Here is a 55,473-nt window from a genome sequence, read left to right as displayed (position 1 = left end):
CGCGCCCGACCTGTGCCGGCTCGGGGTGGTCGACGAGGTCGTGCCGGAGCCGTCCACGGCCGCGCACGACGACCCGGCGGAGACCGCCCACCGGTTGCGCGCCGCCCTGCTGAACAATCTGCTGCCGCTGCTGGACGTGCCGCCCGCCATGCTGGTCCGCCTGCGTCGCCAGCGCTTCCGACGGTTCGGGATGGCACGCGCCGGTGCGCGGGCGGGTGCCCGGTGAGCGCCGGGGACGCGACGGTGTCGACGGTCGAGGCCTCCCACGACACCGGGGTGGAGGGCGAGGAGGCACTCGCCGGCCTGCGCCGGCAGGCACACCACCTGATCGCCGAACTGGCCGGGCCGGTGCGCCGGATCCGACTGCGCAGCGGGCCGGCGGTGCTGGAGGTCGAGTGGCACCCGGAGGAGCAGACCCGGACCGACGCGCCTACCGCTTCGGCCGGGGCCGCGCGGCCCACCGGCACGCCCTCGACGCCGGTGCCCGCACGGGCCGCGGTGCGGGCGCCCATCGTCGGCACCTTCTACCGGGCCGCGGAGCCCGGCGCGAAGCCCTTCGTCGCGGTGGGCGACCTGGTCCGTCCGGGCCAACCGGTCGCCATCGTCGAGGCGATGAAGCTGATGAACGAGGTGACCGCCGATCGCGCCGGTCGGGTGGTCGCGATCCTCGTCGAGGACGGCCACCCGGTGGAGTACGACCAGCCGCTCGTCGAGCTGGACCCGGCATGACGGCGCAGGGTGGTTGACCATGTTCGAGACCGTGCTGATCGCCAACCGGGGCGAGATCGCCCTGCGGGTGCTGCGCGCCTGCAAGGAGCTGGGCGTGCGTACCGCTGTTGTCTACTCCGCGGCGGACGCCGACTCGCCGGTGGTCCGCCTCGCCGACCGCGCCGTGCGGATCGGACCCGCGTCCAGTCGGCGCAGCTACCTCAACGCGGCGGCGATCGTGGAGGCGGCCCGGCAGGTGGGCGCGCAGGCCGTACACCCCGGTTACGGCTTCCTCTCCGAGGACGCCGACTTCGCCGAGATCTGCGTGGACAACGGGCTGACCTTCATCGGCCCACCGCCGTCGGTGATGGCCGCGCTCGCCGACAAGTCCTCGGCGCGGGCGCTGCTGAGCCGTGCCGGCCTGCCCCTGTCGCCGGGCAGTGTCGCACCGGTGTCGACCGCCGCCGCGGCGGCGGAGATCGCCGCGGACGTCGGTTACCCGGTGATCGTGAAGGCGGCCGCCGGGGGAGGCGGCCGGGGCATGACCGTCGTACGGACGCCGGGTGAGCTGCGCCGGGCGTACACCCGCACCCGCGCCGCCGCCCAGGCCGCCTTCGGCGACGACCGGGTGTACGTCGAGCGTTACCTCACCGAGGCGCGGCACGTCGAGGTGCAGGTGCTCTGCGACTCCCACGGCAACGGGGTGCACCTGGGCACCCGGGACTGCTCGGTGCAGCGCCGGCACCAGAAGTTGGTCGAGGAGGCGCCCGCCCCGGCGTTGTCCGCCGCCGTCCTCGACACCATCGCCGAGGCCGCCCTGCGGGGCGCGCTGGCCGTCGGTTTCGTCGGCGCCGGCACGCTGGAGTTCCTCGTCGACGCCGAGGAGAAGTTCCACTTCCTGGAGATCAACTGCCGGATCCAGGTCGAGCACCCGGTCACCGAGATGGTCACCGGCATCGACCTGGTGCACGAGCAACTGCACATCGCCGCGGGGGTGCCGCTGCGCTGGCGGCAGGAGGAGATCCGCCTGCACGGCGTCGCGGTGGAGTGCCGGGTCAACACCGAGGACCCCGCCCGGGACTTCGCGCCGACCCCCGGCCGGTTGGAACGGTTCACCCCACCCGGCGGCCCGTTCACGAGGGTGGACACCCACGCCAGCGCCGGCTACCTGGTCGGCCCCTGGTACGACTCGCTCCTGGCCAAGGTGATCGTCTGGGCGCCGGACCGGGAGCTGGCCCTCAACCGGCTGGAGCGGGCCCTGGACGAGTTCGACATCGCCGGGCCGGGCGTCCACACCACCATCCCGTTCGTCCGGCGCGTGCTCGACGACGCCGCGTTCCGCAAGGGCCGGTACACGACCGGCCTGGTCGACCGCCTGCTCGCCGCGCCCGACGCGGCGTCCACGCAGCGGACGACGGCCACCCCCGCACCACGCTCCGCGTCCGCCGCGGAGCCCGACATAACCCTCAGGAGGACCCGATGACCGTCACTCATGGTCGCCCGATGACCGCCGAGATCACCGACATCCTGGTGGCGCACTGTGGGCTGGACCCCGACGCGGCGGCCCGGGCGCCCGCCGCGTCGCTGGAAGAGCTGGGGATGGACTCACTGGCACTGCTGGAACTCTCCGCGGTCGTCGCCGACAGGTGGCAGGTGAGCATCCCCGAGCAGGCCGGGGAGCTGAGCATCCCGGCGGTGGCCGACCTGGTCGCCCGCCGCGTCGACCCACCCGGGCACACCGAGAACACGGTGGTCATCGACGCGCCGCTGGCACTGGTCTGGGAGGTCACCAACGACGTGGCGAACTGGACCGAACTGTTCACCGAGTACGCCGTGGTGGACATCCTGCACCGCGAGGGCCACACCGTGCGGTTCCGGCTCACCATGTACCCCGACGAGAACGGGGTGTCCTGGAGCTGGGTCAGCGAACGCACCTCCGACCCGGTGAGCAGGCAGGTCCGGGCGTACCGGGTGGAGACCGGGCCGTTCGAGTACATGCGGATCCACTGGCGCTACTCCGAGGAGGCCGACGGCACCCGGATGACCTGGACGCAGGACTTCGCGATGAAGCCGACCGCGCCGGTGGACAACGCCGGGATGACCGAGCGGATCAACACCAACAGCGTCATCCAACTCTCGGTCATCAAGGATCGGGTGGAGCGCATCGCCCGGCAGCGCGCCGAGCAGGACACCCCGACGGAGGCCGGCGATGAGTGACCTGAGCACCCGGCCGATCGCCGCCGCGGACGTACCCGCCGACCGGCGACGCGGCGGTGAGCTGCGGGTGTTGCTCGGCCCCCGCACCGTCGGCAGCACCTCGGGCTTCCTCGGGGTCGCCGCCCTCGCGCCGGGGGAGCGGATCGCCGAGCACTACCACCCGTACAGCGAGGAGTTCCTGTACGTGGTGCGCGGCGCGATCACCGTCGACCTGGACGACCAGCCGACGCTGCTGGCCGCGGGTGAGGCGCTGTTCGTGCCGGTGAACGTGCGGCACCGACTCCGCAATACAGGCGTCGAACCGGCCGAGGTGGTCTTCCACCTGGGCCCACTCGCCCCGCGCCCGGAGCTGGGGCACGTCGACACCGAGTTGGCCGAACAGCGCGGTGGGTCGTGAGCGCGAGGAGTGAGCCGGGGTTGCGAGCCCCGCAGTCGCGAACCGAGGTGGCGTCGTGAGCGCGAGGAGTGAGCCGGGGTTGCGAGCCCCGCAGTCGCGAACCGAGGTGGCGTCGTGAGCGGACGCCGCACGGTGGTCACCGGGATCGGGGTGGTCGCCCCCGGCGGCGCCAGCCGGGACCGGTTCTGGAAGACCATCACCGAGGGGCGGACCGCCACCCGGCGGATCAGCTTCTTCGACCCGTCGGCGTTCCGGTCGCAGATCGCCGCGGAGTGCGACTTCGACCCGACCGCCGCGGGGCTCACCGAGGCCGAACAGCGCCGGGCCGACAGGTACGTGCAGTTCGCGCTGGCCTGCTCCGTGGAGGCCGTCGCCGACGCCGGACTGGTGCTCACCGACGCCGAGCGGGACACCGCCGGGGTGGTGCTCGGCACCGCCGTGGGCGGGACGATGGCACTGGAACAGGAGTACGTCACCGTCAGCGAGCACGGCCAGCGCTGGCTTGTCGACGCCACGCGGGGTGGCCCGTACCTCTATCAGGCGCTGGTGCCCAGCAGCCTCGCCGCGGACGTGGCCTGCCGACACGGGCTGCACGGCCCGGCGCAGGTGGTGTCCACCGGCTGCACCTCCGGCATCGACGCCATCGGTTACGCCCACCAGTTGATCGTCGACGGTGAGGCGGACGTGATGCTGGCCGGCGCGGCGGACTCGCCGATCTCGCCGGTCACCGTCGCCTCGTTCGACGCGATCAAGGCGACCAGCCCGGACAACGACGACCCGGCGCACGCCTCCCGCCCGTTCGACGCCGACCGGCACGGGTTCGTGCTGGCCGAGGGCGGGGCGGTGCTGGTGTTGGAGGAGCTCGGGCACGCCCGCCGGCGGGGCGCGCACATCTACTGCGAGGTGGCCGGCTACGCGAGCCGCAGCAACGGCTACCACATGACCGGGCTGCGCCCGGACGGCCTGGAGATGAGCCTCGCCGTGACCGACGCGCTGAAACAGGGGCGGATCCTCCCCGAGCAGGTCTCCTACATCAGCGCCCACGGCTCGGGCACCCGGCAGAACGACAGGCACGAGACGGCCGCGTTCAAACGGGCGTTGGGCCAGGCCGCGTACCGGGTGCCGATCAGCTCGATCAAGTCGATGGTCGGGCACTCGCTCGGCGCGATCGGGTCGATCGAGATGGCGGCGTGCGCCCTCGCGATCGAGTTCGGTGTGGTGCCGCCGACGGCCAACTGGAGCACCAGGGACCCGGAGTGCGACCTGGACTACGTACCGAACGAGGCCCGGGAGGTCCCGGTGGACGTGGCGCTGTCGGTGGGCAGTGGGTTCGGCGGCTTCCAGTCGGCGATGGTGTTCCGCCGGTCGGCCGGCCCGGTGGCGGCGTGAGCGCCGTCCGGCCCGGTGGCGGCGTGCCTGCCGCGCGGGCGGTGGTGACCGGCATCGGCGTGGTCGCGCCGAGTGGGATCGGCGCGGACGCGCACTGGCGGACGGTGCTGGCCGGCACCCGCCGGACCGGACCGATCACCCTCTTCGACCCGGCCGGCTATCCGACCCGACTCGGCGGGGAGGTGCCCGGCTTCACCGCCGACTCCTACGCCGACAGCCGACAGGTGGTGCAGACCGACAGGTGGACGCACCTCGGCTTCGCCGCGACCCGGCTGGCGCTCGCCGACGCCGGCCTGCCCGAGCGGGCCCCCGACCCGTACGGCTACGCGGTGACCCTGGCCAGCTCGTCCGGGGGCAACCTGTTCGGCCAGCGGGAGCTGCAACGGCTGTGGGGCGGCACGTCGCGCACGGTCGGGGCGTACCAGTCGATCGCCTGGTTCTACGCGGCGAGCGTCGGGCAACTGTCCATCCACCACCAGTTCAAGGGCCCGAGCGGGGTAATTGTCGCGGAGGCGGCCGGCGGGTTGGACAGCCTCGCGCACGCCGCCCGCGCGGTACGCCGGGGCACCCCGGTGGTGATCGCCGGTGCCACCGAGTGCCCGCTCAGCCCGTACGCGCTGGCGTGCCAGCTTCGCTCCGGGCTGCTCAGCGACGTCTCCGATCCGCAGTTGGCGTACCGGCCGTTCGATGCCACGGCCAGCGGCTACCTGCCGGCCGAGGGCGGCGCGGTGTTCGTGGTGGAGGAGTTGGGACATGCCCTCGCCCGGGGCGCCCGCGTCTACGGCGAGGTGAGCGGGTGGGGTTCCACCCACGACGCCGCGCACACCACCGCGGACAGTGCCGGCGACCCGACCCAGTACGCGCGGGCGATGCGGCTGGCCCTGGACCGGGCCGGCGTCGCCGCGGCCGGGATCGACGTGGTGCTGCCCGACGCCCTCGGTGTGCCCCGCTACGACCGCAGCGAGGCCGAGGCGCTGCGCGCCGTGTTCGCCGACCGGCCGGTCCCGGTGACCACGCAGAAGCCGCTGACCGGGCGGGCGTACCAGGGCGGCTCGGCGTTGGACGTGGCCACCGCGCTGCTGGCCTTCGCGCACGACACGCTGCCCGCGTCGTCCGGCCCGGAGCAGGTCGCCGAGGGGTGCGAACTGGACTTCCTCCGCGAGCACCGCCAGCCGCGCAGCCGGCTCGCGCTGGTCTGCGCGCGGGGCTTCGACGGGTTCAACAGTGCGCTGGTCCTGCGCGGGGCGGTGCCGATGAGGGGAGAGACGCCATGAGTGGACAGCGGGCGCGGGTGGTGTTCCTGGTGCGGGTGCCGGTGGCACGCACCGAAGATTTCCTCGCCGCGTACGAGGAGGTGCGCCACCTGGTCGCCGACGGGGTGCCGGGACACCTGGTCGACCAGGTGTGCCGCTCGTCGACAGACCCGGAACAGTGGTTGATCACCAGCGAGTGGGCGAGCCTTGCCGACTTCGAGGCCTGGGAACGGACCCCCGAGCACCGGGATCTGGTGCGCCCGATGCGGGAGTGCTTCACCGACGCCCGCTCGCTGCGTTTCCACATCCACGCCCAGACCCCCGCGCTGGTCTGACGCTTCCGCGTACGACTTCGATGATCGCGCTCGATCCATGTTGTAGTGGCCTCGCCCTCGGGCGGAGGCCACTATTTCCTGGTCAACGCCGTTGTGTTATGGCGAGCGGTTGTTCGTCAATGGGCACTGTCCCGCCGATCATGCTTTTGTGCCGGGTGGTCTTGTCCCTCGACCCAGGTTGATCGGCCAGGGGTGCGCGGGGTGCCGGTCGACGGGGCAGGCTCTGCGTGTCCGGGGGGGTGGTCGGGGGTCCTTTGCTCTGCACCCGCGGGTGCGACGGCTACGGTCTGTGACCGGCGCCTATTGGGGTGCAGAGCAAAGGACGGGCGGCTCGTGCACCTTGCCCGAGGGGCGGTTGGTGATCGAGGTCGTGCCTGGCCGGCGCAGCGCCACCGTAACCACGTTGAGATCCAGGACAACACCGTTGCTGTAGGCGGAACCGCTGCTCGTCGACCGCGCTGCCTCGCCGATCACAAAGTTGTGGCCTGCACAGCGCCTATAAGCCCCCAAGCCCGGCACCAGGACTAGGTGATTGCCGGGCCCGGACTGCCCCCGCTCCGCGATCTTGCACTTTCTGTCCCGACACAAGGGGCATATCACCTATATCGACAACCGAAACTGCAAGATCGGTGCGAACTTCTCGCGAGACGCACTCTGATCTAGCTGCACTCTTCAGGAGTCCCGTTATCCAGCACGTGTTGACCTGCCGGCCACAGCCCTAACCGCAGAGCTGCCCGCAGGTGGTCGCGAGCGCGTGGCCAGTCTTCGAGCTTGACGAAGCAGTAGCCAGCCTGAGCGTGACCCTGCGCCTCATTGATCCAGTAGCACCAGTCGTCTGGGGAGGCGTTCACGAGGTGGACTTCAGCCGCGGCGATCGCCGCCGTGGTGCGACCGGCCTGGACGGCATCGACGCCGCACGCGCCTACCTCCAGGCTGGCGACCTCACCGCTGCCGGGCGTGCCCTGGCCGACGCCGACACCACCGCACCCGCCGAGGTTCGCTACCGGCCTGCCGCTCGTACCCTCATCGCCGAGATCGCCCACAGCGGACGCGCGGCCGCCAGCGTGGCCCGACTCGCCACCCTCATCGGGGTCACCCGGTGACCACGACGCCTTCGGTCCTCCGACCGAGGTCGCGGCGGTCGTCGGAGGTGACCGCCGGACCGGGCCGAGCGCGGGGTGACCCATTCATGGGCTGACACACCGCGTTCACCGCGTGGCAATGCGCGACAGCCCGCGCACCGTCGTCCTGGGTGGACGGTCATAATGGGCCGCATGGTTGCCTGGGAGTACGCCCTACTCGTCCGCCGCTATCAGGGACAGGGCCGCAATTTCCACGTCTCGTTCGTCTGGTACGCCCCGGACGGGTCCCGCAAGGACATCACCGCCTTCGGTGACACCGCCATCGCGCACCTCAACCGCGCAGGTCGGGAGGGGTGGGAGCTGGTCTCCGCGGCCGAGGACGTGAACAACGTCCAGGGCAGCACCGAGGTCCACCGCTACCACCTGAAGCGCCCCCTGGACTGATGTCGGCCACCCCGGTGAGCGACATGCCTCCAAGTCATGACTGTGACCCGGAGGCATGTCGCTCAATCTGGACAGGTGCCACGTGCACCCGTCGCGGCCGGTGCCGTCAGGCCAGGTCGATGCCCGGGTAGAGGGGGTGGGGGGCCAGCAGGTCGGTCGCCTGGGTGGCGATCTTGTTGGCCAGGTCGGCGTCGAGGACGTACTTCGCCTTGGACGGGGTGCCGTCGGCGTTGGCGCCGGCCGTGGTCTGGGTCAGCACGGTGTGGATCAGGTCCGCGGTCTGGTCCATCTCGGCGGTGCCCAGCCCACGGGTGGTCAGCGCCGGGGTGCCGATCCGGATGCCGGACGTGTACCAGGCCCCGTTCGGGTCCTGCGGGACCGAGTTGCGGTTGGTGACGATGCCCGAGTCGAGCAGCGCCTGCTCGGCCTGCCGGCCGGTGAGCCCGTAGCCGGACACGTCGATGAGCACCAGGTGGTTGTCGGTGCCACCGGTGACCAGCTTCGCGCCCCGGCGCAGCAGCCCCTCGGCGAGCGCCTGCGCGTTGTCCACGATCCGCTGGGCGTAGTCGGCGAAGTCGGGGCGGCGGGCCTCCGCGAGCGCGACGGCCTTGGCGGCCATCACGTGCGGCAGCGGACCACCGAGCACCATCGGGCAGCCCCGGTCCACCTGGTCGGCCAGCTCCGGCTGGCAGAGCACCATGCCGCCGCGCGGGCCGCGCAGCGACTTGTGGGTGGTGGTGGTGACGATGTGCGCGTGCGGGACCGGGTCGAAGTCGCCGGTGAACACCTTGCCGGCCACCAGGCCGGCGAAGTGCGCCATGTCGACCATGAAGGTCGCGCCCACCGAGTCGGCGATCTCCCGCAGGATCCGGAAGTTCACCTTCCGCGGGTACGCCGAGTAGCCGCCGACCAGGATCAGCGGCTTGAACTCGCGGGCCGCCTCGGCCACCCGGTCGTAGTCGATCAGGCCGGTCGTCGGGTCGGTGCCGTAGCTGCGCTGGTCGAACATCTTGCCGGAGATGTTCGGCCGGAAGCCGTGGGTGAGGTGGCCGCCGGCGTCCAGCGACATGCCGAGCATCCGCTGGTTGCCCAGCTCGCGGCGCAGCGCGAACCAGTCGGCCTCGGTGAGGTCGTTGACCTGGCGGACCTGCGCCTTCTTCAGCGCGGGGGACTCGACCCGGTCGGCCAGCACCGCCCAGAACGCGACCAGGTTGGCGTCGATGCCCGAGTGCGGCTGCACGTACGCGTGCGCCGCGCCGAACAGCTCCCGGGCGTGCTCGGCGGCGAGCGCCTCCACGGTGTCCACGTTCTGGCAGCCGGCGTAGAAGCGGCGACCGACGGTGCCCTCGGCGTACTTGTCGCTGAACCAGTTGCCCATGGCCAGCAGGGTCGCCGGGGATGCGTAGTTCTCGCTGGCGATGAGCTTGAGCGACTCCCGCTGGTCGGTCAGCTCGGCGCCGATGGCGTCGGCCACCCGCGGCTCGACAGCCCGGATCACCTCGAGGGCACTACGGAATGCGGTGGACTCGGCGTTGTGCGACATGCGACCTCCAACAGACGTGCGGGAAGGCCCAGGCGCTCGGCAAACGTCCTCGTGACGGGGCCGCTCCCCGATGGTTGTCCATCCCCACGCGCCAGTAACGGCCCGCGCCGATCCTACCGGGCCGGCCGGGGACGTCCCGGGCGACCTCCGTACGCCACGCGTCGGCAGGGTTGGACGGGCGATGTGGGGGCACACGATAGGGAGCGGCTACCGCTGCCGGTACGACCGCCACCCCAGGAGAGGAGTCACCCATCATGACCACACCGTCCACCGACCGGCCGCTCGCCGTGGTGACCGGGGCATCCAGCGGAATCGGGTACGAGCTGGCCGTGCAGTTCGCCGAGCACGGCTTCGACCTCATCGTGGCCGCCGAGGACGACGGCATCTCGTCGGCGGCCGACAAGCTGCGCCGCGACGGAGGCCCGAACGTTCAGCCCGTCCGTGTCGACCTGGCCCGTGAGCAGGGCGTGGAGGAATTGGCGTCGACGATCGCCGCCACCGGGCGCCCGGTGGACGCCCTGGCGCTCAACGCCGGCCGGGGCGCCGGCGGCGCCTTCGTCGGCGGCACCGACCTGCGTGACGAGCTGGAGATCGTCGACCTCAACGTGCGCTCGACGGTGCACCTGGCCAAGCGGTTGCTGCCGGGCATGGTCGAACGGAACGCGGGCCGGGTGCTGTTCACCTCGTCGATCGCCTCGACCATGCCGGGGCCGTTCCAGGCCGTGTACAACGCCTCGAAGTCGTTCGTGCAGTCCTTCGCCGAGGCGCTGCGCAACGAGTTGAAGGACACCGGTGTCACCGTGACCGCACTGATGCCGGGGCCGACCGACACCCAGTTCTTCGACCGGGCCGACATGGAGGACACCCGGGTCGGGGCGGGGTCCAAGGACGACCCGGCGAAGGTCGCCGCGCAGGGCTTCGAGGCACTGATGAAGGGCGATCAGACGATCACCGCGGGGTCGCTGATGAACAAGGTGCAGACCGCGGCCGGAAAGATCATCCCGGACAAGCTCAAGGCCGAGCAGCACCGACACATGGCCGAGCCCGGTTCGGGCGACTGACCCCGGTGCACGACGAAGGGCCCGGCATCGTGCCGGGCCCTTCGGTGTACGCGTCGACTCAGGCGGTCATCGCGTCCATCGCCTTCTTGATCGCCTTCGGCGCGGTGGGGGTACGCGGGGCGTCCGCCCGCAGCGCGATCATCCGTTCGCCAATCTCCTGGAGTTGCTTACGACCCAGCGCGTCGCGGACCTTGGGGAACCACTCCTCCTCTTCCTCCTCGACGTGGTGGGTGACGTTCTCGATCAGCACCGTCGTCTTGGCGTTGAAGCGTTCGTCGGTGGCGTCCATGCTGGCCAACTCGGCGCAGAGCACGTCGGCCACGTGGTGCTCCTCGTACGACTCGAGGATGTCGTCCTCCAGGTCGGGCAGCAGGCGGCGGACCTCCGGGTACATCACCTCGTTCTCGAGGTACGTGTGCACGGTGAGGGCCTCCAGGATCTGGTTCACCAGCTTCTGCCGCTGGCTTGCCGGCCCCTCCTCGGCATCCTGGAAGGCCTTGAAGAGGCGGCGCATCTCCTTGTGGTCCTCTTTGAGCAGGACGATGGCATCGGTCGACACGGGTATGACCTCCCTGGATCTCGTCTGGTGTGAATCCGGTACCCAGCGGGTCAAATGCGGAAACAGCGGATATCAGCCGGTCAGACCATCGACAGCGTCCCAGGGATCTCGTCGAGCAGCTCCCGGGCGAGGAAACCGATCCGGCCGTAGCGGGGGATCAGTCGCTGGCCGCTCACCGCGTGCGCGAACGAACCCCAGCAGGCGGCCTGCGCCGGGTCGGCGCCCCGGGACAACAGCCCCGCCAGCAGCCCGGCGAGCACGTCCCCACTGCCGGAGGTGCCCAGCCCGGCGTCGCCGCTCTCCTCCCGCCACCTCCGCCCGTCCGGCGCGGCCACGTGCCCGTAGAGCGAGACGACCGCCTCGTACCTGTCGGCCAGCTCGGCCGCCTCGGCGTCCAGGTCGTCGCCCGGATCGCGCCCGAGCAGGTGCCCGGCCTCGGTGACGTTGGGCGTGAGCACCACGGGCCGGCCCGAGCCGACCAGCAGGTCCGGTGTGTGGCTGAGGGCACCGAGGGCGTACGCGTCGAGCACCAGTGACGTCTGCGGTCGGGCCGCCTCCAGGACCAGGCTCAGCAGCCGGTTGGTCTCGTCGATGGCCTTCAGCCCGGGGCCGAGCGCCACCACGTCGGCCTGGGCGACCAGCTCGTCGAGTTGGCCGTCCCGGTCGGCGGCCACCGCGCCGTCGGAGGTCTCCGGCAAGCCCACCACAAGTGCCTCGGGCACCTGGATGCTCAGTGTGGCGGCTGCGGACTCGGCGACGGCGAGCTGGAGCACCCCGGCGCCGGCGCGCAGCGCGGCCACCCCGGCGAGCAGCACCGCGCCGGGAGTGAAGCGGGAACCGCCGACGATCAGCACGGTGCCCCGGCTCTCCTTGCCACCGGCCGGCACCGGTAGCGCCCAGTCGCGCAGCAACCCCGGCGTGATCACCTGCACCTCAGACCGGTTCGGCATGGATCTCGTCCTCCCTGGTCGGCTGGGCGCCCTGCCGGTGCAGGTGGCCGACCTCGTTGAATCCGCCCAGGACCAGCCGGTCCCGCGCGTCGGCGGACCAGTCGGTGACCGAGCAGTTGGCGATCACGTGCTCGCGGGTCAGCGCCATCAGGTCCGCCTCGGTCAGCCCCTCCACCAGATAGCGCAGCAGAAAGACGAGCGCGTCGTGGCCGAAGAGCAGGACCCGCTGGCCCTCGTGGTCCCGGCGCAGGTCGCCGAGCAGCGTCCGCAGCCGTAGCGCCACGTCGGTCCAGGACTCCCCGCCGGGCGGACGGTAGTAGAACTTGCCGAGCCGGGCCCGCCGCTCGGCCTCGTCGGGGTAGCGCCGGCGGACCCCGTGCCCGGTCAGGCCGTCGAGGATCCCCAGCTCCCGGTCGCGCAGCCGTTCGTCGCGGCTCACCGGCACCCCGGTGCCGTCCAGCGCCAACTCGGCGGTGGAGACCGCCCGCAGGTACGGCGAGACCACCGCGACGTCCGGCCGGCGGTCCGCGGGCAGCCCGGCCAGCCAGCGCCCGGTGGCCCGGGCCTGCTCCGCGCCGGTGGGGGACAGTGGCACGTCGGCGTCGCGGTGACTGAGCCCGATCAGCTCCTCGCCGGACGCCTCGGCGCGCGTCGCCGCCACGTTCGCGGTGCTCTCACCGTGCCGGATGATCCAGAGCGTTGCCAGTTCCGCCATGCCGACCCCCTACCCGGGTGCCGGCGGCGGTAATCGCAGCGGGTCAGCCGCGCCGTTGCAGCAGGGCGACGGTCAGCCCGGTCACGTGGGTCAGCCGGGCCACCTGGTAACGCTCGTCGAGCAGGGCGGCCCGCTGCTTCGGCAGCCCGGTCAGCGGTGCGTCGGTGACGGTCGGCAACACCAGCCAGAGCCGCGGCTCGTCGCGCAGACAGCTCGCCGGGTCGCCGCAGTCCGCGCCGAACAGCTCGTTGCGCTGGGCCGCCGTCCGCTTCTGGAACACGTTGCGCGGGGAGATGTCCGCCGGAAGGTAGTAGCGCACCCCCGGCTCGGTCATCCACCACCAGACGCCGCCCACCACGAGGCCGTCGCCGGGCTGGTAGCCGGTCTCGATGACCCGGGCCGCCTGGGAGTAGGACAGGGGCGCGAAGGCGCGTGCCTGCGGATAGGTGTACCAGCCGTGCGAGTACTCCGCGCGCAGCGTGAGCTGACCGGGCACGGACAGCGCGGCGACGACCACGAGTCCCGCCGCCATCAGCGGGGCCCGGCGCAGCGCGGCGATCCCGGCGCCGGCCAGCACCGCCCAGGCCGGCAGCAGGAACAGCAGGTACTTGGCGAAGAAGTAGTTGATCTCGCCGGCCGAGGCCAGCAGGATCACCGGCACCGGCAGCACGGCGACGAGCGTGGCGCCCACCGTCCGGTCCACGGCGTCGCGGCGCAGGTGGGTCAGCAGACCCACGGTGGCCAGCGCGGTCACCGCGACGGCGAGCAGCGTCGAGCCGTACGCCTGCTCCCAGACCGTCCAGGGCGAGCTGTCCGGGATCCAGCTGATCTGCCGGCCCGCCTGTTTCATGCCCCGCAGGATCACCGGCGCGGCGATCGCCACCCCACCGAGGGCGCCGAGCGGGAACCAGACAAGCGACCACCAGCGGCGCTGCCGCCAGCAATGGATCAGAACGACTGTGCCGTGGCCGACCAGCAGGGTCAGCGCCACCACGTTGACCAGGCCGATGCCGCCCACCGCGAGCGCGTACGCCACCCAGCGCAGCCACCCGGGCCGCTCCAGCACGCGGAGCAGGAACAGGGTGGCCGCCGCCGCGGCGAGGACGACGAAGGCGTACGAACGGGTCTCCTGCCCGAACCGGGTGACCGTGGGCACCAGGGCGAAGACGAACCCGGCGGCGACACCCGTCGGGTGGTCGAAGAGCCGTCGCCCCGCCAGCGCCACGCAGGCGGTGGCCAGGGTCATGGCCAGCGCCGACGGCAGACGTACCGCGACGGGGCTGGTGCCGAACAGCGTCGTCCAGGCGTGCATGAACAGGTAGTAGGCCCCGTGCACGGCGTCGACGTTCGCCAGCATGGCCCGGATCTGTCCGGTGGAGCGCGTCGCGACGTCGATCGTGACCAACTCGTCGTGCCACATCTCCGGGCTGCCGATCCGCCACCCGACGGCGAGCGCGGCGAATGCCGTCGGCCAGAGCCAGACGCTGCGCGCCAGCCGGCGGGCGAGGGAGACCGGCGGGCGGTCCGGCCCGGCGGGCAGGGGCGGATTTCCCCCGTCGGTAGGCGCGGGCTGCGCGTCCGTGGCGGCGACGGCGCGGTTTGACATCGGCGTCCGATCGGGGGGCGGGGTTACGGGGCGCGACGATGATAGCGCCCGCGAGGGCTGGCGCCGGACGGGTGATCGATGCGGTCGGGGTGGGCGCGCCGCCCGGTTCGGCGCTGGCCGATCGCGGGGGTGAGCCTGATAATGTGGCCGCGCCCGCCGCGCATTTTCACCACGGACAGTTAGGCCTACCCACCCAATGATTGTCGACATTATGCTGCCGTACTACGGAAGCGTGCCCCTCATGCAGGCGGCGGTACGCAGCGTGATGGCGCAGAGTGACCCCGGTTGGCGCCTCACCGTGGTGGACGACGGCACCGAGCCGGGCGTGCCCGAGTGGTTCGCGGGCATCGACGACGAGCGGGTCCGCTACCAGCGCAACGAGCGCAATCTCGGGATCACCGCCAACTACCGCAAGTGCGTCGGTCTCGCCGAGCACGAGTACCTGGTGATGATGGGCACGGACGACATCATGCACCCCAACTACATCGCGACGGTGCGATCGGTGATCGAGCAGTACCCGGGCGTCGGCATGGTCCAGCCGGGGGTCGAGACCATCGACGCCCACGGCAAAGTGGTCATCACGATGGTGGACGAGGCGAAGCGGCGGATCTACGCCCCCCGGATCCGCTCCCGTGAGCTGATGGGAGGCGAGGACCTGGCGGCCAGCCTGCTGCGCGGCTGCTGGTTCTACTTCCCGTCGATCTGCTGGCGGACGGACGCGCTCAAGGCCGTCGACTTCCGCGAGGAGTTCCAGGTCATCCAGGACCTGGCCCTGGTGATCGACCTGATCCAGCGCGGTGAGCAGATGGCCGTCGACAACACCCTCTGCTTCCAGTACCGGCGGCACGCGGTCAGCAAGTCCGCCGCCGACGCGGCCAACGGCTCCCGGTTCACCGAGGCGCGGGCGTTCTTCCTCGACGTCGCCCGGCGGATGGACGAGCAGGGCTGGCCTCGGGCGGCCCGGGCGGCCCGCACCTACACCTCGTCCCGCCTGCACGCCATCACCCTGCTGCCGACGGCGATCCTCACGGGCAGGATGTCCGGCGTGCGCAGCCTGTCCCGGCACGCGTTCGGGCCGGGCCGATGACCGACACCAGCCAGGGAGACGACGCCATGACCGTCAGACCACGACGTCCGGCGGAGGACACCGCACGGCCCGTCCGGATGGTGGTGCTCGGCGGCACCGGCTTCCTCGGCCGCCCGATCAGCCGCGCGCTGGCCGACCAGGGTCACACGGTGGTCGCCGTGGCGCGTACCCCGAAGGTGATCGGCCCGGGTGTCGAGTTCCGTGCCCTGGACCTGGCCGCCGCCGACATCGACGAGATCACCGAGGTGCTGACTGACCTCGACCCGGACGTGGTGATCAACGCGGCGGGCGGGATGTGGGGCCTCAGCGAGGCGCAGATGCTCGCGGTGAACGTGACACTCGTCGAGCGGCTCCTGGCCGCCGCGGGCCGCCTGCCGCGGCGGGTCCGGGTGCTCCAGATGGGCAGCGTGCACGAGTACGGGCTGGTCCCGGTGGACACGTCGATGCCCGAGCGGCTGACCCCCGCGCCGGTGATGCCGTACGGCGAGTTCAAGCTGCGCTGCACCGAGGCGATCACCGCCGCGGACCGGCAGGGCCTGGTCGAGGGCGTCACGCTGCGGGTGGGCAACGTCATCGGCGCCGGCCAGCCCGGTCACAGCCTGCTCGGGGTGGTCGCGGCCCGGCTGCGCGACGCCCAGCGGGCCGGTGAGCGGGCCCGCCTGGAGCTGGCTCCGCTCGGCTCCCGGCGTGACTTCATCGGTCTCGGCGACGTGGTCGCCGCCGTGCAACTGGCCGCGACCCGCCCCGAGGCGGCCGGTCAAGTGATCAACATCGGTCGGGGAGTGGGGGCCAGCGCGCGTGATATGGTCCGCCTCCTCATCGAGGTCAGTGAGGTCCCGACCGACCTGATCGAGGCCGAGCAGACCGGTCCCGCCGAGACGAAATGGCAGCGGCTGGACGTCGGGTTGGCCGCCGAGGTGCTCGGTTGGTCACCGAGCGACGACCTGCACACCGAGATGAAGCAGTTGTGGGAGCACGCCGGCGCCGAGGTGCCCGCCTGATGCCGAGAGGTGCCTGACCGCATGACTACCCCCGCTCTCATCCGGTCCCGGGGCACGTTGGCCGACCTGCTCTCCGGCCGGAGCAACGGCATCGGGCTGATCCGGCTCTGCCTCGCCGTCGGCGTCGTGCTGTCGCACTCCAAGCCGCTCGGCTTCGGCGCCAACGACCTGGGCTACCACCTGACCGGTCGGCAGACGAACGTCGGCACCATGGCCGTGTACGGCTTCTTCGTGCTGTCCGGCCTGCTGATCACCCGCAGTGCCCGGCGTACCGGCATCATCCGCTACGCCTGGCACCGGGCTCTGCGGATCTTCCCCGGTCTCTGGGTCTGCCTGCTGGTCAGCGCGCTGGTGATCGCCCCGCTCGTCACGTTGCGCGAGCACGGCAGCACCGCCGGCTTCTTCGACAACGCCTGGGACCGGGGCGGCCCGTTGGCCTACCTGCAGGCCAACTGGTGGACCGGTGTCCGCCAGTACGGCATCCGCGACCTGTTCACGGAGACCACCCCGTGGAGTGACAAGGTCAACTACAGCGTCTTCAACGGCGCCCTGTGGTCGCTCAAGTACGAGATGTTCTGCTACGTCGTGGTGGGCGTGCTGGCGGTGACCGCCGTGCTGCGCAACGCCCGCCGGTTCGTGCTGTTCCTGACCGTCGCGCTCTACCTGAGCATCCTGCAGGACTGGGTCAGCTCCGGACGGATCAGCGGCCCGGCGCCGACGGCGAGCTGGACCTTCGTGTCGCCGCTGGTCGGCACGATGACCTTCCACTACATCGTCTACCTGGGCTTCCTCTTCGCCGCCGGCGCGACCCTGGACCTCTACCGGGAGCGGGTGCCGATCAACGACGCGCTGGGCATCGGCTCGGCGGTGGCGCTCGGGTTGTCCCTGCTCTTCGGCGGCTTCTTCGTCATCGGGCTGCCCGCGTTCGCGTACCTGCTGGTCTGGTTGTCGGTGCGGATGCCCCGCCAGTTGCACTGGGTGGGCCGCAAGAACGACTACTCGTACGGCATCTACATCTACGGGTTCGTCTTCCAGCAGGTGATGGCGAGCCTCGGCTGGAGCCGCTGGGGTTACGTGCCGTTCGCGGCGATGTCGGTCGCGGTCGCCTTCGCCGCCGCGTTCCTGTCCTGGAAGTTGGTCGAGCGGCCGGCGCTGCGGTTGAAGGACTGGACGCCGGGCTTCGTGGCCCGCCGGTCGCCCCCCGGGGTGCCGGTCGAGCAGCAGACCGCGGTGGCCGAGGAGCCGCCCGCGACGCCGCCGGTGCAGGTCGGCGGCCCGACCCAGGAGTTGCCGCAGCAACCCGCCACGCTGGTTCCTGGCCGCTAGGGCCTCTGTAAAGCCCCTGGCTCGACCGAGGACTTTGGCACGTGCCTACCCCGCCGGCCCGCCCCCGAGCCGTACGCTCGGGGGCGTGGCCACGGTGGCGGAGGAGATTCAGGTGGGGGAGCGGCTGGTCCGCGTCTCCAGCCCCGACAAGCCGTACTTCCCGGAACGTGGCCTGACCAAGCTGGACGTGGTCAGTTACTTCCTGGCGGTGGGTGACGGCATCCTGCGTGCCCTGCGGGACCGGCCCACGATGCTGGAACGCTGGCCGCGCGGCGTCTTCGAGGGCGCGACGATCGCCACCCGGCAGACCAACCGGGGCGACGCGTTCTACCAGAAGCGGCTGCCGGCGGGCGCTCCCGAGTGGGTGCGCACCGCGCACATCACCTTCCCCAGTGGCCGGACCGCCGACGAGGTCGCGCCGAGCGAGTTGGCGGTGGTGATCTGGGCGGCCAACCTGGGCACCCTGCGGTTTCACCCCTGGCCGGTCACCGCCGCCGACGTGGAGCGACCCGACCAGCTACGCATCGACCTCGACCCGCTGCCCGGCGTCGGGTTCGATCAGGTGGTGCCGGTGGCCCGCGAGGTCAACGCGTTCCTCACCGAGCTGGGGATGACCGGCTATCCGAAGACCACCGGCGGGCGGGGCCTGCACATCTACCTGTCGATCGAGCCGCGGTGGAGCTTCGGCGACTGCCGTCGGGCGGTGCTCGCGCTGGGCCGGGAGATGCAGCGCCGGCTCCCGGAGCTGGTCACCACCACCTGGTGGCGCGACAAGCGGGACCGGCCGGTCTTCGTCGACTACAACCAGATGTCGCGGGACCACACGATGGCCTCGGCGTACTCGATCCGACCGACGCCCCAGGCGCTGGTGTCGGCGCCGTTGACCTGGGCGGAGCTGGACGACGCTCGGCCGGAGGACTTCGACGTGCTGTCGGTCCCGGCCCGCTTCGCCGAGCGCGGCGACCCGCACGCCGGCCTGGACGGCGACCGGCACTCGTTGGAGCCGCTGTTGGAACTGGCCGACCGGGACGGGCTGGAGGCCCCACCAGAACGGTGAGGTCCGGGCCAGCCCGGCGGGTCACAGCTCGGCGAGCACGGGCTTGAGCGCGGCGCCCACCTGGGGCGCGAGGGTCGTCGAGTACGTGGCGCTGAGGTGGTGCGCGTCGCGCCAGACGAGGACTCCTCCGATGACGGGGGCGCACCGGTCGGCGGGACAGATCCAGTCGTTCAGGTCGATCAGGTGGGCGCCGGACAGCCCGTCGGCGGCCTCCTCCTGGGCCGGACCACCCCCGCGGCCCAGGACCTCGTCCCGGCTGTCGGCGCACTTCGTCAGGCGGTTCGGGTTCTTCGACACGCACTCGGCGATGTCCTTGAGGTGCAGCGGCGTGTCCCGCAGCACCACCACCGGCACCTTCTCCGCGATCATGCCGCTCCACGTCTTGCGCAGCTCGCGGACCATCGCGGACCGCCATTTCGCGGCCGGCTCGCCGTTGACCGGGTACTCGGCGTTGGTGACGATCAGCAGGTCGGGACGGCCCTTGCCGACGAGCGTCTCGCGGACCTTCCTGTTCCATTCCGTGCAGGCCGAGTAGGGCCTGTCGTTCAGGGAGATCTCCGCCGTCAGGAACGGGCAACCGCTCTTGGTGTACGTGGCGAGACGCCACCCGTTGGTCTCCGCCGCCAGCCGCATGGCGGGGACCCACTGGTCGGCGTGGGAGTCACCGGCGAGCGCGATGGCGGTCGCGGAGTTCATCTTCCCGTAGACGCAGACCTCCGGCGTCGCGGACTCCAGCGACACGTGGCAGCTCTTCGTCGCCTGCAACAGCGGCGCGTCTCGGGCCGCCCGCGCCGGGTCGGGGGTGATCGACGCGACCTTGTCGACGGGCATCCCGGCCCGGCTGGTGCGGGGGGATCCGCCGAGCGCCGCGGCGCCCGGCGCGGCCGGTGGCGTCGCCTGCGGGGACCCTCCGGGCACCTGACCCATGATGGCCGACGGGGACGTCGTACCCGTCGTCGACGGGATGGTCAGTTGGAAGGTCAGGCCGGCCAGCGCGGCCGCGCCGGTGCAGATGGCGCCGATGCGCAGGGCGGAGGCTGGCCGGTCGGCGAGGACCGGTGACCGGCGGACCGGGTTCTCGATGAAGTGGTACGTGAGCGCGGCGGGGATCGCCGAGGCGGCCACGACGGCGAGCGCGGGGCCGACGCCGAGGTCACCGAACTGTGCCTGCGCGGCGACAAGCACCGGCCAGTGCCACAGGTACAGCGAGTAGGAGATCCCGCCGACGTAGCGCAGCGGCTGCCGGCCCAGCAGGAGGGCGGGCCCGGCACGGCCGGCGGCCGGTCCGAACGCGATCACCGTGGCGGTGCCGAGGGTGGGGCCGAGCGCGGCGTAGCCGGGGAAGCCGGCGTCCGTGGTGATCAGCGCGGCCGAGGCGCCGACGGCGATCAGCCCGGCCCAGGCCAGCGGGACGGCCACCAGCCGTGGTGACCGGCCCCACCAGGTCGCCGTGACGGCGACGGCGCCACCGAGGGCCAACTCCCACATCCGGGTGGTGGTCACGTAGTACGCCGAGGGGTCGGTCGGTGAGACGTACAGCGCCCAGGCGAACGAGGGGACCGCGATCAGCGCCAACCCCGCCAGGTAGAGGCCGCGGCTCGCACGTCCGCGGCGGCGGGCGAACCACCCGAGGGCGATCAGCAGCAGCGGCCACACCAGGTAGAACTGCTCCTCGACGGCGAGGGACCAGAAGTGCTGGGCGATGCTCGCGGCGTCGTTGGCGGCCACGTAGTCGGCGGACTGCCCGGCCAGCCGCCAGTTCATGGCGTAGCAGGCGCTGGCGATGACGTCCCAGGCGGTGGCCGACCAGCGGCCACGAGGCAGGAAGACGTAGGTGAGCACCAGGGTCGCGAGCAGGACGGTCGCGGCGGCCGGCAGCAGACGCTTCGCGCGCCGGGCGTAGAAGTCGGTGAGCGAGAGCCGCCCACGTTTGTCGAGTTCGTCGAGCAGCAGGCCGGTGATGAGGAAGCCGGAGATCACGAAGAACACGTCGACACCGACGAAACCGCCGGGCAGGTACGGCACTCCGGCGTGACCGAGGAGCACCAGCAGCACGGCCACCGCGCGCAGGCCTTCGATGTCCCCGCGGAAGGACCGCGGAGCTGTCGACACCGGCCTGGTCGACGTCGGTTTGGTCGGTGCCGGTGCGGCGACCCGGGCCTGCTCCCACAACTCGTTCGATATAGCCACGTCGCGGATAGTAGCGACGTTCTCCGGTAAATCGCCTATCTCGGCACTCTGTCAAAGAATTCGTGTTATGCCCTACTGCCAGGGACTCTGCGTCCCGCCGAACTCCTCGAAGACGAGCCAGGACCGCGTCGACAACACCCCGGCGATGCGCTGCACCCGGTCCAGCACCACATCCCGCAGGGCGGCGTTGTCCGGAGCCCGGACCAGAGCCAACACGTCGTGCTCACCACTGAGCAACGCGACGTGCTCGACATAGCGGACCTGGGCCAGCTCGGCCGACACCTCCCGCCAGGTGTTCTGCTCGATCGTCAGCGCCATGTACGCCGAGGTGCCCAGCCCGGCGGCCTCGGGCGCCACCTGGGCGCGGAACCCGGTGATCACCCCGTCGCGCACCAACCGCTCCACCCGCGCGTACGCGTTGGTGCGGGAGATGTGGATCCGTTCGGCGAGGGTGCGCACCGACGTGCGCCCGTCGCGGACCAGCTCGTCGAGGATCCGCCGGTCCACCTCGTCCAGAGCGCGAACCGATCGTCCCGATCCCACCATCCGGTCTGCTGCGTCGCCGGTTTCTTGGCTCACCGATACCCCTCCCGCATGCCAACCGTCCCGCCTTCTGCGTGGATCTTGAGTCAATCATCCGACACGCGACAGCATAGGCTCACCACACGTCCCAGGAGGTTCCGCCGTGACGACCACTCCCCAGGCGGTCCGCAGGGCATCCCCGCGTACGCGTCGAGCGGCCACCCCGCCCGACCCGGCGCGCCCGCTACTGCCGGACGCCGAGCCGGTTCGCCTGCTCGACCCGAACGGCACACAGTTGCCCGCCCGCCCCCACTACCCGGAGCCACCCGTCGAGGCGCTGCGCGAGCTGTACCGCCGGATGGTGCTCGGCCGCCGCTTCGACACCCAGGCCACCGCCCTGACCAAGCAGGGCCGGCTGGCCGTCTACCCGTCCTCCCGGGGGCAGGAGGCGTGCCAGGTCGCCGCGACGCTCGCGGTCCGCGACACCGACTGGGTCTTCCCCACCTACCGTGAGTCGATGGCGCTGGTTGCCCGGGGCATCGACCCGGTCGAGGTGCTCACCCTGCTGCGCGGCGACTGGCACTGCGGCTACGACCCGACCGAGGTGCACACCGCGCCGCAGTGCACCCCGCTCGCCACCCAGTGCGTGCACGCCGCCGGGCTGGCGTACGGCGAGGCGTACCAGGGTCGCGACACCGTGGCGCTGGCCTTCATCGGCGACGGCGCCACGAGCGAGGGCGACTTCCACGAGGGGATCAACTTCGCCGCCGTGTTCAAGGCGCCGGTGGTCTTCTTCGTGCAGAACAACCGCTACGCCATCAGCGTCCCGCTGTCCCGGCAGACCGCCGCGCCGTCGCTCGCCTACAAGGGCGTCGGCTACGGCGTGCCCAGCGAGCAGGTCGACGGCAACGACCCGGTGGCCGTGCTCGCCGTGCTCACCCGCGCGGTCGCCCACGCCCGCGCCGGCAACGGGCCGTTCCTCGTCGAGGCGCACACCTACCGGATGGAGCCGCACACGAACGCGGACGACGCCAGCCGCTACCGCGACGGCGCGGAGGTCGACGCCTGGCGCGACCGCGACCCGATCGCCCGGCTGGAGACCTACCTGCGGGCCCGCGGGGTGCTCGACGACGCGGCGGTCGCCGAGGTCGCCGAGCAGGCCGAGGCGTACGCGGCGGACCTGCGCACCCGGATGAACGAGCAGCCCACGGTGGACCCGCTGAGCCTCTTCGACCACGTCTACGCCCAGCCCACCCCGCAGCTCATCGAGCAGCGCGAGATGGTCCGCGCCGAGTTGGCCGCCGCCCGCGACGAAGAGGGTGACGCCTGATGGCCACCACCATGGCGAAGGCGCTCAACACCGCGCTCGCCGACGCCCTCGCCGCCGACGACCGGGTCGTCGTCTTCGGTGAGGACGTCGGCGCGCTCGGCGGCGTCTTCCGGATCACCGACGGCCTCCAGGCCCGCTTCGGCGAGGACCGGTGCTTCGACACCCCGCTCGCCGAGGCCGGCATCGTCGGCTTCGCCGTCGGCCTGGCCATGTCCGGCCTGCGGCCGGTGGTCGAGATGCAGTTCGACGCGTTCGCGTACCCGGCGTTCGAGCAGATCGCCTCACACGTGGCGAAGCTGCGCAACCGGACCCGGGGCAAGCTCAGCGTGCCCATCGTGATACGCGTGCCGTACGCCGGTGGGATCGGCGGGGTCGAGCACCACTGCGACTCGTCCGAGGCGTACTACGCACACACCCCCGGCCTGAAGGTGGTCACCCCGGCCACTGTCGAGGACGCGTACTCGCTGCTGCGCGAGGCGATCGACGACCCCGACCCGGTGGTCTTCATGGAGCCCAAGAAGCTCTACTTCGCCAGCGCCGACGCGATCCTGCCGACCCGGGCCGAGCCGTTCGGGCGGGCCGTCGTGCGCCGGCCCGGCCGCGACGCCACACTCGTGGCGTACGGGCCGGCGGTGCCGGTCGCGCTGGAGGCCGCCGAGGCCGCCCGCGAGGAGGGCTGGGACCTGGAGGTGGTGGACGTGCGCACCATCGTCCCGTTCGACGACGACACCATCGCCGCCTCGGTCCGCCGCACCGGCCGCTGCGTGGTGATCCAGGAGGCGCAGGGCTTCGCGGGGGTGGGCGCGGAGATCGCCGCCCGAGTGCAGGAGCGCTGCTTCCACGCGCTGCACGCCCCGGTGCTGCGGGTCGCCGGGCTGGACATCCCGTACCCGGCGCCGATGCTGGAGCACACCCACCTGCCCGGTGTGGACCGGGTGCTCGACGCGGTGGCCCGCCTTCAGTGGGACGACCAGCCGGACGCGCGTTGGGCGGCGGCATGACCACGGTCGAACGGACGCAGGTCTTCCTCCTGCCCGACCTGGGCGAAGGGCTGAGCGAGGCCGAGATCGTCGAGTGGCGGGTCGCCGTGGGCGATGTGGTCACCGTCGACCAGAGCGTGGTCGAGGTGGAGACCGCCAAGGCGGTCGTCGACGTGCCCTGCCCGTACGCCGGCCGGGTCGTCACCCTGCACGGCGCGGCCGGTGAGGTACGTCCGGTCGGCCAGCCGTTGATCACCATCGCGCCGCTGGACGGCGGCGAGGAGCCCGCCGGGCACGCCACCTACCGCGAGGAGGAGCGGGCCGGCTCCGGCAACGTGCTGATCGGGTACGGCACCGGCCACGGCGGCGCCACCCGCCGTCGGCGCCGGCCTCGGCTGACGCTCGCCCCCGAGCCGGCCGACACCGACCCGGCCGACACCGCGCGAGCCGATGGTGCTGCCGCGACGGGCGGTGTTGCCCCGACCGGCGGTGTTGCCCCGACCGGGGGTGTGGCTCCGACCGGTGGTGCTGCTCCGAGCGATGGTGGTGCTTCGATCGGTGGGGCCCGCCCGGCTGGCGGCGGTGCCGCGGGCGACGCGCCCGGTCAATCGGCGCGGGCCACTGCCCTGGTCATCTCGCCGATCGTGCGGCGACTGGCCCGGGAGCGTGGCGTCGACCTGAACGCGGTACGGGGCACCGGGCCCGGCGGCGTGATCCGCCGGGCCGACGTGGAGGCGGCGCTGACCATGCCCGCCGCCCGGCTCGCCGCCGTGCCGGACGCCCCCGTCACGCCGGTGCCGTCCGCCGACGGCGACGTGATCGTCCCGCTCACCGGCGTCCGCAAGGTCATCGCCGACAAGCTCTCCCGCAGCCGGCGGGAGATCCCGGAGGTGACGATCTGGGTCGACGTGGACGCCACCGGGCTGCTGGAGACCCGGGCCGCGATCAACGCGGCGACTCCCGACGCGCCGGTGAGCATCCTGGCCCTGCTGGCCCGGATCTGCCTCAGCGGACTGCGCCGGTTCCCGCAGCTCAACTCCCGGGTCGACACCGAGGCGCAGCGGATCGTGCAGTCCGCAGGGGTGCACCTCGGTATCGCCGCGCAGACCGACAGGGGTCTGCTGGTGCCGGTGCTGCGCGACGCCCAGCGCCTCACCACCGCCGAGCTGGCCGCCGAACTCGCGGCGACCACCGCCGCCGCGCGGGCGGGCAGCCTGCCGCCGGCCCGGCTGACCGGCGGCACGTTCACGCTCAACAACTACGGCGTGTTCGGCGTCGACGGCTCCACGCCGATCATCAACCACCCGGAGGCGGCGCTGCTCGGCATCGGGCGGATCGTGGACAAGCCGTGGGTGGTCGACGGGCAACTCGCCGTCCGCAAGGTGACCCAGCTCAGCCTCACCTTCGACCACCGGGTCTGTGACGGTGGGGTGGCCGGCGGGTTCCTGCGGCACGTCGCCGACTGCGTGGAGCGCCCGGCGCTGCTGATCGCCGCCGTCTGAGACGCGTACCCCGGCCCCGGCGCTGCCCGTGCGGCGCCGGGGCCGGCGCACGTCCGGGTTTCCCGGCGGCGTTCTCGGGCCGGGGTTTCCCGGCGGTGTCACGGGGCCGGGGTTTCCCGGCGGCGTGCCCGAGCCGGGGTTTCCCGGCGGCGTCACCGGGAAGTCGGCCCCGCCGGAGCGCACCGAACGCGTCGAAGGGAGCCGGCCTGTGGCCGTGGCGAACGAGGTGCTACTGAACTCGGTCCGGGTACGACGACCCGCCTCGGCCGGCGCGCCGCTCTACTGCGACGCGCTGGAGTACGGCCTCACCGGCGACGGCGCGACGAACGACCAGCCGGCGTTGGCCGCCCTCGTGGACCGCCTGGGCGCCGGGTACGCGTCGGACGGACGGGCCCGGGTCATCTACTGCCCACCGGGCATCTACTCGATCCGGGACGCGGGCACGGTGTGGCGCAGCGGCGTGTCGTTGATCGGGGCCGGCCCGGCGGCGACCCGGTTCATGCTCAGCAACGAGGGCAACCGAGCCGACCCGACCCCGTTGGCCTTCTGGACCACCGTGCAGCACGGCGCCGACCGGGACCGGCACATCGCCGACTGCACCTTCTCCGACTTCCAGATCGACGGCTCCGGCGTGGCCATGGCCGAGTACAACTACCTGGCCAAGGGCCTCGGTCTGCAGTACGTCGTGCGCGGCGTGTTCCGCAACCTCTACATCCACCACACCGCGGCCACCGGGCTGGGCTGCGACTTCCTCCAGGACTCCCTGATCGACGGCGTGGTGGTGGTCGGCTGCGGCCGACTCGACAACGGCGAGCAGATGGGCGGCGCCGGCATCGGGATCGGCGTCGGCGGTTGGGGCACGGTCGAGCGGCTGACAATCGCCAACTCCACCACGCTTGCCAACGGCACCAACGGCATCTTCCTGGAGCTGCAGAAGGACTACTGGCCGCCACCGCGCGGCTACCGCATCATCGGTTGTCACAGCCAGGGCAACCGCTTCGGCATCTCCGACTGGGGCGCCGACGGGCTGATCGTCTCCGCGTGCACCATGACCGGCAACCTGGAGACCGGCTTCGACGTGTCGGCGCAGGGCACCTCGTCCGTGGCTGGCCGGGGTGGGCTGCTCACCGACTGCGTCATCGACGGCAACATGTACGACGGCGTCAGCATCGGCAACAGCCCCGGCCCGTACACCGTGCGGGGCAACCGGATCAGCGGCAACGGGCGGCACGGCTATCACGCGCTCGATCTGGGACGCGGTTACCAGGGCTCGGTCCGGGACGTGGTCGTCGAGAGCAACGAGTTCTGGGGCAACGGGCTCGACGCGATCCGGATCGACCACCAGATGACCGACGCGGTGCTGCTCAACAACCGGATCCGCAACAACGGGCGGCAGTGCGCGGAGGGGGCCGGCGGCGCGGGGGACGGGGTCCGCTACAGCGAGCGGTGCCTGGTGGACCGGTCGGCCAACTGGCCGCACGACGGGCACCGGGGCAAGACGCTACGGGTCGGCCGGGCCGTCGCCATGGTCGCCTCCAACACCGGCGACGAACTCACCCTCGCCCCGGTACGCCCCGACGGGTTCACCGCGTGGAGCGGGGACGTGCCGCCGCCCGGCTGCGGATACGAACTGTCTCCCGCGCCGCAGCGGCGTGCCGGGATCACGATCAACGCGCCGTTCGACTCGGCCACTGTTCGCGGCAACCGGATCTGGGACAACCACGACGACCAGACCCAGACGCACGGGCTGTGGATCACCGAGCGCGGCAGTTGCGTGGGCTGCCGGGTCGAGGACAACGACCTGGCCGGCAACGCCGGCGACGGGATGCTGCTGGACACCCCGCCGGTGGGCGGACGCTGGCGGGACAACCACGTCGAGAACGACTGGACCTGAGCGACGACCGGAGGGCCGTGCGCGGTGTGCGAGCCGTGCGCGGTGTGCGAGCCGCCCGAGCCGTGCGCGGTGTGCGTCTCGCGCCGTGCGCGGTGGGCGTCTCCGCGCCGGCCGGAGCAGAGACGACGAGCGGCGGCGACCGGAGTGATCCGGTCGCCGCCGCTGTCATCGTGGGTTGGTCAGCCGGCCAGGCCGGCCACCGGGGTCGGGTCCAGCACGACCGTGGCCGAGCCCGACTGCGCGGGGTTGCCCGCGTCGGTGTACTCCGCGACGAACACGGCGGTCAGGTTGTCCGCACCGCTGTGTCCACCGTCGAGGAACGTGGGAATGGTCCCGGAGCAACCCGTCGAGGTGGAGAGCGGGTGCCCGTGCTCGTCGTGCCCGAGCACGTAGGTGACCTTCACCTTGGAGCAGTCCACCGGCAGGTCGTCGGTGACCTTCACCTCGTACGCGACCGTCTGCCCGAACTGGAAGGGCTGCCCGGCCTCCGGGGTGACGAACTCGACGACCGGCGCGGTCGGCCCGACCACGAGCGGCAGGGATGCCGAGGCGGACCGTCCGGTGCGGTCGGTCACCTTCAGCGTCGGCGTGTAGGAGCCGTTCTCCGGGAACGTCCAGCTCGCGTTCGGAGCGGTGCTGTCCACCGAACCGTCCGCGTTGAAGTCCCACGCGTAGCTGAGCGTGTCACCGTCCGGGTCGGTGGTGCCGGCGCTGGAGAACGCGACGGTCAACGGGGCCTGCCCGACGGTCGGCGTACCACTGATCTTCGGGATCGGCGTCCGGTTGCCGCGGACGAAGTCGATCCGGGACAGCTGGGCGTCCGGGTTCTCGGCGAAGTAGCCGTCACCGTACTCCAGCACGTAGAGCGCGCCGTCCGGGCCGAACTCCATGTCCATCGGGTTGTCCACCACGAGCGACGGCGCCACCGGACGGATGTCCGTCACGTCACCGTCGGAGTCGAGGCGGAACTCCTTGATGTAGTCGCGGGACCACTCGTAGAACAGCGGCACGCCGTCGTAGTAGGCCGGCCAGCGGGTACGCGACGTGCTGGTGCCGTCGTAGTCGTACGCCGGGCCGCCCATCGGCGAGATGCCGCCGGTGCCCAGTTGCGGGAACTCGGCCGACGGGGCGGCCGCGTACCAGACCTGCGGCTGCTCGACCGCCGGCAGCACCCGCTTGCCGGTGTTGTGCGGTGAGTCGTTGACCGGGCGCTTGCAGTTGAACTTGGCGCCGGACTTGCCGGTGGCGAAGTCGTAGTCGCGGTAGGCGATCGTCGGCGTCACGCAGTACGGCCAGCCGTAGTTCGCCGGCTTGTCGATGACCATCCACCGGCCGTGCCCGGCCGGCCCGCGCTCCGGGTTCGGGGTGGAGGCGTCCGGGGAGTAGTCGCCCACGTACACGTTGTCGGTACGCCTGTCGACGGAGAACCGGAACGCGTTACGCAGCCCCATCGCGTAGATCTCCGGGCGGGTCTGCGCCGTGCCCGGCTTGAACAGGTTGCCGGCCGGCACCGTGTAACCGCCGCCGTTCTTCACCTTGATGCGCAGCAGCTTGCCGCGCAGGTCGTTGGTGTTGGCCGCGCTGCGCTGGGCGTCGAACGCCGGGTGACGGTCGGCCCGCTCGTCGATCGGGATGTAGCCGTCGGAGGCGAACGGGTTGGTGTCGTCACCTGTCGACAGGTACAGGTTGCCCAAGCTGTCGAAGTCGATCTGGCCGCCGACGTGGCAGCAGATGCCCCGGTCGGTCGGCACGTCGATGATCTGCTGCTCGCTGGCGAGGTTGAGCTTCATCCCGTCCAGCTTGAACCGGGACAGCCGCAGCGCGCCCTTGTACGGCTGCCAGTCCGCCTCGGTGCCGGTCTCCGGCGCGTCCCCCTCGTTGACGCCGGGGGTCGCCGGGTCGTCCACCGGCGTGTTCATCGGCGGCGAGTAGTAGAGGTAGACCCACTTGTTCTGGGCGAAGTTCGGGTCGATGGCGACCCCCTGCAACCCCTCCTCGTCGTGCTCGTACACCGGGATGTCGGCGGCGAGGGTGTTCAGCCCGGTACGCGGGTCGTGGATGCGGACCTCGCCGGTGCGGGAGGTGTGCAGCACCCGCAGGTCGGGCAGGACGGCGAGGCTCATCGGCTCGCCCGGGAAGTCGTTGAGAGTCACTTTCTGGAAGCTGGTGTCCGGCGGCGCGGCCGGCGCCGCGGCCGCTGCCGACGCTGGTACGACCAGACCGGCCGTCACCAGCAGCAGAGCGGACACGAATGCGGTTCTGTTCATCAAGATTGTCCCCCGAGGTGTTTCAGTACCGGAGCGAAGCGAGATAGTCGAAGCCGACCCGAGCGGTGTCCAGGGCGTCGGCGGGGGAGCGTGGCGTGGTGCCCGCGTCGTCGCGCTCCACGATGTACTCCTCGATGCCGGCCTCCCGCTCGTTGGCGAAGATGCGGCCGAAGTCGATGACGCCGTCGCCGAGGTCGGCGAAACCGCCCTCGACGTCGAGGTCCTTGACGTGCACCTGGCGGATCCGGCCGCGGTTGGCCCGGATCACGTCGACCGGGTCGTGCGCGCCCCGCCAGGTCCAGTAGAGATCGAGTTCGAAGTGGACCAGGCGCGGGTCGGTCTGCCCGGTGAGGATCTCGAAGCCGGTCGAGCCGTCGGTCAACGGCACGAACTCCAACTGGTGGTTGTGGTAGCCGAAGTCGAGCCCGGCGCGTTCGGCCAGTCGGCCGGCCTTGTTCAGGTCGCGCGCCAGGGCCCGGTAGACGTTGGGGTCCCGGATCGCCTGACCGCTGGCGTCCCGACCGAAGTAGGGGTGGACGATCTTCTTGCAGCCCACGACGTTGGCGTCCGCGAGGGACTGCTCCCAGGTGGCGGCGTCGAAGGGCTGCGGGATGCCGGTGTGCCCGGAGGTGGACCGCAACCCGGCCTCGTCGAGCGCGGCCCGGAACTGTGCGGCGGTGCGTCCGACGAATCCGGCGTGCTCCACCCGCCGGTAGCCGATCCGGCGCAGCGCGTCGAGGGTGCCGGGCAGGTCGGCGGCGAGCTGGTCCCGCAGGGTGTAGAGCTGAATGCTGATCCGATCCACCGGCACCCGGCGCCGGCCCTGGGACTGCCCGGCGGGTGCGGCGGCGGCCGGGCTGGCGAGCAGGCCGGCGGTGCCGACGGCGGCGGCGGAGACGGTCGCGGCGCGCAGCACTCCGCGCCGGCTGATCGCTCCGGACGCCGGTGTCGATTGGTTGAGCTGTTGATCCATGGTGGTGGTCCCTTCCTGACGGCAGGTACGCCGTCGGCGGAGGTCGACCTGGCCACCGTCACCCGGGCACGCCGAACCGGCCGGAGGCGGGCTCCGGCTGGACGGTGAGGACGGCGCGCCGGTGCGGCTCAGCCCCCTGTGGGGGCGGAACACGGCGACCCGGCAGGGTGGCGGCAAGCTGATCGACTAATGGGCAACCCTCTATCTGGAAGGTGACCTTACCCTTGCCCCCGGACGAAGGCAAAGCTTCGTCGCGTTCGGCAGAAGTTTCGCTTCAGGCGACAAAAGTCCGTCCCCGAGGTGCGCGGACCCGATCTCACCGGACCCGACCCGCCCGCGAACCGAGCGTGATCCACTCGCGGAATGGGCGTGATCCACTCGCGCTCCTGGCGTTGATCCACTCGCGCTCCTGGAGGTCGCGGCATCCGGGACGTCCCGACGCCCCGGCTTCGATGAAGCCGAGTCGATCACGAACGGGACGCCCGCACCCGCCCGGCTCAAGCGGAGCGAAGGGCCCGACATCGGTCGGTTGAGCGCCTGTTCTGCCAACTGGAACATCGTCGGAAAATGCGTCGGTAAATGCGCCGCCAATTATTTCGGAATGCGGCGGATGCCCCTGCTGGGCAGGTCAGAATGTGGCGGAGGGAAGTCGAATACGGGGGGACTGAACATGACGTCTAGGCGGCGATTGACGCTGTTGGCGGTAACCATCGCAGCCGCACCGCTCATCCTGGGTGGGTGCACCGCCGACCGGGACCACTCGGCGAATGGTTCGGCCAAGGACCACGTCGCCGGCCCGGAACTCGCCGTGACACCGGCGGACCGGGCCCGGGACGTCCCGGTCAGCGCCGAGGTGGGCACCGTGGTCAGGGGTGGACGGGTCACCGGCGTACGCCTCACCGACGACAAGGGCAAGCAGGTCGGCGCCGAGCCGCGCGAAGACGGCTCGGGTTGGGTGCCGACGGTGCCGCTGCAACCGCGGCGGACGTACACCGCCGAGGTGACCGCGACCGGGGACTCCGGTGCCACCACCACCCGCACCACCTCGTTCACCACCATGGCCAAATCGACCAAACCGCAGATCACCAGCACCCTCTATTTCGTGGGCAATCGGACGTACGGCACGGCGATGCCGGTAACCGTCGCGTTCGACCCGGCAATTCCGAAAGAGGCCAGAGCAGATGTTCAGCGGCGGTTGTTCGTGAAGACGAATCCTCCGCAGCCGGGCACCTGGTCGTGGATCGAGGACGGCAGTCAGGTCTATTACCGGGCGCCCGATTTCTGGAAACCGGGGACCACGATCAGCGTCCGGGCCGGCCTGGAGGGCCTGCCGATCGGCAAGGACCGGGTCGGCGACGCCGAGCGGACCGCCACCTCCAAGATCGGACGCCAGCTCGCGCTGGAGATCGACAACGCCACCAAGCAGATGACGGTGCTGCGCGACGGCAAGCAGGTCCGCCGGATCCCGGTCAGCCTGGGCAAGCCGAGCACGCCGAGCTCCAGCGGCAAGATGGTGATCATGGAGAAGCACGAGCGGACCACCTTCGACACGCGGGGTGAGCCCAACGGTGGGTACGTGGTCGACGTCGACGACGCCCAGCGCTACACGTGGGGTGGCGAGTTCATCCACTCGGCCCCCTGGTCGGAGGGCGAGCAGGGCTACACCAACACCTCGCACGGCTGCGCGAACGTCTCCGCCACCGCAGCGGACTGGCTGATGGGGGTGACGCAGGTCGGTGACCTGATCACCGTCAAGGGCACCGAGGTCGACCTGCAACCGGGCAACGGCTGGACGGCGTGGAACGTGAGCTGGGACGAGTTCGTCAAGGGCAGCGCCCTGCCGGTGTCGCCCGGTCTCAAGCCCGCGCCTGTCGCCCCGGCGCACCCGGGCGCGGTGGCCGGCGGTTCGCCCGCCCCGGCGCCCTCGGTCAGCGGCCGCTGAGACACCGGCGCGCACACCCTGGGCCGGCCCGCCACCACGGTGGGCCGGCCCACCGACCGAATCAGTCCAGCGGTACGCGGGCCACCCCCGGCCCGACCAGGCTGCCCAGCCAGAGGTGGTCGCCGTGCTGGCGTACCCCGGTGATCATGCGGTACCGCCCGGCCGGGCCGTGCAGCGTCCGGCGGACCGTGCCCGCGTCGTCGACGAGCGCGACCAACCCGTAGCGGCGCGGCTGCGGCTGCAACGCGTCGGGCAGCAACGCGGCGACCTGTCGCAGTCGCGGGTGCGGCAGCAGCCGCTCGGCGATCGGCACCCGTGGGCTGGGCAACGCGATCCAGTACGTCCCGTCGCCGACGGCGGAGAGATTGTCCGGGTACGCGGGCAGGTCGGCGAGCACCCGGACGCCGCCGCCCAGGTCGACGCGGAGCAGGCGGTGGGTGCTGGTCTCCACGAGCATCAGCGCCGACTCGTCCGGGGTCAGCGCGATCCCGTTGGGGAAGTACAGCCCATCGGCCACCACCTCGGTGCGGCCGGTGCCCGGGTGGTGGGCCAGCACCCGCCCGTTGGGGCGGTGCTCCAACAGGTCCCGCTTCCAGTGCGAGACCGGAAACCGGTCGGAGGAGTCGGTGAAGTAGACGGTGCCGTCGCGCGCCACCGTCGCGTTGTTGGCCAGGTGCACCAGGGGCGCCGTTCCGGTCAGTTCGCGTACCGCGCCGTCGGGCGTCACCCGCAACAACCCGCGGTACGCGTCGCACAAGATGAGAGCCGTACCGGACGCATCCACCTCGATGCCGAGCGGCCGGCCACCGGTCTCGGCCAGCAACCGGGGGCGGGTGCCGACCGGCGCGTCGACCGGCCAGCACCAGAGCCGGCCGTCCTCGTCGCCACTGATCACCCGGCCGGCGTCGTCGACGACCACGTCCTCCGGGCCGACGGCGCCGTCGGGGAGGGGCAGCACCTCGGCGCGGTCGAGCCTTCGATCCGTCGGAGCCCACGCCCCGGCCAACGGCGGGGGAACGGTGGCCGGCTCGCGGACGGGACGGATCAACCGGGGCGGCCGGGGCCGAGGGATCACCATCGGCCTATTCTCCACCGCCGACGCCGACCGTCGCCCATGATCAACACGGTATCCGTGATGTCGGGGCATCCCGCTCCTCCGGATGCCCCGGTTTCACTGAGCGGGAGTCGATCACGGCCCGGCCCGCCGGGTGGCGCGCGCCGGGCGAGGCGAGGCGCGGCGGGGCGAGGCGCGGCGGGGCGAGGCGCGGCGAGGCGAGGCGAGGCGCGGCGGGGCGAGGCGCGGAGTAGGGCCCCGAGCCTGCACCCCGAGGGGGATGAGGGGTACCTCGGGGTAAGACCCTGGACGTACCCGGAATCACTCCGCCGGAGGCCGAAACTGTCGGTGGGGGCGACTAGATTTCTCGGCATGGGTGAGCGGAGCGACCGGCTGGACGTGCAGGTCAACGTGAGTGACCAGATGGTCCTCGTGCGGGTGGCCGGCGAGGTCGACATCGCCACGGTGGCCGCGTTCCGGTCCGCGCTGTGGTCCGTGCCGGCCCGTCCGGTGCTTCAGGTGGACCTGTCCGGGCTGCGGCTGCTCTCCGCCGCCGGCGTCCGCACCCTGCTCGCCGCACACCTGCGTGTTCGGGCGTGCGGTGGCGCACTGGTCCTGATCGACCCGAGCCCGGTCGTGGCCCGTGTGCTGCGCGCCACCGGCCTGCACCGGGTGATGCCGATCCTGGAGCCAGCCCGGATCGTCGAGGCCGCCCGTCGCCCGGCGGTCGATCCGGCACACCTGCAACTGGCCGCCTGACCCCGGCCCGCGCGATCCGCGTCCGCCGCGGACCCGTCGGCGCGTGCCGCGCAATCCCGCGATCCCGGCCCGCCGCAGCGCCGCCAGCGTGCGCCGCGCAACCCCGCGATCCCGGCCCGCCGTGGCGCCGCCAGCGTGCGCCGCGCAATCCCGCGATCCTGAGCCGCCGGCGCGCGTCGCGCAGTCCCGCGATCCTGGTCCGCCGCGGGGCCGCCAGCGTGCGTCGCGCAACCCCGCGATCCCGGCCCGCCGCGGGGTCGTCGGCGTGTGCCGACGACCCCTGGTGCATCGGTCAGTGCACGCCGAGCAGGTCGACGACGAAGACGAGCGTCTCGCCCGGCTTGATGACGCCGCCCGCACCGCGGTCGCCGTACCCCAGGTGGGGCGGGATGGTGAGACGGCGGCGGCCGCCGACGCGCATGCCGACGACGCCCTGGTCCCAGCCGGCGATGACCTGACCGCCGCCGAGCGGGAACTCGAACGCCTCGCCGCGGTTCCAGGACGAGTCGAACTCGTCGCCGGTGGAGTGCGACACGCCGACGTAGTGCACGCTGGCGAGCTGGCCCGGTGCGGCCTGCGGTCCCTCACCAACGGTGATGTCCTCGATCACGAGGTCGGCCGGCGGCGCACCCTCGATCGGACCCACCTCGGGCTTGCCGGATCGGGCGCCTGCTGCCTGGTTCATGCGGGGATCTCCTGCCGTGTCGGTTGATGTGTCCGGTCACCGTCGATCCTGCCGGATCACCCCCCACCGATGTGCGGCAGACCCGCCCACCCCCGACCCCACAACCCACCCCAAGCCGCGTCGATCTTGCATTTTCTGCCCTGGCATAAGCCCCTTTCCTCGACAAAAGGTCGACAGAAAGTGCAAGATCGGCGGACGGATCCGACTTCCCCGGTCTGGACCGAGGCCGCTCGCCTAGGCTCGACACAGCCGACGGGTGGGGTGTCGGGCGGTGGCCGTGGTCGATGCGGAGGGCGTCGGTGGCTGAGGCGACGGTCCCGGTGCCGCTGTGGGCCTGGGCGGCAACCAGCGCGCTGATCGCCGTACTGCTCGCCGTGGACGTGCTCCTGCACCGGGACAACCACGTCATCGAGCTACCCGAGGCGTTGCTGTGGAGCGCCATCTGGATCGGCGCGGGTCTGCTGTTCGGGGTGGTCCTCTGGTGGGGCCTCGGGGGTGACCCGGCCATCGCGTACTTCTCCGGCTACCTGTTGGAGAAGGCGCTCTCGGTGGACAACGTGTTCGTCTTCGCCCTGCTCTTCGGCTACTTCCGAGTGCCGTCGGGCTATCAGCACAAGGTGCTGTTTTGGGGTGTCGTCGGGGCGCTCGTCTTCCGCCTGCTGTTCATCCTCGCCGGCGCCGAGCTACTGGACCGGCTCGCCTGGGCCGGGTTCGTGTTGGGTGCCTTCCTGATCTGGACGGGTTGGCGGCTGGCCGTACGCGGGAAGCCGGACGTCGACCCGGAACGCAACGTCGTGGTGCGGCTGTTTCGGAGGCTGGTGCCCACCGACGCCCGGTACCACGGCGATCGGTTCACGGCCCGAGTCGCCGGTCGGCGGGTGGCGACGTTGCTGTTGGTGGCGCTCGTCGCCATCGAGGCCACGGACGTGGTCTTCGCCATCGACTCGGTGGCGGCGATTCTCGCCATCACCACGACCACCTTCCTGGTCTGGACGGCGACCGCCTTCGCCGTACTGGGGTTGCGCAGCCTCTACTTCTGCCTCGCCGGCCTGCTGCGCCAGTTCGGCTACCTGCGGTACGGTCTCGCGCTGCTGCTCGGCTTCGCGGGGCTCAAGCTCATCCTCGCCGAGACGCCGGTGGGCAAGCTGCCGGTCTGGTCGACCCTCGCGGTGGTGGTGCTGACCCTGGCGGTCTCCATCGGGGCCAGCGTCGTGGCGGCGCGCCGCCACGGCGTCGACGGCTGAGCCGCTGTGCTGCTGAGCCGCCGGGCCGCCGGGCCGCCCGCGTCAGTCGATCACCACCGGCCGGGACAGCTGCTCGGCCAGGAGCGTGGGCGCCTCGGCCAGGGAGGGTCCGTACCAGGTGAGGTGCCGACCGGACAGCAGAGCGCACGGTACGCCGGGGAACGCCTCCGGCCCGTCCTCGGCGGTGAACCGGTACGGCTCGTCGGGTAGCACCACCAGGTCGGGCTCCTGTTCGCGCAGCTCCGCGAGGGGCGGGCGGGGATAGCGCTCGGGGTGCTCGTCGTAGGCGTTGACCACGCCGAGCCGGCGTAGCACGTCACCGGCGAACGTGTCGCTGCCCAGCACCACCCACGGTCGACGCCAGACCGGCACCACCGCGCGGCGGGGCGGCGCCAGTCGGGGCGGCGCGGCCCACGAGCGCCGAGCGGCCCGCAGCCAGTCCGGCTCGGCCGGCGCACCCAACTCGGCCAGCAGCTCGCCCAGCTCGGTCAGGGCGCCCGCGACGGTACGCGGGTAGGTGATCCGCACCGGCACACCGGCCGCCCGCAGCGCCTCGGCGTCGGCCCGGCTGTTCTCCTCGACGTTCAGCAGCACCAGATCCGGCCGCAGCGCGCGGACCCGGTCCAGATCGGGGTACTTGCTGCCGCCGACGCGGGCGACGTCGAGCCCGGCCGGGTGGCTGCACCAGTCGGTGGCTCCGACCAGCAGCCCTGGCAGGGTCAACGCCACCGCCTCGGTCAGCGACGGCACCAGTGACACCACCCGCACCCGCGCACCTCCGTCCGCCACCGGTCCCCGCCCCGATCATGCCCGCCGGCCCGGCGCGGGTCAGGATCGGCCCGGGTTCGGCGTCGGCCGGGTTCGGCGTGGGTCAGGGTCGGACCGGCTCGATGTGGGCGGTCACGTCGAGGTGCGCCGGCTGGCAGTCGGTCGTCGCCGCGAACCGGCGGACGGCGGCGCGGACGTGCTCGCGGACGCCCGCGGTCGCCGCGTCGGCGGTCAGGTCCACGCGGATCCACACGTCGGGGCGCGGCGGCTCGCCGGTGAGCACGACGCGGGCCCGGCGTACCCCGGGGTTGCCGGTCAGGTCGCGGACCAGCGCGTCGGTGAGGACGTCGGTGGCCAGCCGGGTCCGGCCCGGTCGCCGCCCGGGGTGGCTCAGGGTGCCGCGCAGCGTACCGGCGGGTCGCCGCACCTCTCGGGCCAGCAGGCGTTGCCCGGCCAGGGCGAGCAGTGCCCCGCCGACCGCCGCGGCCAGGGTGCTCCACGGCGCGGCCAGCCGCCACCGCTCCAGCAGCCCGGCGCTGAGCACCGCCGCCCGGGCGTCGGCGCCGGGCAGGGTGCCGTGGCCGGCCGCCAGCGCCGCGCCGCCGACCGCCACGAGCAGCAGCGCGATGATGGTCCACAACAGGCGGTGCGCGGCGTTCGTCATGCCGGCCGCCGGCGAGGTTGGAGCCGGACGTCGACGGGGCCGGAGCGTGGCGCGGTGAGCCGGTGCAACTCCTGGTGCACCGCGTACTCGATCTCCGGCCGGGCCGCCGGGTCGCCGGTCGCGCGCACCCGGGGGCGCCACTGGCCGCCGCGCCGTCGGACCCGGACCCGGGCCCGGCGTACGCCGGGCACCGCGCCGGCGGCGTCGGCCAGCCGCCGCTCCACGCTGCGCCGGTGCAGGTGCCAGCCGTCGTGTTGGTCGGTGCGCAACCGCACCGGCGTCCAGGGGCGCAGTTGGGCGACCAGGATGACCAGGCCGAGCAGGACGGCGCCGCCGGCCACCGCCTGGACGCCCGGGTCGCGCCACCGGGCGCCGCTCAGGGCGTCGAGCCAGCCGGTGGGCTCCAGCGGCACCGGCCGGTCCAGGGCGAGGAGCAGTGCCTGGGCGGCCACCAGCGCCCCGCCGACGAGCAGGACGGTGGCCAGCAGCAGCGAGGCGACCCGGTTGACGCTGCGCACCTCAGCCGCCCTCGGCGGGCACGGTCGCGGGGGCGGAGACGTCGACGCCCGGGACGAGCAGGTCGTCCACGGTGACTGTCACCATCGCCACGTGGAGCCCGGTGCTGGCGGCCACCCGGTCGGCGACCACCGCCCGGACCGTCTCGGCGATGGCGGGCACGCTGTGCCCGTACCAGGTGATCAGGTGCAGGTCGAGTCCGACGGATCGGTCGTCGAGGCGGACCTCCGCCGGACGGACGACGGACACGCCCGGCACCAGGCCGGCCGCCCGGACCGCGATCCGCGTGACCTCCGCGGCGTCGGCGGGGCGGGTGGTCATCGGCGCCGCCGCGGGTCGGTGTGGCGGTCGCCAAGGCCGGTCACCGTGAGGTCGCCGTCGAGCACCCGGACCACGAGCCAGCCGAGCAGGCCCGCGAGTACGGCGAGGGCGGCCACGCCGATGCTGGCGAGCGCCCAGACCGCCACGGCGAGAAACCCGGCGAGGAAGCCGAACTGCTGTCGCGACATGGTCACCTCCGGCCGGTCCGGTACCGGCGCTCGCTGGATACACCCGCCGGCTGCCCCTGGAACGTCGGTCGCCTGTGATCCCGGTCACATCCGAACTCGGGGTCCCATGATCGACCACCTAGACTCGGCGCGGCTCGACCGACCGGCGGATGGATCAGGCAGATGACGAGCATCGGCAGCGACGACCGGGGTTGGCTGCGGGCGTTGCCCGCCGACGGCGGGAGCGAGATGCCGCTCGGTCGCGCCGGCCACCGGGTCCATCCGGCGCGCCGGCTCAGCGATCTGGTCCAGGGTCGGCCGCCCGGGGTCACCGGCAGTCAGTGGAGTTCGGCCAGCCGTGCCAGCTTCGACGTCGTGGTCTGCGCCGCCGCCACCGGCCGGGTGATCGTCGCCGTCCAGATCGGCCCGGTGGCCCCCGCCGGCTCGGCGCAGCAGCGTGCCGAGCGACTCACCGACGCCGTCAGCGCCGCCGCCGGCCTGCCCGTGTTGCGGATCGGGTCGTCGACATTGCGGGCCGCCGAGCACGGCCGACGCCTCGTGGACTACGTGATCGACGCGCGCGCCTACGCGGCGGGCGCCGCCGGAGTGACCGCCGAAGGGGACGACCACGCCCCGGTGGGTTTCCGGGACATCCTCGGTCGACTGCCCGACGGCCGCACCGGGCGGGTCAACGACCTGGGCGCGCTGACCCGCGCGGCGGCGGTCGAGGCGTACGTGGCGGGACGGGTGGCCGACCCGATCGTGCGCGGCCTGCACGTGCGCTGGGCCGACGGGACGGCGCAGGGGTGGAGTTGGGTGCAGGTCCGCCCCGACGCGTGCCTCGTCGAGCGGGTCGCGGTGACCGAGCAGCGCTTCTCCTGCGGCATCGACGCGGCCCAACTGGCCGAGGACCTCGCCACCGTCGCGGTCGGGGAGCGGCTGCGGGCGAACGCCGGAACGGACCTGTTGCCGCGCGCCGAGTTGACCGCGCAGATCGTCGCGCTGAGTCGACGCCGTGCCGAACTGGTCGGCGGATTCGCCTTCGACCACCTCTGCGTCGACTGACCGACGCCCGTTCTCCCTGCTGACACCGGCTCCGGATCCGGTCTGGGCAATTTCCTGCGCGACGGTTGAACCTTCCCGGTCGCCGTCCCGTACTCCTGCGCGAATGAACAGGATCTCCCCATCCGCGCCCCCGGGCGTGGGAGACGGTGCGGAAAGGGCATCGTCGGCCATCGACGCATTACCCGGGTAGGTCACGGTGCTCACCGCCGTGGCGTGCCCTCTCACATCCGTCGGTCCGCCGAGGGCAGGAATCCACTACCGGATCGAGAAGGAGAGCAATTCGATGCGCAGGTCCACACGGGCGCGCCGGTCATCCGGCAACGCGCGGAGCAAGCGTCTGCTGGCCGTTGTCGGCACGCTCGTGGTCTTCGGCGGAGTCGTCGCCGTGACCCAGATTTCGTCGGCCCAGGACCGGCGGACAAATAAGCCGCGTCCGGTCGCCGGGCAGTGCGTGGAGCCGAGCCCGGGTTCGACCGCGCCGGCTGGCGGCGCCTCGACCAGCCGGACCTGGCAGAACGGTCGTTGGGTGCGTAATCACTGGGGTGACGGGCAGCAGTCGGTCCCCGAGTGCGAGGACGGCAAGGACGGCACGGTGGGCACCGGCACGGCCATCGCCTGTCCGGACGTGACGGCGAAGTTGCCGCAGGTGCCGGCCCAGGCGCGGGCCGAGGTGGACCGCGGTCTCGCCCAGTTGCAGGCCCAGATCGCCGAGGCGGACCGCCGGTTGGCCGCCGAGGGCAACAAGGGTGAGGCGTTCATCCGCAACGCGATCCTCCAACCGCTGGCCGCCAAGCGGCGCGCGGTGCTGGACCGGATCACGACCGCGATCGACCGGGTCGGACCCCGGCCGCAGGGCCTCGCGCAGCTCGCCGACTGTCAGGTGCAGCCCACCGGCAACAACGGCGGCAGCTCACCCACCACCACCCCCGGTGGCGGCAACAACGGTGGCGGGAACAACGGTGGCGGGAACGCCCCGGGCGCCGGGCTCGGCGTGCTGGCCAACGACTGCGACGAGAGCCGGCTCCAGCCGCACGACGGTTTCCAGATCGGCAACCGCTGCGTGAGCACCGAGTTCGGTGAGGTCGGCGCCGCCGCCAACAACCCGTCCCTGCTGATCACCCAGTTCCCCGACCAGGTCGGCCGCAACCAGGCGTTCACCCTGCGAGTCAGCACCCGCAACCTGGTCCGGGACCGCTTCCTGGCCGCCGGTCAGGGCGGCTACTACGTGGAGAGCTCGCTGCTCAACGCCCAGGGCCTGGTCCGGGGTCACTTCCACACCGCGTGCCGGATGCTGGACAGCCTGACCGCCCCGCCGGAGCCGCAGGAGGTGCCCGCCTTCTTCGTCGCGACCGAGGACGGTCGCGGTGGCGCCCAGCCCGACGAGGTGACGATCCAGATTCCGGGCCTGCCGGAGGCGGGGACCGCGCAGTGCTCCGTCTGGGCCGGTGACGGCTCGCACCGCCTGCCGATGATGGAGCGGGCCAACCAGACGCCCGCGTTCGACTCGGTACGCATCGACGTCAACTGACCGACCTCGACCGGCGGTGGCCGGTCACCCGGGCGAGGGCCCTGGTGACCGGCCACCGTCGTTTCTGGTGCCGGACAACCCGACGGGGCCCCGCCGTCACAGCGGGACCCCGTCGGCAACTCGCGCGTCAGCGCGCCTTGTACGCCTCGACGACCTCAACCGGGATCCGGCCCCGCTCGGAAATCTTGTAGCCGTTCTTGACGGCCCATTCCCGGATGGCCCGGTTCTGCTCCCGATCCATTCCGGCGCCGGTGGGTCGCCCCGGCCTCCGGATCGATCGGGCGCTCTCCACCGGACCGCGGCCGATCCGCCGACCCGCATTGATGTAGGGGTCCAGTGCCTTACGCAAGACGCCGGCATTTTCGTCCGAGACGTCGATCGTGTAGGCCACTCCGTCGAGACTGAACTCGACCGTCCGGTCGGCCTTGCCGCCGTCCAGGTCGTCGGTCAGGACCGTGATTACTTTTCTCGCCATTGCCGATTACTCCCTGTGTGCGGCGGGATGTGTCCAAAGTCTGACCTATCACCCCGGTAATCCGCAACAATAAGCGTCCCATTCGGCGCGTCGCGATTCCGTTACCGAAAAAACCGTGAAACGGTGCCGATGGTGGAGCCTCAATGATGGAGCAGGCCGGTGTGCCCGGCCACGGCGGCCGCCTCGGCCCGGTTGGACACCCGCAGCCTGCGCAGCAACGCGGCGGTCATCCGTTTCACCGTCCGTTCCGAGACGTGCAGTTCTTCGGCGATGTCGACGGTCTTGCGGCCGGCGGCGATCGCGCGCAGCAGCCGCCGTTCCTCGCCGTCCAGGTCGACCGAGGTGGCGTGCGTGGGCCGCGTCATGGCACGTAACAATTCGGCCGGGAGCACCGCCCAGCCGCCGAGAATGGCCAGCAGTGGGGGCAGCAGTTCCTCCGGTTCGCTGGTCTTGGGCAGGAACCCCTCGGCCCCGGCCCGCAGCGCTTCCAGCGCCGCGGCGGGGTCGACGCCGCCGGACATCGCGACCACCCGTACCCGTGGGGTGGCCCGCCGGATCGCGGCCACCGCCCGGATCCCACCCGGCGCTGGCAGGTGCAGGTCGACAAGGACCAGGTCGGGCCGGCAGCGGCCGACAAGCGTCGCGGCGGAGGCGGCGTCGCCGGTCGAGGCGACCACCTCGGCGCGGCCCGCGCCGGTGATCGGGAGCAGCGATTCGAGGCCGCGGACAAAAAGGGGGTGATCGTCCACGACGACGAGTCGGATGGTGGTGTCTCCCGGCATGTCTGCGCCGTTCCCCGGTGGGTGCCGATCATGCGGGTACGCACCGAACGAGGGGAGCCTGCCGGAACCCTCCCCGAAGTGGTCTGGGTCACAGTCCGGAACAAGGGGAACGCTTTGTTACTTGAGCCAGACACGCTCAACTCAACGCGATAGCAGGTGTTCGATGGCAACTCTTCCGGTACTTCCCCTGACCGACGCCGTGCTGCTGCCCGGCATGGTCATCCCGGTGACCCTCGACCCGACCACCCAGGCCGCGATCGACGCGGCACGGGCGACCGGCGATCGCAAACTGCTGGCCGTGCCGCGCATCGACGGCGAGTACGGCCCGGTCGGCGTCGTCGCCACCATCGAGAAGGTCGGCCGGCTCCCCGAGGGTGAGCCCGCCGCCGTCATCCGCGGCCTGTCCCGGGCCCGGATCGGCTCCGGCGTGCCTGGCCCCGGCGCCGCCCTCTGGGTCGAGGCGACCGAACTCGACGAACCCGCTCCCGCCGGCCGCGCCCGGGAACTCGCCCGCGAGTACCGCGCCCTGGTGACCTCCGTGCTCCAGCAACGGGGCGCCTGGCAGGTCATCGACGCGGTGGAGCGGATGACCGACCTGTCCGAGCTGGCCGACTCGGCCGGCTACGCGCCCTGGCTGACCCTGGACCAGAAGACCGAACTGCTCGCCGCGCCGGACGTCACCGCCCGGTTGGAGCTGCTTGTCGGCTGGGTGAAGGACTACCTGGCCGAGCAGGAGGTCACCGAGCAGATCAACAGTGACGTCCGGGAGGGGCTGGAGAAGTCCCAGCGGGAGTTCCTGCTGCGTCAGCAGCTCGCCGCGATCCGCAAGGAGCTGGGCGAGGACGAGCCGGACGGCTCGGCCGACTACCGGTCCCGGGTCGAGTCCGCCGAGTTGCCGGAGAAGGTCCGCGAGGCGGCCATGCGCGAGGTCGGCAAGTTGGAGCGGGCCAGTGACGCCTCACCGGAGGCGGGCTGGATCCGCACCTGGCTCGACACGGTGCTGGAGATGCCGTGGGGCACGCGTACCGAGGACAACACCGACCTGGCCGCGGCCCGGGCGGTGCTCGACGCCGACCACGCCGGCCTGGCCGACGTGAAGGACCGCATCCTGGAGTACCTGGCCGTGCGCAACCGGCGGGCCGAGCGCAACCTCGGCGTGGTCGGCGGTCGCGGCTCCGGCGCGGTCCTCGCCCTCGCCGGCCCTCCCGGAGTGGGCAAGACCAGCCTCGGCGAGTCCGTGGCGCGGGCACTCGGGCGTAACTTCGTCCGGGTCTCGCTCGGCGGCGTCCGCGACGAGGCGGAGATCCGCGGTCACCGGCGCACCTACGTGGGCGCGCTGCCCGGCCGGATCGTCCGCGCGCTGCGCGAGGCCGGCTCGATGAACCCGGTCGTGCTCCTCGACGAGGTGGACAAGGTCTCCGCCGGCTACGCCGGCGACCCGGCCGCCGCCCTGCTGGAGGTGCTCGACCCGGCGCAGAACCACACCTTCCGGGACCACTACCTGGAGGTCGACCTGGACCTGTCCGACGTGCTGTTCCTGGCCACCGCCAACGTGGTGGAGTCCATCCCCGGCCCGCTGCTGGACCGGATGGAGCTGGTCACCCTGGACGGCTACACCGAGGACGAGAAGGTCGCCATCGCCCGCGACCACCTGCTGCCCCGGCAGCGGGAGCGGGCCGGGCTGACCGCCGACGAGGTGAGCGTCGCCGACGACGCTCTCGCGCTGATCGCGGGGGAGTACACCCGGGAGGCCGGAGTCCGGCAGCTCGAACGTGGCCTCGCCAAGATCCTGCGCAAGGTGGCGGTGACGCTGGCGACCGACCCGACCCCGGTACGCGTCGACAAGGACAACCTCACGGGCTACCTGGGACGACCGAAGTTCACCCCGGAGTCGGCCGAGCGCACCGCCGTGCCCGGCGTGGCAACCGGCCTCGCCGTCACCGGCGCCGGCGGGGACGTGCTCTTCATCGAGGCGACAAGCATGGAGGGCGAGCCGGGGCTGACCCTGACCGGCCAGCTCGGCGACGTGATGAAGGAGTCGGCGCAGATCGCCCTCTCCTACCTGCGCTCCAACGGGCGGCGGTTCGGCATCGACCCGAACGCTCTCGCGGGACGCCGGATCCACGTCCACTTCCCGGCGGGCGCGGTGCCCAAGGACGGTCCGAGCGCCGGCATCACCATGGTCACGGCCCTGGCCTCGCTGGTCACCGGCCGGCCGGTGCGCCCCGAGTTCGGGATGACCGGCGAGGTGACGCTCTCCGGTCGGGTGCTGCCGATCGGTGGGGTGAAGCAGAAGCTGCTCGCCGCACACCGGGCCGGCCTCACCGAGGTGATCATCCCGGCGCGTAACGAGCCCGACCTGGACGACCTGCCGACCGAGGTGCGCGAGGCGCTGACCGTGCACACCCTGGCCGACGTGGCCGACGTGCTCGCCCTGGCGCTGCGCCCGGCCGAGGTCGAGGCGCTGGACGGTCCGGCCCTCTTCACGGTCTGACGCTGCGCGAAAAAGGACCCCCGCCGTCATCGGAGACGGCGGGGGTCCTTTGGTACGCGGGGGGAGGTCTACTGTCTCGCTTGAATCCTCAACTACCTCTCCGCCGCGAGGCGGTCCCCTGGAGGAACCCCCGTGAACCTGGTGCTCTGGATCATCCAGATCCTGCTCGCCGCCGTCTTCGCCGGCGCCGGCTTCGCCAAGCTGACCCAACCCAAGGACAAGCTGCGCGAGCTGATGCGGTGGGTCGACCCGGTCCCGCCGACCCAGGTCAAGGCGCTCGGCGCGGTCGAGTTGCTGGCCGCCGTCGGGCTGGTGCTGCCCCCGCTCGCCGACGTCGCCACCGTGCTCACCCCACTCGCCGCCGCCGGGCTGGTCATCGTCATGATCGGCGGCATCTCCGTGCACCTGCGCGACAGGAAGCAGCGCGACACGGCGGCCGAGCGTCGCACGGAGATCCAGGGCGCGATCACCTGCGCGGTGCTGCTCGTGCTCGCCGCCGTGGTGGCCTGGGGCCGCTTCGGGCCGTACTCCTTCTGATCCGCCGCGCCGGCGACCGTCGAACCCGGCGGTCGCCGGCGGCGTACTCAGGCCGGCGGTCGCCGGCGGCGTGCTCAGCGCTCGTCGCCCCCGCGGTCGCGGCGCACGGTCGCCTTGCGGCCCTTGATCGTGCTCTGCCGCAACCCGGAGATCACCTCGTCGGCCACGCCCTGCGGCACCTCCACCAACGAGAACCGGTCGGCGATCTCGATCGAGCCGATGTCCCGGCCACGGATCCCGGTCTCCCCGGTGATCGCGCCCACCAGATCCTGCGGGCGCACCCCGGCCCGCCGGCCCAGGCCGACGAAGACCTGGACGGTGTTGCCGCCGCCCGAGCGCGGCCGGCCTCCGCCCCGCCGGTCGCCGCCCCGGCCGCCGCTCTCCGGTCGACCCTCGCGCGGACCGCGCACCGGGACCTGAGGGATCTCCTCCTCGTCGTCGGAGCCCGGCGACGTCACCTCGTGGGCCAGCTTCACGGCGGCGAGGGCGACCTCCATCAGGTCGAACTCGTCGGTGAGCGTCTCCACGATCACCCGGTACGGGTCGAGGTCGTCCTCCAACAGGCTCTCCCGCAGCGCCGCCTGGGTCAGCTCCAACCGCCGCGTCCGCATGTCGGCCACGGTGGGGATCTTGTCGATGGTGATCCGTTGGCCGGTCACCCGCTCGATGGTCTTGAGCATCCGGTGCTCACGCGGCTCGGCGAGGGTGATCGCCACGCCCTCGCGGCCGGCCCGGCCCACCCGACCGATCCGGTGCACGTACGACTCCGGCGCGGACGGCACGTCGTAGTTGACCACGTGGGTGAGCTGCTCGACGTCCAGCCCACGGGCCGCCACGTCGGTGGCCACCAGCAGGTCGGCGGTGCCCGCCCGCAGCCGGCCCATCACCCGGTCGCGCTGCTCCTGGCTCATCCCGCCGTGCAGCGCCTCGGAGCGGTAACCCCGCCCGTTCATCGTCTCGGTCAGCCGGTCGACCTCTTCCCGGCTGCGGCAGAACACGATCGCCGCGGTGGGCGACTCCACGTCCAGCACCCGGCCCAACGCGGCCGGCTTGTGGGCCCGGGTCACGATGTACGCGCTCTGCCGCACCCGGGGCGCCTCGCCCGCGACCGTCTGCTCCCGGCCGATCTCGATCCGGACCGGCTCGCGCAGGTGCTGCCGGGCCATCCCGTCGATGCGCGACGGCATGGTGGCCGAGAAGAGCACCGTCTGACGCTCCGCCGGAGCGTGCTCCAGGATCGCCTCGATGTCCTCGGCGAAGCCCATGTCGAGCATCTCGTCGGCCTCGTCGAGCACCACCGTGGCCAGCCCGCCCAGGCGCAGGGTGCCCCGGGCGATGTGGTCCAGGGCCCGCCCCGGGGTGGCCACCACCACGTCGACACCGTTGTCGAGTGCCCGCAGCTGCCGCCCGATCGGCTGCCCACCGTAGATCGGCAGCACCCGGGCGCCCAGGTCCTTGCCGTAGCGGTGGAACGCCTCGGAGACCTGCACCGCCAGCTCCCGGGTCGGCACCAACACCAGCGCCACCGGGTCACCACCCTGGCGGTGGGCCGTCATGAGGTTGAGCAGCGGGAGCGCGAACGCCGCCGTCTTGCCGGTGCCGGTGGCGGCCTGGCCCAGCAGGTCCCGACCCTCCAGCAGGGGTGGGATCGCCTCCCGCTGGATCGGGGTCGGCTCCTCGTAACCGAGGGCGGACAGCGCGCCCAGCAGCTCGGGACGCAGCCCGAGCTCGGTGAAGGCGTACACCTCTTCGGCGTCGGCGGGGACGGCGTCAATCGGTGCGTCAGTCGGTGCGTCGTGCTGTGCAGGTGCGGAACTCATGTGCCAAGCCTTTCATTACGCCGTCCACGCCGCTGCGCCGACCGCCACAAGTGCGCGATCGGCGCCCAGCGACACCAGATCGCCCCCGTCAGACGGCGCCGGTCAGGATTGCCACGATCATGATGCCCCCCAGCGTCACGTCGAGCACGCCGCACCACTCGGCGTACCCGCCTGGCACCACCCGGCCGGTGCGGTGGTGGACCAGGTCCCACCCGCCGTGCACAAGCCAACCGAGCGCCACCAGCCACGCCGCCGTCCGACCCCCGACCGCGACCGCGGTCAGCGTCAGCGCGACCCAGACGACCAGGCCGACCAGTTGGGTGGCGAGCACGCCCGGCCCGCGCAGGGTCCGTCGGGCCACACCGATCAGCAGGTACCCGCCGGGCAGCACCAGCATCGTCCACGGGCTGAGGATCCTCGGCTCGACCCACAGTTCCACAGTCATGAGCAGCGCCAGCCCGGCCGGCCAGCGGCGGGCCAGCGCCACCACGGCCGGATGCCGGCGTACCGCGACCGGCGACTCGTGCCGGTGACGCACCGCCACCAGCACCATCGCCGGCACCATCAGCAGGTGACCGCCGAGCATCAGGGCCTCGCCGTCCAGCCGGCCGGCCCAGAACGGCACCAGCACCAACAGGAACGGCACGTACATCGCCGCGGCCATCTCGACGACCCCACGCCAGTGGTGCGCCCGGTAGCGCATCCACACCGTCATCCCGATCGTCATGTTCGTGGCCATCACCAGCGCGGCGACGTCCGGCCGGCCCAGCGTCCCGCTCAGCCCGAGCGGGACGCCGGCCGCGTCCCACAGGGGCCCGAGCAGCAGCATCCCGACGACCATCGCCAACGCCATCTCGGCGAGATGCCACCACAGCCGCCGCGTGCGGCCGCCGGGCGCGGCCGGCGACGGCGACGGCGCGACAGTGCTGCTGTCCGCGTACACAAGTGTGTTGTCCATGCCGTTGACCCTGCCGGGGTCCCGGCGCGGTCGGCAGGCGCGTCCGTCACCGGAATCCCGCGCGGATCGCACGGTCCGACCGTGACATCTCGCATGGGTGGACCGAGCGCCGGGCGGTCCTAGGATCGGTGCGTGACGAGCGAGGTGGTGACCCCCCGGGCGGACCGCCGACTGCGCCGGGCTCGGCGGGCGACGCTGCTGTCGCTGGCCACCGGCGTGTGGGCGGGCGTCCTGCTGCCCGCGGTCGGCCTGACCCGGGAGCCGTCCGCTGGCCGCGTCGTGCTCGGCGCGGTCGGGATCCTCGTCTTCGCGGCCACCCAGACCGCTCTGCTGTACGCGGCGGTCACCCCCTGGCTCGCGCAACGGTGGCGACGTCGCGCCCAGCTCGGCCTTGTCGTCGGGGCGGCGCTGACCGTTCCGTTGGTGGCCCCGGTCGCGGCCGGGGCCTGGCCGACCTGGGCGTGGATCGGGGCCTCCCTGGTCGGGATGGCCCCCTTGCTGGTAGGCCTCCCGGGCGCGCTGGCGGTCACCGCCGGCACCCTGCTCGTGTCGGCGGCGGTCGCCTGGTGGACCGGCGGGTCCGTGGGGCGGTCCCTGGCCGTGACCGGCGGCGTCGGGGTGGGCGTGGCCGCGGTCAACTGGTTCCAGGTCTGGTTCTGGGACCTGCTGGTGGAGGCCCGGCAGGGTCAGGCCGCCCAGGCCCGGCTGGCCGCCGCCGAGGAGCGGCTGCGCTTCGCCCGTGACGTGCACGACCTGCTGGGGCACAGCCTCACCGTGATCGCGCTGAAGGCCGAACTCGCCGCGCGGCTCGCACCTGTCGACCCGGAGCGGGCCGGGCGGGAGGCCGCCGAGGTGCAACGGTTGGCCGCCTCCGCGCTCACCGAGGTCCGCGAGAGCGTGCACGGCTACCGGGCCGTCGACCTCGGTGAGCAACTGGCCGCCGTGGCCGACGTGCTGCGCTCCTGCGGCGTGCGCTGCACGGTGCCGCCACACGTCGACCTGCCCCAGCCGGCCGCCGCCGAACTGGCGGCGGTGCTGCGCGAGGCGGGCACAAACGTGCTGCGGCACAGCCGGGCCGAGTGGTGCCGGATCCACATCGACCGGGACGAGAACGGGGCCAGGATGACAATCGCCAACGACGGTGCCGACGACAGCGGCCCGGACGCGCACAGCCACGGCCTACGCGGCCTGGCCGACCGGCTCGCCGCGGCCGGGGGAGAGCTGCGGGTCCGCCGGGAGGACAGCGTGTTCACCCTTGAGGCGACCGTGCCGGTGACGTCGTGATCCGCGTCCTGCTCGCCGACGACGAGGACCTGATCCGGGTCGCGGTCGCCGCGCTGCTCGGCCTGGAGCCGGACATCGACGTGGTGGCCCAGGCCGCCGACGGACCCACGGCGGTGACCGCGACGCTCGCGCACCGCCCGGACGTGGCAGTGGTGGACCTGGAGATGCCCGGTCTCGACGGCATCGCGGTGGCCGCCGAGCTGACCCGGGTCCGTCCTGAGTGCGCGGTGGTCGTGCTGACCGGGCAGGGGCGTCCCGGGCACCTGCGGCAGGCGCTGACCGCCGGGGCGCGCGGTTTCGTGCCCAAGGGCTCGCCGGGCGGCGCGCTCGCCGACGTGATCCGCCGGGTGCACGCCGGCGGCCGGTACGTCGACCCGTCGCTGGCCGCCGACGCGCTGACCCTGCCCGTGTGCCCGCTGACGCCTCGGGAACTGGAGACGCTGCGGCTGGCCGAGTTCGGCGCCCCGGTCGCGGTGATCGCCCGCCGGGTGCACCTGTCCACCGGCACCGTCCGCAACCACCTGTCCGCCGCCGTGCAGAAGCTCGGCGCGGCCGACCGGGCCGAGGCCGTCCGCGCCGCCCGGGACAACGGCTGGCTCTGACCGCGGTCGCGATCCGTGCCAACCACACCGGCCGTCCGGGCTAGCGTGGGCGCGTGCGTACGGTGGAACTGGTCTGCTCGCCTGGCCTGGAGGTCGCGGTCCGGGCGGTCTGGCAGCAGTTGGCGGCCGCCGGGTTGCCCAGCCTGGCGCGCACCATCCACCCGACCAACCGGCCGCACCTGACCCTCGCCGCCGTCGACGAGTTTCCGCCCGGGGTCGAGGACCGCCTGGCCGAGGTGTTCGACGCCGCGCTGCCGGTGCCGGTCGCGCTCGACCGCGTCGTCGTCCTCGACGGCAGCGCCCCGCTGGTCTGGCTCGTCCGGCCGACGCCGGCGCTGACCAGGCTGCACGCCGCCGTCTGGGACGTCCTCGCCGAGGCCGACGGACACCGCCCGTGGCACGCCCCGGGGGCGTGGGTGCCGCACCTGAGCCTGGCCCTGCGGTTCCGCGACGCCGACCTGCGAGCGGCCCGTGGCGTCGCGGGCGGGCAGCGCCCGACGGGTGACTTCGACGCCGCCCGCAGCTACGACGGATCGGACCGGACGGTGACGCCGCTGACCCGGCTCCGCTAGGGTTCGGCGCGTCGTCGACGGAGCGGGGGTTCCGGGTGCGGGATATCGGTTCCCACGACGTTCAGGTGCGTGACGCGGGTGTCCCCGAGCAGTGCTGCTTCGGCGGCCGGCTGTCGCTCGGCCTGTCGGGTCAGGACTTCTACCTGGCGCCGTACTTCCTCGGACCGGACCGGTCCGGCACCGACGACCGGTACGGCCAGTGCCACCTCAGGTGCCTGCGGGAGTCGGGCCTGGCGCGCCGGTGGGCGAGTGGTGCCAGTGACTACTTCCGCCGGCGGTGGCCGGACTGGACGGGTGTGCGCGGCGACGCGTGGCGGGTGCACGTCAGCCCGCCCGGGAGGACGCTCATCCTCTGGTCGGCGCACGGGTGGTTCGCCATCCTTCCGTTCCACGCCCTGCGGGCCGGCGACGTGCCAACTGCGGTCGGCCCGCCGGGCGAGGGGCGGGTGTTACTGGGCGTCTCGTCCACGGTGGGGTTCGAGGGCGGCCCGTACGAGAGGATCTTCGCGGGGCTCGGCGGCGGTCCACCGGACCGGATCGACCTGCCGACGCTCCTAGCCGACCTGGACAGCGCGGATCGGGTGCTCACGCCGCACGTGCTCCGAGGCGGCTGGGTCGAGCGGGTCGCGTCCGAGAGCCGCAAGGTGTCGATGCCGGCCGAATACCAGGCTCGGCACGCCGTCGAACTCGACGCGGACCTGGTCGACGCCTGCCGGATGGCCGTGCGGGCCACGGTGGGCTGGCGGCAGCGGCGACGACGGTGACCGGAGCCCGCGGATCGCACTTCCGAAGCCGGACGACAGCAGGAATCATGGTCGCCATGAACGCTCCGGACACTGAGTGGGTCACCATCGCGGCCTATCCGAACACCAGGGGTTGCCCGCAGCCGATGGCCGCCGTCCGCGCTTGACTACGTGATCGGGGCATCGACTGGATGCCTCTGGCGGCCGACGCGATTCGCGTCGACCTGACCTGTGGCGTTGGCGATGACGGTCGCTGGCACGGCTGGGTCGGCGTCCGTGTCCAGGCCGCCGCGCTGCGCGGGCTCGGCCTGCACCCGGACCAACCGAGCGCGGCGGCCACCAACCCGAGCCCACCCGCCTGGTGGCACGCCGCTGCGGAGCGCCGCGCCCGTTAGGCCCGCGGCGCGGACCGTCGCGGGTGGGTTGGCGCGGGCCGTCGGGGCGAGCGCGCTCGTCAGGTGGCCGGGCCTCAGTTGCCGCCTCCGCCCCCGCCGTCGCCCCCGCCGCCGTCGCTTCCGCCACTGAAGTCGCCGCCACCCACGCCACCGGAACCGCCGCCGTAGCCGTGGCGGCCGTCGAGGAAGGGCAGGTCGCCGCGGATGCCGCGTGGCTTGGGCCGCTTGCCGAGCCCTGCGAGGTGTTGCAGGCAGACCCGTTCGGCAACCGGGAAGCATTCGCCACGGCCTCCGCAGTCGGCCAGGTAGCGCCTGCCGCCCGGGATGCGAAGCTCGTCGTCGACCCGGAACAGCAGGGGTAGGCTGGTCGGGCTGCCTCCCTCGTCCCGGCGTGCGTGGTTCAGCGTGGCGAGCAGCAGGGTGCGGCGGCCGGCGTCGGTCGGGTCGTCGCTCGTCGCGGACCTCGGAAGGTGGTCCAGAGGGTGCCCGAACGCCGCGTCGCAGAAGGTGGCGTAGTCCTGCGTGTGCAGCGTCAGCGCCTGCCACAGGTCGCCCACGACCACCGACGGCATCGCCAGCTTCGCACCGCTCTGGCGGACGGCGAGCCGGAACCACTGCCGGGTCGCGGATTCGACGACGGCGATGTCGTCGTCGCTGAGATGGGGGTACCGGTTCCGGAGATGCTCGCGTGCGCTGGCCGGAAATCGCATGTCGGCCACGGCGCGGATTCGACGAGGGGTGCGGGCGCTTCTGAACGTCGTCCAGTTCATGCGGCTGCTTCTATCCGCCCAGGGTGTGGGCGCTAGGGGCCCCGACTTGCCGAAGTGGCGTCGTGGCCTCTTCAGAGTAGGGCGGCAGGCAAGCGCGTCAGTTCCTCCGACCCTGCCGGGCGGAGCGCGCCGGACCCGGGTGGTCGGCGCGTCGCTCGTCGGGGCGATGATGGCGGCATGAGTGGTGGCACCGAGGGCCGGGCAATGGCCGAGTTGGCGGCCCTGCTGGCCGACGGCACCCGGGCCGGCATCTGCGTGGCGTTGCTCGACGGTCGGGCCTGGACCGCCGGCGAGCTGGCCCGGCGCGCCGGTGTCGCGCCGTCGACAGCCAGCGACCACCTCACCCGACTGGTCCACGGCGGCCTGCTGGTCGAGGAGCGGCAGGGCCGCCACCGCTACCTGCGGCTGGCCGGGCCGTCGGTGGCCCAGCTGATCGAGGACCTGGCCGGGCACGCTCCGGCCCCACCGGCGCCGGCCGGGTCGCTGCGCGCGGCCACCGTCAGCGCCGCCCTGGCGTACGCCCGGACCTGCTACGACCACCTGGCCGGGCGGTTGGGCGTGGTGATGTACGACGCGCTGCTGGCCGACGGACGACTGGACCGCTCCAGCGGGTTGACGGTGACCGCCGAGGGCTGGGCGTGGGCGACCGAGCTGGGCGTACCCGTGGATGCCCTGCGCGCCGCTCGACGCCCGGTGGTCCGCGACTGTCTGGACTGGACCGAGCGTCGCCCGCACCTGGCCGGAGCGCTCGGCGCGGCGCTGTGCGCCCGCTTCACCGACCTGGGCTGGATCAACCCGGGCACCGGCCGCGCGGTCCGACTCTCCCCGGCCGGCCGCGCCGCCCTCGCCGAAACCCTCGACGTCCCCGCGTCCACCCTCGCGCCCACCCCGCCCCCGGCACCGGCGAGCGGCCGCGCCTGACCCGCTGGCCGGCGAGCGGCAGCGCCTGACCCGCCGGGCGGCGAGCGGCCGCACCTGACCCGCTGGCCGGGGCGGGATCGTTCGGCGGGGACCGAAGGGTTCGGGTTCTACCGTCGGGCGGTGACTGACACCTGGCCCGACATCGCACCCGCCGCCGGGACACCTGCGTGCGGCCCGCCGTCGTTCGCGCCGGAGCGCGGGTGGTGGGTGACGCGGCACGCGGACGTGCGGGCGGCCCTGACCGACCCGACGTTTCAGGTTCCGGTGGTCGCCGGCGGTCCGCCCGGCACCCTCGCCTGGCTGCGGGCCTCGGTGAGCAGGTTCAGCTCGCCGAGCCGGCACGCCGAGCGCCGCTCGATCGTGGTCACCGCGCTCCACGCGCTGGACCCGGACGACCTGCGGCAGGAGGCGGCCCGGCTGACCGGCGCCGTCCTGGACCGTGCCGGTGGCCGCCTCGACGTGATGCGTGAACTGGCCCGGTCGGTGCCGTTGCGGGTGCTGGCCGGGCGCCTCGGTCTCGCCGACCCGGTCGCCGCCGGGACGGCGGTCGCGGTCGTCGCGGCGGCGTACCACCCGGGGGTTGACGTGGCTCACCTCCGGCGGGCCGACCGGGCGGTGGCGACGCTGCTGGCGGTGGTGCCGCCGGCCGCGCCGGAGGTACGCGCGAACGTGATCGGTCTGCTGGTCCAGGCGTGCGACGCGACCGCCGGTCTGATCGGCGCCGCCGCCCACCACCTGCTGCCCCGGCCCGGCGGCGACCCGTCGGGCGCGGCGCGGACGCCGGAGCTGCTGGCCGAGGTGCTGCGGCTGGACCCGCCGGTACGGGCGACGCGGCGGGTCACCGCGAGCGCGGTGCGACTGGGTGGGCGGGAGCTGCCGGCGGACAGCCAGGTGCTGCTGCGCTTCGACGCGGCGAACCGTGACCCGGGGGTGTTCGCCGAGCCGGCGGCGTTCCGGCCGGGTCGTGCCGGCGCTGGCCTGCTGACCTTCGGGGCGGGGGAGCGCGGCTGCCCCGGCGACCGGCACGCCCTGGCCCTCGCCACCGGGGTGCTCGACGTGCTGCGCGACCGCTGCCGGCGCACCCCGGCCCCACTGTGCCACGAGCCGCATCCGACCCTTGCGGTGGCGAAGACCCTGGAGGTGAGCGTCCGATGACCGACCGGTGTGCGGAGTTCCGCGCCCTGCATCACGGCGGCCGACCGCTGCTGCTGCCGAACGCCTGGGACCACGCGTCGGCGGCGGCCCTCGCGGCGCGCGGCCACCGGGCGATCGGCACCACCAGCCTCGGGGTCGCCGCGACCGCCGGGCGACCCGACGGCGTCGCGGCCACCGCCGTGGAAACCCTGGCCCTGGCCCGCCGGCTGGCCCCCCTGCCGGTGCTGCTCACCGTCGACGTCGAGGCCGGGTTCGGTGACGACCCGGCGGCGGTCGCCGGGTACGTGGCGGAGCTGGCCGGGCTGGGCGTGGTCGGGATCAACCTGGAGGACGGGCGCGCCGACGGCACGCTCGCCGATCCGGGGTGCGTCGCCGACCGGGTGGCGGCGGTGAAGGCGGCGGTGCCGGACCTGTTCGTCAACGCCCGCGTCGACACGTGGTGGCTCGGGACGCCGGACCCGTTGCCGCAGACCCTGGCCCGGGCCCGTGCCTACCGGGCCGCGGGGGCGGACGGGATCTTCGTGCCCGGCACCGTCGACCTGGCGACGCTGCGCGTGCTCGGCGAGCGGATCGACGCTCCGCTGAACGCGCTGTACCAGCCGGGCGGGCCAACGCTCGACGAACTGGGCGGGGCCGGGGTCGCCCGGGTCAGCACCGGCTCCCTGCTGTTTCGGGCCGCGCTCGCCGCGGCCGTCGCCGCCGCCGACGCGGTCCGCGCGGGCGCTGTCGTCGCCCCGTCGGGGCTGCCGTCGTACGCCGAGGTGCAGGGCCTGGCGCTGGGCCTTAGGCCGGAGCGGGTCGCCACAGGCCGACCTCGAAGGCCTCGCAGAGCCCTCGGTCGCGGCCTGCCACCTGCGCCCACCA

General features: G+C 72.7%; 56 protein-coding genes and 1 riboswitch (3 of these 57 running past the window's edge). Of the genes, 34 read left to right on the top strand and 22 right to left on the bottom strand.

The window, feature by feature from the left end:
- The 10 genes from ACGFH8_RS23820 to ACGFH8_RS23775 all read left to right on the top strand — a co-directional run.
- Positions 1 to 226, top strand: partial view of an acetyl-CoA carboxylase carboxyltransferase subunit alpha gene (locus ACGFH8_RS23820; RefSeq protein WP_393370735.1) — the 3' portion only. It extends 1,502 nt beyond the left edge of the window; the window shows 226 of its 1,728 coding nt (coding positions 1,503-1,728); its start codon lies off the left edge, out of view; the stop codon is at positions 224 to 226.
- A complete protein-coding gene (gene accB, locus ACGFH8_RS23815; protein WP_393370733.1) occupies positions 223 to 729 on the top strand; it encodes an acetyl-CoA carboxylase biotin carboxyl carrier protein in 507 nt (168 codons plus the stop codon). The genes ACGFH8_RS23820 and accB overlap by 4 nt, the downstream gene beginning before the upstream one ends.
- A 19-nt stretch (positions 730 to 748) precedes the next feature.
- Positions 749 to 2,191, top strand: a complete 1,443-nt coding sequence (locus ACGFH8_RS23810) for an acetyl/propionyl/methylcrotonyl-CoA carboxylase subunit alpha (protein WP_393370730.1) — start codon at positions 749 to 751, stop codon at positions 2,189 to 2,191.
- A complete protein-coding gene (locus ACGFH8_RS23805; protein WP_393370727.1) occupies positions 2,188 to 2,925 on the top strand; it encodes an SRPBCC family protein in 738 nt (245 codons plus the stop codon). Before ACGFH8_RS23810 ends, ACGFH8_RS23805 begins: the two co-directional genes overlap by 4 nt.
- Positions 2,918 to 3,322 (top strand): cupin domain-containing protein, encoded by a 405-nt coding sequence (locus ACGFH8_RS23800; RefSeq protein WP_393370725.1) that lies wholly within the window; start codon positions 2,918 to 2,920, stop codon positions 3,320 to 3,322. The genes ACGFH8_RS23805 and ACGFH8_RS23800 overlap by 8 nt, the downstream gene beginning before the upstream one ends.
- A gap of 114 nt (positions 3,323 to 3,436) precedes the next feature.
- Positions 3,437 to 4,711: a beta-ketoacyl-[acyl-carrier-protein] synthase family protein gene (locus ACGFH8_RS23795; protein WP_393370722.1), complete on the top strand. Its 1,275-nt coding sequence runs from the start codon at positions 3,437 to 3,439 to the stop codon at positions 4,709 to 4,711.
- 23 nt (positions 4,712 to 4,734) lie between these two features.
- A complete protein-coding gene (locus ACGFH8_RS23790) occupies positions 4,735 to 5,985 on the top strand; it encodes a beta-ketoacyl synthase N-terminal-like domain-containing protein (RefSeq protein ID WP_393371757.1) in 1,251 nt (416 codons plus the stop codon).
- Positions 5,982 to 6,299 (top strand): antibiotic biosynthesis monooxygenase family protein, encoded by a 318-nt coding sequence (locus ACGFH8_RS23785; RefSeq protein WP_393370719.1) that lies wholly within the window; start codon positions 5,982 to 5,984, stop codon positions 6,297 to 6,299. The genes ACGFH8_RS23790 and ACGFH8_RS23785 overlap by 4 nt, the downstream gene beginning before the upstream one ends.
- Positions 6,300 to 7,153: 854 nt before the next feature.
- Positions 7,154 to 7,402 carry a hypothetical protein gene (locus ACGFH8_RS23780; RefSeq protein WP_393370716.1) on the top strand — a complete coding sequence of 83 codons (249 nt, stop codon included), beginning with the start codon at positions 7,154 to 7,156 and terminating at the stop codon, positions 7,400 to 7,402.
- 162 nt (positions 7,403 to 7,564) lie between these two features.
- Positions 7,565 to 7,825, top strand: coding sequence for a hypothetical protein (locus tag ACGFH8_RS23775; protein WP_393370713.1), 261 nt, complete (start codon positions 7,565 to 7,567; stop codon positions 7,823 to 7,825).
- 106 nt (positions 7,826 to 7,931) lie between these two features.
- Here the strand turns inward: ACGFH8_RS23775 and ACGFH8_RS23770 are convergent, their stop codons facing one another.
- Positions 7,932 to 9,368, bottom strand: coding sequence for a glycine hydroxymethyltransferase (locus tag ACGFH8_RS23770; RefSeq protein WP_393370710.1), 1,437 nt, complete (start codon positions 9,366 to 9,368; stop codon positions 7,932 to 7,934).
- A 19-nt stretch (positions 9,369 to 9,387) separates the two neighbouring features.
- Positions 9,388 to 9,477: riboswitch (ZMP/ZTP riboswitch) on the bottom strand.
- A 145-nt stretch (positions 9,478 to 9,622) separates the two neighbouring features.
- Between ACGFH8_RS23770 and ACGFH8_RS23765 the strand changes: the two genes are divergently transcribed.
- Complete coding sequence (locus ACGFH8_RS23765; protein WP_393370707.1) at positions 9,623 to 10,429, top strand: SDR family NAD(P)-dependent oxidoreductase; 807 nt, start codon at positions 9,623 to 9,625, stop codon at positions 10,427 to 10,429.
- A gap of 58 nt (positions 10,430 to 10,487) precedes the next feature.
- On the opposite strand, the gene ACGFH8_RS23760 is transcribed toward ACGFH8_RS23765, so the two are convergent.
- The 4 genes from ACGFH8_RS23760 to ACGFH8_RS23745 form a co-directional block, all read right to left on the bottom strand.
- Entirely contained in the window at positions 10,488 to 10,988 is a 501-nt protein-coding gene (locus tag ACGFH8_RS23760) for a hemerythrin domain-containing protein (protein ID WP_393370705.1), read from the bottom strand.
- Positions 10,989 to 11,068: 80 nt separating this feature from the next.
- Positions 11,069 to 11,938, bottom strand: coding sequence for an NAD(P)H-hydrate dehydratase (locus tag ACGFH8_RS23755; protein ID WP_393370702.1), 870 nt, complete (start codon positions 11,936 to 11,938; stop codon positions 11,069 to 11,071).
- Entirely contained in the window at positions 11,922 to 12,653 is a 732-nt protein-coding gene (locus ACGFH8_RS23750) for a histidine phosphatase family protein (RefSeq protein WP_393370699.1), read from the bottom strand. Before ACGFH8_RS23750 ends, ACGFH8_RS23755 begins: the two co-directional genes overlap by 17 nt.
- A 43-nt stretch (positions 12,654 to 12,696) precedes the next feature.
- Positions 12,697 to 14,259, bottom strand: coding sequence for a glycosyltransferase family 39 protein (locus tag ACGFH8_RS23745; protein WP_393370697.1), 1,563 nt, complete (start codon positions 14,257 to 14,259; stop codon positions 12,697 to 12,699).
- Positions 14,260 to 14,455: 196 nt separating this feature from the next.
- On the opposite strand from ACGFH8_RS23745, the gene ACGFH8_RS23740 reads away from it, so the two are divergent.
- The 4 genes from ACGFH8_RS23740 (at position 14,456) to ACGFH8_RS23725 (ending at position 18,730) form a co-directional block, all read left to right on the top strand.
- The gene (locus ACGFH8_RS23740) at positions 14,456 to 15,346 is read left to right on the top strand and encodes a glycosyltransferase family 2 protein (RefSeq protein ID WP_393370694.1); all 891 of its coding nucleotides are present in this window, start codon (positions 14,456 to 14,458) and stop codon (positions 15,344 to 15,346) included.
- A gap of 26 nt (positions 15,347 to 15,372) precedes the next feature.
- Positions 15,373 to 16,347: an NAD-dependent epimerase/dehydratase family protein gene (locus ACGFH8_RS23735; protein WP_393370691.1), complete on the top strand. Its 975-nt coding sequence runs from the start codon at positions 15,373 to 15,375 to the stop codon at positions 16,345 to 16,347.
- A 21-nt stretch (positions 16,348 to 16,368) separates the two neighbouring features.
- Positions 16,369 to 17,673 (top strand): acyltransferase family protein, encoded by a 1,305-nt coding sequence (locus ACGFH8_RS23730; RefSeq protein WP_393370688.1) that lies wholly within the window; start codon positions 16,369 to 16,371, stop codon positions 17,671 to 17,673.
- Between the two features lie 85 nt (positions 17,674 to 17,758).
- On the top strand, positions 17,759 to 18,730 hold the full coding sequence (locus ACGFH8_RS23725) for a DNA polymerase domain-containing protein (RefSeq protein WP_393370685.1): 972 nt from the start codon (positions 17,759 to 17,761) through the stop codon (positions 18,728 to 18,730).
- A 21-nt stretch (positions 18,731 to 18,751) separates the two neighbouring features.
- On the opposite strand, the gene ACGFH8_RS23720 is transcribed toward ACGFH8_RS23725, so the two are convergent.
- Both ACGFH8_RS23720 and ACGFH8_RS23715 read right to left on the bottom strand, forming a co-directional pair.
- Entirely contained in the window at positions 18,752 to 20,920 is a 2,169-nt protein-coding gene (locus tag ACGFH8_RS23720) for an acyltransferase family protein (protein ID WP_393370683.1), read from the bottom strand.
- Positions 20,921 to 20,992: 72 nt separating this feature from the next.
- Positions 20,993 to 21,466, bottom strand: coding sequence for an Lrp/AsnC family transcriptional regulator (locus ACGFH8_RS23715; protein WP_393371754.1), 474 nt, complete (start codon positions 21,464 to 21,466; stop codon positions 20,993 to 20,995).
- Between the two features lie 139 nt (positions 21,467 to 21,605).
- Between ACGFH8_RS23715 and pdhA the strand changes: the two genes are divergently transcribed.
- The 4 genes from pdhA to ACGFH8_RS23695 all read left to right on the top strand — a co-directional run bounded on the left by pdhA (position 21,606) and on the right by ACGFH8_RS23695 (position 27,148).
- The gene (pdhA, locus tag ACGFH8_RS23710; protein ID WP_393370680.1) at positions 21,606 to 22,772 is read left to right on the top strand and encodes a pyruvate dehydrogenase (acetyl-transferring) E1 component subunit alpha; all 1,167 of its coding nucleotides are present in this window, start codon (positions 21,606 to 21,608) and stop codon (positions 22,770 to 22,772) included.
- Positions 22,769 to 23,773: an alpha-ketoacid dehydrogenase subunit beta gene (locus ACGFH8_RS23705; protein WP_393371752.1), complete on the top strand. Its 1,005-nt coding sequence runs from the start codon at positions 22,769 to 22,771 to the stop codon at positions 23,771 to 23,773. Before pdhA ends, ACGFH8_RS23705 begins: the two co-directional genes overlap by 4 nt.
- Entirely contained in the window at positions 23,770 to 25,254 is a 1,485-nt protein-coding gene (locus ACGFH8_RS23700; protein WP_393370677.1) for a dihydrolipoamide acetyltransferase family protein, read from the top strand. Before ACGFH8_RS23705 ends, ACGFH8_RS23700 begins: the two co-directional genes overlap by 4 nt.
- 214 nt (positions 25,255 to 25,468) lie before the next feature.
- Complete coding sequence (locus ACGFH8_RS23695; protein ID WP_393371750.1) at positions 25,469 to 27,148, top strand: right-handed parallel beta-helix repeat-containing protein; 1,680 nt, start codon at positions 25,469 to 25,471, stop codon at positions 27,146 to 27,148.
- A gap of 179 nt (positions 27,149 to 27,327) precedes the next feature.
- On the opposite strand, the gene ACGFH8_RS23690 is transcribed toward ACGFH8_RS23695, so the two are convergent.
- A complete protein-coding gene (locus ACGFH8_RS23690) occupies positions 27,328 to 29,415 on the bottom strand; it encodes a PQQ-dependent sugar dehydrogenase (RefSeq protein WP_393370674.1) in 2,088 nt (695 codons plus the stop codon).
- A 22-nt stretch (positions 29,416 to 29,437) separates the two neighbouring features.
- Complete coding sequence (locus ACGFH8_RS23685) at positions 29,438 to 30,388, bottom strand: sugar phosphate isomerase/epimerase family protein (protein WP_393370671.1); 951 nt, start codon at positions 30,386 to 30,388, stop codon at positions 29,438 to 29,440.
- A gap of 670 nt (positions 30,389 to 31,058) precedes the next feature.
- Here ACGFH8_RS23685 and ACGFH8_RS23680 point away from each other — a divergent pair.
- Positions 31,059 to 32,330, top strand: a complete 1,272-nt coding sequence (locus ACGFH8_RS23680) for an Ig-like domain-containing protein (RefSeq protein ID WP_393370668.1) — start codon at positions 31,059 to 31,061, stop codon at positions 32,328 to 32,330.
- A 61-nt stretch (positions 32,331 to 32,391) separates the two neighbouring features.
- On the opposite strand, the gene ACGFH8_RS23675 is transcribed toward ACGFH8_RS23680, so the two are convergent.
- Positions 32,392 to 33,408, bottom strand: coding sequence for an SMP-30/gluconolactonase/LRE family protein (locus ACGFH8_RS23675; RefSeq protein ID WP_393370665.1), 1,017 nt, complete (start codon positions 33,406 to 33,408; stop codon positions 32,392 to 32,394).
- 348 nt (positions 33,409 to 33,756) lie between these two features.
- Between ACGFH8_RS23675 and ACGFH8_RS23670 the strand changes: the two genes are divergently transcribed.
- Positions 33,757 to 34,143, top strand: a complete 387-nt coding sequence (locus ACGFH8_RS23670) for an STAS domain-containing protein (RefSeq protein ID WP_393370662.1) — start codon at positions 33,757 to 33,759, stop codon at positions 34,141 to 34,143.
- A gap of 292 nt (positions 34,144 to 34,435) precedes the next feature.
- On the opposite strand, the gene ACGFH8_RS23665 is transcribed toward ACGFH8_RS23670, so the two are convergent.
- A complete protein-coding gene (locus ACGFH8_RS23665; RefSeq protein ID WP_393370659.1) occupies positions 34,436 to 34,828 on the bottom strand; it encodes an FKBP-type peptidyl-prolyl cis-trans isomerase in 393 nt (130 codons plus the stop codon).
- A gap of 284 nt (positions 34,829 to 35,112) precedes the next feature.
- Here ACGFH8_RS23665 and ACGFH8_RS23660 point away from each other — a divergent pair, with 284 nt between their 5' ends.
- The gene (locus ACGFH8_RS23660) at positions 35,113 to 36,072 is read left to right on the top strand and encodes a TerC family protein (protein ID WP_393370656.1); all 960 of its coding nucleotides are present in this window, start codon (positions 35,113 to 35,115) and stop codon (positions 36,070 to 36,072) included.
- Between the two features lie 42 nt (positions 36,073 to 36,114).
- On the opposite strand, the gene ACGFH8_RS23655 is transcribed toward ACGFH8_RS23660, so the two are convergent.
- The 5 genes from ACGFH8_RS23655 to ACGFH8_RS23635 form a co-directional block, all read right to left on the bottom strand.
- Complete coding sequence (locus tag ACGFH8_RS23655) at positions 36,115 to 36,840, bottom strand: helical backbone metal receptor (RefSeq protein WP_393370653.1); 726 nt, start codon at positions 36,838 to 36,840, stop codon at positions 36,115 to 36,117.
- 103 nt (positions 36,841 to 36,943) lie between these two features.
- On the bottom strand, positions 36,944 to 37,504 hold the full coding sequence (locus ACGFH8_RS23650) for a hypothetical protein (RefSeq protein WP_393370650.1): 561 nt from the start codon (positions 37,502 to 37,504) through the stop codon (positions 36,944 to 36,946).
- Positions 37,501 to 38,022, bottom strand: coding sequence for a DUF6286 domain-containing protein (locus ACGFH8_RS23645; protein ID WP_393370647.1), 522 nt, complete (start codon positions 38,020 to 38,022; stop codon positions 37,501 to 37,503). Before ACGFH8_RS23645 ends, ACGFH8_RS23650 begins: the two co-directional genes overlap by 4 nt.
- A gap of 1 nt (position 38,023) precedes the next feature.
- On the bottom strand, positions 38,024 to 38,341 hold the full coding sequence (locus tag ACGFH8_RS23640) for an Asp23/Gls24 family envelope stress response protein (protein WP_393370645.1): 318 nt from the start codon (positions 38,339 to 38,341) through the stop codon (positions 38,024 to 38,026).
- On the bottom strand, positions 38,338 to 38,529 hold the full coding sequence (locus ACGFH8_RS23635) for a hypothetical protein (protein WP_393370643.1): 192 nt from the start codon (positions 38,527 to 38,529) through the stop codon (positions 38,338 to 38,340). The genes ACGFH8_RS23640 and ACGFH8_RS23635 overlap by 4 nt, the downstream gene beginning before the upstream one ends.
- 162 nt (positions 38,530 to 38,691) lie before the next feature.
- Here ACGFH8_RS23635 and ACGFH8_RS23630 point away from each other — a divergent pair, with 162 nt between their 5' ends.
- Entirely contained in the window at positions 38,692 to 39,573 is an 882-nt protein-coding gene (locus ACGFH8_RS23630) for a hypothetical protein (protein WP_393370640.1), read from the top strand.
- Positions 39,574 to 39,856: 283 nt separating this feature from the next.
- Positions 39,857 to 41,101 carry a hypothetical protein gene (locus ACGFH8_RS23625; RefSeq protein WP_393370638.1) on the top strand — a complete coding sequence of 415 codons (1,245 nt, stop codon included), beginning with the start codon at positions 39,857 to 39,859 and terminating at the stop codon, positions 41,099 to 41,101.
- A 127-nt stretch (positions 41,102 to 41,228) separates the two neighbouring features.
- Here ACGFH8_RS23625 and ACGFH8_RS23620 read toward each other — a convergent pair whose 3' ends face one another.
- A complete protein-coding gene (locus ACGFH8_RS23620; RefSeq protein WP_357076739.1) occupies positions 41,229 to 41,576 on the bottom strand; it encodes an Lsr2 family protein in 348 nt (115 codons plus the stop codon).
- A gap of 140 nt (positions 41,577 to 41,716) precedes the next feature.
- Positions 41,717 to 42,358 carry a response regulator gene (locus tag ACGFH8_RS23615; protein ID WP_393370635.1) on the bottom strand — a complete coding sequence of 214 codons (642 nt, stop codon included), beginning with the start codon at positions 42,356 to 42,358 and terminating at the stop codon, positions 41,717 to 41,719.
- A 163-nt stretch (positions 42,359 to 42,521) separates the two neighbouring features.
- On the opposite strand from ACGFH8_RS23615, the gene lon reads away from it, so the two are divergent.
- Positions 42,522 to 44,852 carry an endopeptidase La gene (gene lon / locus ACGFH8_RS23610; protein WP_393370632.1) on the top strand — a complete coding sequence of 777 codons (2,331 nt, stop codon included), beginning with the start codon at positions 42,522 to 42,524 and terminating at the stop codon, positions 44,850 to 44,852.
- 132 nt (positions 44,853 to 44,984) lie between these two features.
- The gene (locus tag ACGFH8_RS23605; protein ID WP_393370630.1) at positions 44,985 to 45,389 is read left to right on the top strand and encodes a DoxX family protein; all 405 of its coding nucleotides are present in this window, start codon (positions 44,985 to 44,987) and stop codon (positions 45,387 to 45,389) included.
- A 74-nt stretch (positions 45,390 to 45,463) separates the two neighbouring features.
- Here the strand turns inward: ACGFH8_RS23605 and ACGFH8_RS23600 are convergent, their stop codons facing one another.
- Positions 45,464 to 47,209, bottom strand: coding sequence for a DEAD/DEAH box helicase (locus ACGFH8_RS23600; protein ID WP_393370627.1), 1,746 nt, complete (start codon positions 47,207 to 47,209; stop codon positions 45,464 to 45,466).
- 88 nt (positions 47,210 to 47,297) lie between these two features.
- On the bottom strand, positions 47,298 to 48,167 hold the full coding sequence (locus ACGFH8_RS23595) for a hypothetical protein (RefSeq protein ID WP_393370625.1): 870 nt from the start codon (positions 48,165 to 48,167) through the stop codon (positions 47,298 to 47,300).
- A 132-nt stretch (positions 48,168 to 48,299) separates the two neighbouring features.
- On the opposite strand from ACGFH8_RS23595, the gene ACGFH8_RS23590 reads away from it, so the two are divergent.
- From ACGFH8_RS23590 to ACGFH8_RS23570, 5 genes are all read left to right on the top strand, one after another.
- Entirely contained in the window at positions 48,300 to 49,451 is a 1,152-nt protein-coding gene (locus ACGFH8_RS23590) for a sensor histidine kinase (RefSeq protein WP_393370622.1), read from the top strand.
- Entirely contained in the window at positions 49,448 to 50,053 is a 606-nt protein-coding gene (locus ACGFH8_RS23585; protein ID WP_393370620.1) for a DNA-binding response regulator, read from the top strand. The genes ACGFH8_RS23590 and ACGFH8_RS23585 overlap by 4 nt, the downstream gene beginning before the upstream one ends.
- 53 nt (positions 50,054 to 50,106) lie before the next feature.
- Entirely contained in the window at positions 50,107 to 50,625 is a 519-nt protein-coding gene (locus ACGFH8_RS23580) for a 2'-5' RNA ligase family protein (protein ID WP_393370617.1), read from the top strand.
- Positions 50,626 to 50,690: 65 nt separating this feature from the next.
- Positions 50,691 to 51,389 (top strand): hypothetical protein, encoded by a 699-nt coding sequence (locus ACGFH8_RS23575; RefSeq protein WP_393370614.1) that lies wholly within the window; start codon positions 50,691 to 50,693, stop codon positions 51,387 to 51,389.
- Positions 51,390 to 51,559: 170 nt separating this feature from the next.
- Positions 51,560 to 51,763: a hypothetical protein gene (locus ACGFH8_RS23570; protein ID WP_393370611.1), complete on the top strand. Its 204-nt coding sequence runs from the start codon at positions 51,560 to 51,562 to the stop codon at positions 51,761 to 51,763.
- 74 nt (positions 51,764 to 51,837) lie between these two features.
- Here ACGFH8_RS23570 and ACGFH8_RS23565 read toward each other — a convergent pair whose 3' ends face one another.
- Positions 51,838 to 52,482, bottom strand: a complete 645-nt coding sequence (locus ACGFH8_RS23565) for a hypothetical protein (RefSeq protein WP_393370608.1) — start codon at positions 52,480 to 52,482, stop codon at positions 51,838 to 51,840.
- A 228-nt stretch (positions 52,483 to 52,710) separates the two neighbouring features.
- Between ACGFH8_RS23565 and ACGFH8_RS23560 the strand changes: the two genes are divergently transcribed.
- From ACGFH8_RS23560 to ACGFH8_RS23550, 3 genes are all read left to right on the top strand, one after another.
- Positions 52,711 to 53,454, top strand: a complete 744-nt coding sequence (locus tag ACGFH8_RS23560) for an ArsR/SmtB family transcription factor (protein ID WP_393370606.1) — start codon at positions 52,711 to 52,713, stop codon at positions 53,452 to 53,454.
- Between the two features lie 120 nt (positions 53,455 to 53,574).
- Positions 53,575 to 54,609 carry a cytochrome P450 gene (locus ACGFH8_RS23555; RefSeq protein WP_393370603.1) on the top strand — a complete coding sequence of 345 codons (1,035 nt, stop codon included), beginning with the start codon at positions 53,575 to 53,577 and terminating at the stop codon, positions 54,607 to 54,609.
- Positions 54,606 to 55,473, top strand: partial view of an isocitrate lyase/phosphoenolpyruvate mutase family protein gene (locus tag ACGFH8_RS23550; RefSeq protein WP_393370600.1) — the 5' portion only. Its footprint extends 11 nt past the window's final position; the window shows 868 of its 879 coding nt (coding positions 1-868); its start codon is at positions 54,606 to 54,608; the stop codon falls past the right edge of the window. The genes ACGFH8_RS23555 and ACGFH8_RS23550 overlap by 4 nt, the downstream gene beginning before the upstream one ends.
- Positions 55,393 to 55,473 carry the 3' end of a PIG-L deacetylase family protein gene (locus ACGFH8_RS23545; RefSeq protein WP_393370598.1) on the bottom strand. 597 nt of this gene lie beyond the right edge of the window, so 81 of the gene's 678 nt are visible here — the last part of the coding sequence; the start codon falls outside the window, past its right edge; the stop codon is at positions 55,393 to 55,395. The two genes, ACGFH8_RS23550 and ACGFH8_RS23545, sit on opposite strands and share 92 nt — an antisense overlap.

Origin of the sequence: Micromonospora sp. NPDC049175 (assembly GCF_043197345.1) — a bacterium.
In the GTDB taxonomy this organism is placed as follows: domain Bacteria; phylum Actinomycetota; class Actinomycetes; order Mycobacteriales; family Micromonosporaceae; genus Micromonospora.
This window is presented reverse-complemented; position numbering and strand designations above follow the sequence as displayed.

What these genes read in the sequence shown, in the direction of transcription:
- ACGFH8_RS23810 (WP_393370730.1), top strand. Translation starts at nt 749, where the DNA reads ATGTTCGAGACCGTGCTGATCGCCAACCGGGGCGAGATCGCCCTGCGG.
- ACGFH8_RS23805 (WP_393370727.1), top strand. Translation starts at nt 2,188, where the DNA reads ATGACCGTCACTCATGGTCGCCCGATGACCGCCGAGATCACCGACATC.
- ACGFH8_RS23800 (WP_393370725.1), top strand. Translation starts at nt 2,918, where the DNA reads ATGAGTGACCTGAGCACCCGGCCGATCGCCGCCGCGGACGTACCCGCC.
- ACGFH8_RS23785 (WP_393370719.1), top strand. Translation starts at nt 5,982, where the DNA reads ATGAGTGGACAGCGGGCGCGGGTGGTGTTCCTGGTGCGGGTGCCGGTG.
- ACGFH8_RS23775 (WP_393370713.1), top strand. Translation starts at nt 7,565, where the DNA reads ATGGGCCGCATGGTTGCCTGGGAGTACGCCCTACTCGTCCGCCGCTAT.
- ACGFH8_RS23770 (WP_393370710.1), bottom strand. Translation starts at nt 9,368, where the DNA reads ATGTCGCACAACGCCGAGTCCACCGCATTCCGTAGTGCCCTCGAGGTG.
- ACGFH8_RS23765 (WP_393370707.1), top strand. Translation starts at nt 9,623, where the DNA reads ATGACCACACCGTCCACCGACCGGCCGCTCGCCGTGGTGACCGGGGCA.
- ACGFH8_RS23755 (WP_393370702.1), bottom strand. Translation starts at nt 11,938, where the DNA reads ATGCCGAACCGGTCTGAGGTGCAGGTGATCACGCCGGGGTTGCTGCGC.
- ACGFH8_RS23750 (WP_393370699.1), bottom strand. Translation starts at nt 12,653, where the DNA reads ATGGCGGAACTGGCAACGCTCTGGATCATCCGGCACGGTGAGAGCACC.
- ACGFH8_RS23745 (WP_393370697.1), bottom strand. Translation starts at nt 14,259, where the DNA reads ATGTCAAACCGCGCCGTCGCCGCCACGGACGCGCAGCCCGCGCCTACC.
- ACGFH8_RS23740 (WP_393370694.1), top strand. Translation starts at nt 14,456, where the DNA reads ATGATTGTCGACATTATGCTGCCGTACTACGGAAGCGTGCCCCTCATG.
- ACGFH8_RS23735 (WP_393370691.1), top strand. Translation starts at nt 15,373, where the DNA reads ATGACCGTCAGACCACGACGTCCGGCGGAGGACACCGCACGGCCCGTC.
- ACGFH8_RS23730 (WP_393370688.1), top strand. Translation starts at nt 16,369, where the DNA reads ATGACTACCCCCGCTCTCATCCGGTCCCGGGGCACGTTGGCCGACCTG.
- ACGFH8_RS23715 (WP_393371754.1), bottom strand. Translation starts at nt 21,466, where the DNA reads ATGGTGGGATCGGGACGATCGGTTCGCGCTCTGGACGAGGTGGACCGG.
- ACGFH8_RS23700 (WP_393370677.1), top strand. Translation starts at nt 23,770, where the DNA reads ATGACCACGGTCGAACGGACGCAGGTCTTCCTCCTGCCCGACCTGGGC.
- ACGFH8_RS23690 (WP_393370674.1), bottom strand. Translation starts at nt 29,415, where the DNA reads ATGAACAGAACCGCATTCGTGTCCGCTCTGCTGCTGGTGACGGCCGGT.
- ACGFH8_RS23685 (WP_393370671.1), bottom strand. Translation starts at nt 30,388, where the DNA reads ATGGATCAACAGCTCAACCAATCGACACCGGCGTCCGGAGCGATCAGC.
- ACGFH8_RS23680 (WP_393370668.1), top strand. Translation starts at nt 31,059, where the DNA reads ATGACGTCTAGGCGGCGATTGACGCTGTTGGCGGTAACCATCGCAGCC.
- ACGFH8_RS23675 (WP_393370665.1), bottom strand. Translation starts at nt 33,408, where the DNA reads ATGGTGATCCCTCGGCCCCGGCCGCCCCGGTTGATCCGTCCCGTCCGC.
- ACGFH8_RS23670 (WP_393370662.1), top strand. Translation starts at nt 33,757, where the DNA reads ATGGGTGAGCGGAGCGACCGGCTGGACGTGCAGGTCAACGTGAGTGAC.
- ACGFH8_RS23665 (WP_393370659.1), bottom strand. Translation starts at nt 34,828, where the DNA reads ATGAACCAGGCAGCAGGCGCCCGATCCGGCAAGCCCGAGGTGGGTCCG.
- ACGFH8_RS23660 (WP_393370656.1), top strand. Translation starts at nt 35,113, where the DNA reads ATGCGGAGGGCGTCGGTGGCTGAGGCGACGGTCCCGGTGCCGCTGTGG.
- ACGFH8_RS23650 (WP_393370650.1), bottom strand. Translation starts at nt 37,504, where the DNA reads ATGACGAACGCCGCGCACCGCCTGTTGTGGACCATCATCGCGCTGCTG.
- ACGFH8_RS23640 (WP_393370645.1), bottom strand. Translation starts at nt 38,341, where the DNA reads ATGACCACCCGCCCCGCCGACGCCGCGGAGGTCACGCGGATCGCGGTC.
- ACGFH8_RS23635 (WP_393370643.1), bottom strand. Translation starts at nt 38,529, where the DNA reads ATGTCGCGACAGCAGTTCGGCTTCCTCGCCGGGTTTCTCGCCGTGGCG.
- ACGFH8_RS23630 (WP_393370640.1), top strand. Translation starts at nt 38,692, where the DNA reads ATGACGAGCATCGGCAGCGACGACCGGGGTTGGCTGCGGGCGTTGCCC.
- ACGFH8_RS23625 (WP_393370638.1), top strand. Translation starts at nt 39,857, where the DNA reads ATGCGCAGGTCCACACGGGCGCGCCGGTCATCCGGCAACGCGCGGAGC.
- ACGFH8_RS23620 (WP_357076739.1), bottom strand. Translation starts at nt 41,576, where the DNA reads ATGGCGAGAAAAGTAATCACGGTCCTGACCGACGACCTGGACGGCGGC.
- ACGFH8_RS23615 (WP_393370635.1), bottom strand. Translation starts at nt 42,358, where the DNA reads ATGCCGGGAGACACCACCATCCGACTCGTCGTCGTGGACGATCACCCC.
- lon (WP_393370632.1), top strand. Translation starts at nt 42,522, where the DNA reads ATGGCAACTCTTCCGGTACTTCCCCTGACCGACGCCGTGCTGCTGCCC.
- ACGFH8_RS23600 (WP_393370627.1), bottom strand. Translation starts at nt 47,209, where the DNA reads ATGAGTTCCGCACCTGCACAGCACGACGCACCGACTGACGCACCGATT.
- ACGFH8_RS23595 (WP_393370625.1), bottom strand. Translation starts at nt 48,167, where the DNA reads ATGGACAACACACTTGTGTACGCGGACAGCAGCACTGTCGCGCCGTCG.
- ACGFH8_RS23570 (WP_393370611.1), top strand. Translation starts at nt 51,560, where the DNA reads ATGCCTCTGGCGGCCGACGCGATTCGCGTCGACCTGACCTGTGGCGTT.
- ACGFH8_RS23560 (WP_393370606.1), top strand. Translation starts at nt 52,711, where the DNA reads ATGAGTGGTGGCACCGAGGGCCGGGCAATGGCCGAGTTGGCGGCCCTG.